Genomic DNA, 57,671 nt, shown 5'->3' with positions numbered 1-57,671 from the left:
TCAACCTTTAAAGTAGCACAAAGCGGTGGTACAAAAGTGCCAGAAACACTCATTCAAAAATATATGGAAAAAGGAATATATATGGTGCAAGGTTATGGTAGTACAGAAGGTTGGGTTGTAACCTCATGGCATCCAATGATGGGAAAAGAAAAGATGTCTTCTGTAGGAAAAACCTTGAAAAATGTAGAGGTGAAAATTGTTCATCCGGAAACAGGACATGAATTAACAACAAATGAAGTTGGAGAGATTCATGTGAAAAGTCCATACATGTTTAAAGGGTATTGGAATAATGAAAAGGCGACAAAGAAGGTAGTAAAAGATAGCTGGTTTAACATGGGTGATGCTGGCATGATAGATGACGATGGATTCCTGCATATTATGGGAAGATATAAAGACGTTATTATACGCGGTGGTGACAACGTATATCCAGATCAAGTAGAAGATGTTATTCATGAAATACATGGTGTTTTAGAAGTTGCAGTAGTTGGAGTTCCAGATGACTTTTGGGGAGAGGTTCCAAGAGCTTACACTGTGAAGGATGGCGAAACAACATTAACAGAAGAAAGTATTATTCAGTATTGTAAGGAGAAGTTAGCAAGTTACAAAATTCCAGAAGTGGTATTCATAGATGAGTTACCGAAAAACGCTTTAGGGAAAGTGTTGAAGAGGGAATTACGAGATGTAGTTCTTGTGAAATAGAAAATTATAAAACGATGGAGAACCCAGTTATGTATAAGGCATGACTGGGTTTTTATGTATCAAAAACATAATGATTTACTAGATTTTGTATTTTGTGTAAGATAATAAAGAATATTAAAAAAACAATTGAGGGAAGAGATATAAATGAAGCTACCGCTATTACAGGTAGAGACAGAGAGACTGATGATCCGTCCGTTCCAAAATGATGATTATGAAAGTTGGTTAGATCAATTTTCTTATTGATTATAAAAATAAAGAAATGGACAAATAAGGGGAAAAGAAAATGAAGACTATAAACGTATTTCATTACGACGCATTTACGAATAAACCAAATAAGGGAAATCCAGCAGGTATTGTATTAGAAGCAGATGGATTAACGGAAGAGGAAATGCAAATTATTGCTGAAAAAGTTGGATATAACGAAACAACTTTTGTTCTTTCCTCAGAAGTAGGAGATATAAGAATGCGCTATTTTACACCTGGTTTTGAAATGGATTTATGTGGTCATGGGACAGTAGGGACGATATATGCCTTGCGCGAAAAAGGTTTATTAGAAGAGAAAAGTAACCTTACGATTGAAACGAAGGCTGGGATTTTACCGATACAAATAGGTGTAAATAAAAATGGAGAACCCTTTATTAAAATGAGACAGGCAGCACCTCAGTTTAAAGAATTTACAGGTTCAAAAGAAGAATTAGCTCATAGTATCGGTTTAGAAGTAAATGATTTAGATGTAAGTTTACCGATTGTATATGGAAGTACTGGTAATTGGACTGTAATTGTACCGATTAAAAATCTTAATGCATGTGAGAGAATGAAACCTAATAATGCTGCATTTCCATCAGTATTAAAAGAAATACCTAATGCTTCTATTCACCCAATTTGTCTAGAAACTTATGATGAACTAGCACAAATGCACGGCCGTCATTTTTCATCAGCTTATGCTGGAACGATTGAAGATCCAGTGACAGGAACAGCTTCAGGTGTAATGGGAGCGTATTATGCGGAGTATTTAGAGAAAGATTTTGAACATGAATTGGGTTTAATCGTTGAGCAAGGACAGGAAATAAATAAAGATGGCCGTGTAACTGTTTATGTAACGAAAGGGATAGAAAACGAAAAGTTACAAATAGATATTGCTGGCACAGCGGTGTATGTGAAAGAGTTTGAAGTTTTAATATAAAAAAGAAAGCCCGGCATACATCCGGACTTTCATTATCTGTTCAATACTTCAATGTACGAAGCATTTCCAGTTGTTCTTAAAGCGGAGCGGAAATTGTTATTTTCTAACGCCACAGCAACTTGTTGTAATTGCTGTGCATCATCATGATGAATAAGTAAGCTGTCAGCACCGCTTTCTTCTATATGAATGTGTTCAATATTTCCAATGGCATCATGTACAGCTTTTAAAAATTCAGGTTTCATATGTGTCCTCCTATATGTATGTAACGTTGTAATTTAGTATTTCCTTATTTATGAAATATAAAAGTAAATGAAGGGAGAAATAAAATGAATATAAAGCAGTTTAACGAACATATAACATCACTATTTGGAGAGGACCTTCATAAATACGGTGATGATGAATATGGTTTTACTCATATAAGTAAAGATGAATTTCACAAAATCGGTTACACAACAAATTTGACATTAGAGACGATTGAAGAAGCGTATAAAAATGGAGTCGATATGATAGTTACACATCATGCACCATGGAGTTTTTTATTTGGTATGGAAGAGGCTTGTATTGAGAAATTGAAGCAATATGAAATGAATCATTTTTGGATTCACTTGCCGTTAGATTTTGTAAAGTTTGGCACGTGTACATCGTTATTTAACGGAATTGGGATAGATAAAATACTGGAATATTCCACGTATGAGGAAGAAGAACTACCGGGAATAGGAGAATATAAAGAAGCGATTCCTTTTTCAAACTTAGTTGGAAAACTTGAAGAAAAAATGGAAGAGAAAGTGAAGAGCTGGAGAAATCACGATAAACCAGTAAAACGGATTGCGATTTTAACCGGTGCAGGAAACAATACAAATTTGATTGAACGTGCATTAGAAAAAGGGTGTGACACGTACATAACAGGTGAAAAAACATTATATACAGTGCAACATGCGAAATTTAAAGGGATTAATTTAATTGTAGGCAGTCATACGTTTACAGAAGTGTTTGGTGTAGAAAGTTTGGCTCATAAATTACAAGACATAGACCCTGCAATAGAAATTATTAGAGTATATGAAGAGCATTTAGAGTGATAAAATCACGTTATCATAAATGAGATATGGAAGAAAGCCATTGTAATAAAATAAAATTGTTGTTTGTTATATTAGGATGGTTGGGAGGATTTCCCTTGCGTTTGTCAAATAATAGTAAAGTTATCTTTTGAATTAAGGGAATCTTCCGAATTAAAGGGTGAGAGAATGGACATTTCAATAATCACTGCACAACTAGTTAAGGAAAAAGTTATTTCACATTATCCAAATAGCGTAAAAGCATTAAACGGGGGAACGGCAAGTACTATATATTTGTTAGATGAACAATACGTTGTAAAGTTGAATGAATCGGATGTCATACGTGAAGAAGCTTATTTTCTTCAGTTTTATAAAAAGGACGAATTATTTCCAAAGCTTTTATATAAGGAACCTTTAAATCGCTATATTGTTTACTCATTCCTTGAGGGCACAACTTCTTGCAAACTAGGCTATAAACGGAGTGTTCTTGGTAAACTTGTAAAAGAAGTTATCAATGAGTATGAAGTAGCTACAGAGGTTGATGGCTGGGGATGGAAAGAAAATCTCGTTCAATCTTGGAGTGAATTTTTAACAACAAATGTGATAGAAGCTCATGAAAATGTAAGGCGTTACATAAGTGAAGAAGAGTATAGAACGGTTCTTAAGTTAGCGAATAGGGACGCTGGAATAAATCAGCCATTTTTATTGCATGGTGATTTCGGATTTCATAATTTTATATTTCAAGAGAATAAACTGCACGGTGTAATTGATCCTTTACCAGTGTTAGGAGATCCTATATACGATTTAATTTACGCGTTTTGTTCGACTCCAGAAGATTTAACAAAAGAAACAATTCATTATGCGATGAAACAATGTGTATTTCATAAGAAAGCCCGTGATTTATATGAAGAAATAGTCATAGGCTTATATTTGCGTATAGATACATGTTTACGGCACCACCCGAAAGATTTAGAAGGTTACTTAGCAGCTTGGCGTTATTGGATGGGCGAAGTTAAGACGACTATATAGCACTAATATTTTTAGGGGAGATGGTGAGATGAATGTTGCAGAAGCGAAAAAGGATTTAGCAATAAAAACGAAGAGAGGCCTACCGATTATATTAGCCGGCGTTTTATTTTGGGTAGTTATGAGTATAACGGGATTTGTTCTTTCTGAAAAACAAGTAGTGTGGGTATATTTAATCGGTATGGGCTGTGTGTTTCCTTTTGGCTTAATGATAGCTGCTATATTGAAAATTGATATGTTTGCGAAAGGAAATCCGTTAGGGATTTTGGCTGGATTAATTGGTGGGATAAATGTATTGAATATTCCACTTGTATTACTTGCCTATTTTCAATTTCCAGAATGGTTACCTTTTGTAGTAGCAATGTTAATAGGTGTTCATTTTATCCCGTACGTATGGATTTATGAAAGTAAAAGTTATGGTTTATTGTCGGTAGGGACTGTATTTGTAACGTCAGTTTGCGGGATTCTTTTTGCAGAAAAAGGATTTACTGTAATTCCATTATCGGTTACAGTTGTCTATTTACTTACTTTTATAAGTTTAATGATTGAAAATAAAAAAGCAGATCATTATCAACAAAAGTCAGCTTAATAAAAATATAGGGATAGGGGAAATTATGATGAAAAATTTCGTTTGTACAACGTGTGGCGTGCAGTATGCAGCGAGTGTAGAAGAACCGGTGAGTTGTCATATTTGTGATGAAGAGAGGCAATATGTGAATCCAAAAGGACAATCTTGGACGACACTAGAAAGCTTACAAATTGGTGATACATATAAAAATGAAATAATCGAAGAGGAAAATGGACTTTATAGTATTACGACAAAACCAGGATTTGCGATCGGTCAAACGGCATTTGTAGTGAAAACAGAGTCATATCGTTTACTGTGGGACTGTATTACGTATTTAGATGAAACGACAATTATGAAAATAAAAGAGCTTGGCGAATTAGATGCGATTGCATTGTCTCATCCTCATTATTATTCAACGCAAGTAGAATGGGCAGAGACATTTGATGTACCAATTTATATACATGAAGATGATAAAGAGTGGGTGATGCGTCCGAGTAGTCGTATTATTTATTGGTCTGGTGAGTCTTTACAATTAGCTGATGGATTAGTCATTCATCGTTTAGGGGGACATTTTAAAGGTGGATCTGTCTTACATTGGGAAGAAGGTAATGACGGAAAAGGAATTTTGTTAACAGGTGATATTATTCAAGTTGTAGCAGATGAGCGGTGGGTAAGCTTCATGTACAGCTATCCAAACTTAATTCCACTACCAGCGAGAAAAGTGGAAGAAATGGTGAATCGAGTGAAGCCGTTACAGTTTAATCGTTTATACAACGCTTTTCATCGAGTAGTAAAAGAAAATGCAAATGAAGCAGTTGAACGTTCTGCTGAAAGATATATTGGAGCATTAGAAGGTAAATTATTTCATACGTAAAAAGGGGAGCAAGCCTAATGAAAACGTTAGTATGTTTTGGCGATAGCATTACAGCTGATGAGACGTTTTTTGATGGAACACCGAGATTAACGCCAAGGTTACCAAATTGGAAAGTAGTGAATGCAGGTGTTCCAGGGGATAATACATTTGATGCGTTAAATAGGATTGAAGAAGATGTAATATCATATAAACCAGATTTCGTAACAGTTTTTCTTGGTACGAATGATGCAGTTTCTTTTTCTCAAGTGTCATTACAAGCATATAAAGAAAACTTAGAGAAGATTGTGAACCAGGTTTCCTCAGATAAAATACTACTTATTAGTCCTGCACCAGTTGATGAAGAAAGACAGTACAATAGAACCAATAAAGTGCTCGGTCAGTATACAGACGTAGTAGAGGAAGTGGCGAGGGAAACAGGAAGTTATTTTCTAAATGTATATGCTGAAATGATTCAAGAACGGGATTATAAAAGGTTTGTAGAAAATGATGAAAAAGATGGGTTACACTTTGGGCCAGAAGGTTATGAGTATGTAGCGAAGTTAATTGGTGAAAAGTTAAAAGGGATTTTATAAGGAGCAAAGCACTTAGTGCTTTGCTTTTTCGTATTTCTTTCGCAGTCCATAAACTTATTGATCGCTGTAATTTGGACAGATATTTTGCGTTTTTATCCCGCATTAACTGTCCGTAAACGCCCCATTAGTGAGGGCTAATAATCAGTGGGGGATGAACAAAAACCCCACTGATTAAAGTTTCACTTTATGTGCTTAAAAGGCGAGTTCTGTTTTAAAGTAATATAAATTTATTTTTAAAAATTTATATTTCGTAGTTGAAAATCAATAAAGATGTAACTATAATAGTTACAGCGAGTTTGTTATTTTGAAATGTACACATTGAATTACAAGAATGAAGGGAGTTTTTATGTAAATCAAAAAGTTATAAAAATCTATTAATTTTTATAATAAGATAAAATGCTTTTCGGTTCATACACATTATGAAATATGTTATTTCTAATAGAAAACTAGAGGTGGAAAAATGAAAAATTTTAAAGGTATGTTGATATCATCACTTGCAATTACAACTTTTGCTGGGGTAGGTACGACATTTGTAACAAATACAGTACATGCTGCTAATGACGATTCTAGTAAAATACAAGTTCGTTCTAATAAGAGTATAAATACAACAACTGGCTCGAGATTCCCTGTATTATCATCAGTCAATCCTTATGATGAACCTAGATTTTCGAGACAGGGATATCTTGAAGAGGCACCTTTAGGAATTAATGCTCCTTATGCTTGGGGAATTAAAGGAGGGAATGGTCAGGGGGCAACTTTTGTAGATTTGGAAGAAGGCTGGTTATTAAATCATGAAGATTTAGTCGGTCAAAATATTGAATTTATGTCTGGAAAAATGAGTAATGATCTTTCTCATGGTACTTCAGTTCTAGGTGTTGTTTCTGCAGCTGACAATGGGATTGGGAACATTGGAATTGCACCAAAAGCAAAGGCAAAAGTAATTTCAGTGATCCGAGACAATGGGAGAATTGATGTAAGAGATGCTATTTTAAGTGCCGTAGATTCTTTACAGGCTGGAGATGTTTTATTAATAGAAGAATCCTTTAAATATGATGGATATGGAGATGACCCTTTACCAGTAGAAGTATACCCGAGTATATTTAACGCAATTCGCAAAGGTACAGATAAAGGCATTATTATTGTAGAAGCAGCTGGTAATGGTGGGATTGATTTAGATGAATTTAAAGACCGTAATGGTAAACAGATTTTAAATCGAAACAGTCAAGACTTTAAAGATTCAGGAGCTATTATAGTGGGAGCATCTACTGCAAGAGTTCCTCATAAACGTTTAGCTTTCTCTAACTATGGTAGTAGAATTGATGTATATGGTTGGGGAGAGTATGTTGATACATTAGATACATATCAAAATCAAAATAGTAAAGGACAAAAAGTTACAGATCAGAACATAACTAATCGTTATACTTCTAATTTCCGTGGTACTTCTAGCGCTTCGCCTATAATTGCTGGGGCTGCTGTATCGATTCAAGGGATTGCTAAAGAACATTTAGGTAAGGCATATACACCAAAAGAATTGAGAGCAATTTTAAGTAATCCTAATACAGGCACAAAGTCTAATAACCCATCATCTGATAAAATAGGGGTTTTACCAGATTTAAAAGCAATTTTGTCTAACCTTGGATTTCATAGTGATTTGACTACCAATGATCCTATGGTATTTCCAGATAACGTAGAAAAAAATGAAGGAAAAGAAAATTCAACTTTCGTATTTCCAGGTGAAGAAACAAAAAGAACAGGTGATAAAAATTCAACTGTAACCTTCCCAGAAGAAGATTTAAAACAGGAGGAAAAAGAAGAGGGATTAATTGTTTTTCCTGATTAATAAAAAAATACTACCTTCCATTTGGAGGTAGTATTTTTTATTTCTTTTCATTAACAAGCAGGCATGAAATTTGTATTTGTTTATCTTTTATAATGGATTTAACTAAAAAAATCGAATATTTGACTGTTAATTTACTTTTTTGTCTCAATCAATTACATGAATCAATCTAGAAATGCTTGCTGTAATGCTTTCAGTCCATCGCTGTAAATACCATGAAACAGATTTATTGCCTCTTCATCACTAACCTCAACAGGAGTGAACGTACCAGACCACTCTACTAACGATGTGTTACTTTCAGTACCTTCTTTAACCTGGATTGTAGATAAATAATTAGTGACTGGGAACGGTGCATTCATGATTGAATACGTGTAGTAGCGCTCTTTATCATTGAATACTTCTAATCGTTCTATAATTGTATCGCCATCTGGATTAGCTAGATGACGTACACGACCGCCTTCAGTTAATTTACTGCTAGGTATATAAGGTAACCAGTCTGGAAGGGAGTTGAAACCTCCGATTAATTGCCATACTTGTTCAGGTGAAGAAAAAATTTCCATAGATGTAGTAGTATGTGCCATGTTCATTACGCTCCTTTTTATCTCGATATTTGCGAGCAAATAATCAGTGGGGATGACCCCACTCATTAAGGTTTCAAATTATTTTACGTTGATTGGTAGTGGTGCATTAGGTGCTACTAGTTTTTGTTCGCGCATTTCTTCCCAGAATGCTGCTGGAATTACTGTATTTAAGGCATTTTGGTCTTCTACAATGCGTTCCGGTTTACTTGCACCAGGAACAACAGCAGCAACTGCTGGATTGGCTAGTGAAAATTGTAATGCAGCAGCTTTGATGCTGATTTCGTGACGATCTGCAAGAGCTTTGATTTTCTCAACTTTTGCAATAATTTCTGGCGATGCTTTTTGATATTCGAAGTGAGCGCCTCCAGCAAGAATACCTGAGCTATATGGGCCACCAACAACAATATCCATATTATGCTTTACAGATGCAGGCATTACTCGTTGCAATGCACGTTCGTGGTCTAATAATGAATAGCGACCAGCTAATAAGGATATATTTGGTTTCGCTTCTTCTAAATCAAGCATAAGTTCAATTGATTCTACTTTGTTTACTCCAAGCCCCCAGCCTTTAATGACTCCTTCTTCACGTAAACGTGTTAGCGCACGGAATGCTCCTGTTCGAGCAATTTCAAATTGTGAAATCCACGCATCACCATAAAAGTCTTGTGCTAAATCATGAATGAAAACAAAGTCTAGACGATCTGTTTTTAAACGTTTCAAACTTTGCTCGATAGAACGAAGTGTTGCATCTGCGCTATAGTCATTGATCATTTTATTTTTGCGACCAAATTCGAAAAGTCCGCCTTTTTCACCTAAATCACGTGCAGATGGATCTTCTAATTCATCCGAAATAGTTCGACCTACTTTCGTACTTAAAAAGTAATCATCACGATTTCTTTTTGATAGTGCTTCACCAAGACGAATCTCCGCTAAGCCAGATCCATAAAGTGGAGCTGTATCAAAGTAACGAACGCCATTCTCCCAAGCAGCATCCACTGTAGCGATTGCTTCTTCTTCAGGAATATTACGGTACATGTTTCCTAGTGGTGCTGTACCAAAACCGATTTTTTCTTTTAGTAATTTACTCATTATAGATATCCTCCTAAAATGTATTTAAAAATGAATTCATCATTGTAAATGGATGTGAAAATGAAAACATGTCATTTCATCGTCTGACAAAATGTATGATAAAAATACTCACTTTAAAGTACGGGTACCAAAAGGTTATTTCTAATACTGCATGACTCACTCAACTCTTACAAATGCTATTATGAAATGTATTTTACATAATGAAAAGTACGTACTTTAAAGTGATATAGATACTAAAAAGTAATACAGGTACTTTTTGGTGCCGTACTACTCATCTGCTGTTTACGTATGCTATTATGAAACATGTTTAATACAATAAAAAGTACGTACTTTAAGGTGCTATAGATACTTAAAAGTAATATTTAAATATTTTAGCTTATTTGTCTTATAAAATTATTAAAGGAGATTTTTATATGAAAACATACAATATTCCTGTAGAGGCAACTTTAGAGGTTATCGGTGGAAAGTGGAAAGTAGTTATCCTTTGTCATTTAAAGAAAGACAAAAAGAGAACGTGCGAATTAAAACAATTAATGTCTGGTATTACACAAAAGATGTTAACGCAACAATTACGTGAATTAGAAGAAGATGGTGTAATCGAGAGAAAAGTGTATAACCAAGTGCCGCCAAAAGTAGAGTATTCGTTAACCGAATACGGTCATTCTTTAGATGCTATACTCGATTCTCTTTGTAACTGGGGAGAAAATCATCTTGAAAAGAATGGTAACACGTCTATGCTTATAACAGCAGCTAAATAAAGAAAGAAAAAACGAACGAGAATATGTTCGTTTTTTCTTTTTGTATAGAGGGAGATTTTTAAGCAGCATAATTACTTTTTTGTAATATAGGTACTTTTTTGTGCTGTAGGAACTAAAATGTGCCGTATAGAAAATTATTTATTTTTACGTAACAATAGAGAAGGAATTTATAAAAAAGGAGAGGAGATCGCGTGAAACAATATAATATACCTATAGAAGCAACTTTAGAAATTATCGGGGGAAAGTGGAAGGTCGTTATTTTATGTCACTTAACAAAAGGGAAGAAGCGAACGAGTGAGTTACAACGTTTGATGCCTGAAATTTCTGTTAGAATGTTAACGCAGCAACTACGTGAGCTGGAAGAAGATGGTGTGATTACACGTGAAATTTACAAAGAAATTCCCCCTCGAGTAGAATACTCCCTAACCGATTATGGGTGGTCTTTACAAAATGTATTAAATCAATTAACCGCGTGGGGAGAACGATGCATAGATAGAAAAAACACAGAAGTTAAGTGAAATCTCTATATGTAATATTGAAAACACCACCTAATGACGAGGTGGTGTTTTTCGTTTTAAAACTTTAGAAAGTTGTTATGATGAAAAGTAAAATTTTCGAGGACCTGTTTCAGTCATAGGTACTTAAAAGTGCCTACATCACTTTAAAGTACGTACTATGCTTCATAATATAACCGTTTTATAATGACACTCGTAGCAAGAAGTCATAAAGATTTTAAGCTATGTTCAAAAAGACTTATTAACTAGTATAGTTTTTTGTTCAATTTTTTAGTAGGAGATGTTTTTATGGTTGAAGAACTTTTTTATAAAAAAATACTCAAAAATCTTTTTTCAGATCCAGTTCAAATTACACTTTGGAATGGAGAAACAATACAATATGGCGAAGGGGAACCTCAATTTCATCTAACATTCCATAAGCCACTTTCAAAAAAAGAAATCGCTAAGGATCCTTCTATTGCATTCGGTGAAGCATATATGAATGGGGATCTTGAAATAGAGGGTAACCTTGAAAAAGCAATTCAATCTATTTATAAAAGGCAGGATAGCTTTTTAGGTGATAGTAAGTTGCAATATTTCAAAAGTAAATGGAATTTCTCAAAACAAAAAAATAAAGATGATATTGCTCATCATTATGATATTGGGAACGATTTCTATAAATTATGGCTTGATGAAACAATGACATATTCTTGTGCATATTTCCAAAATGAGCAAGATTCTTTAACGACAGCGCAGCATAATAAAGTGAATCATATTTTGAAAAAGTTGAACCTTCAAAAAGGTGATACGCTATTAGATATCGGTTGCGGGTGGGGTGAACTCATTACAGCTGCCGCTAAACAGTACGGTGTGAAAGCGATGGGAGTAACGTTAAGTGAGGAACAATATGCTAAGACTTCTGAGCGAATTAAACAAGAGGGACTTACGGATTTAGTTGAAGTATCTTTACTTGATTACCGCGATATTAAGAATCATAAATTTGATAAAATTGTTAGTGTAGGTATGATCGAACATGTTGGAAAAGACAACATTACGCAATACTTTGAAACAGTTAACAAACTACTAAATGATGGCGGGATTTCTCTGCTGCATTGCATTACTTCTCCGGCTAATGGTGGTGCTACGAATGGTTGGATTGAAAAATATATATTCCCTGGTGGGTATGTTCCTGCTGTGAACGAATTAATCACGAACATGACAAACGAACAATTTTTCATTGTGGATGTAGAAAGCTTACGTAGACATTACGGAAAAACATTACAACATTGGGCTCGAAATTTTGAAAACGTACTAGAGGAAGTTCGTAAAACGAAGGATGAGCGATTTATCCGCATGTGGCGTTTATATTTAAATGCATGTGCAGCTTCGTTCTTTACAGGCAATATTGATTTACATCAATTTGTATTTACAAAAGGGATTAATGATACAATTCCGATGACACGTTCTTATATGTATGAATAAGAGCATGTAACCAAGTAGCTCTCAAGTCATTGAGTATAAATAAAATGATGATAGGATATAAGTCTATAACGTAAAGTCGAGATGGGAATCAGAAAATGATTTCTATCTCGACTTTTTGATATATAATTTTAAAATTAAAACTATATACTTTTAAAGATAAAAATATATAATAAATGTAGAAACGAAAATTTATGAGCAAGGAAGTTGAAGAACATGACATTAACAATGGGCTTTATTGGATTTGGAAAATCAGCTAACCGCTATCACCTACCTTATCTAAAGACACGTAATAATATAAAAGTAAAAACAATTTTTGTACGTCAAATAAATGAAAAATTAGCGGCTCCATATGAGGAAAAAGGTGTTTACTTCACTACTGATTTAGACGAATTGTTGAATGACAAAGAAATTCAAGTTGTGACGATTTGTACGCCAGCACATACGCATTATGAATTAGCAAAAAAAGTTATATTAGCCGGAAAATCAGTTATCGTTGAGAAACCATTTTGCGATACAGTAGAACATGCGAAAGAATTATTAGCTTTAGGACGAGAGAAAGGTGTAGTCGTTATGCCTTATCAAAACCGTCGTTTTGATGGTGATTTTTTAGCTGTAAAGCAAGTAGTTGAACAAGGATTCCTTGGCGATATTATTGAGATTGAATCACATATTGATTATTTCCGTCCTGGTTCAATCACTCATGAAGCTCCAAAAGAAGAAGGTTCATTTTATAGTTTAGGTATTCATACGATGGACCGCATGATTTCACTATTCGGCCGTCCAGATACGGTGACATACGATATTCGTAATAATGAAATGGACGGTGCGGTTGATAACTATTTCGATGTTGGTTTACATTACGGAAATCAGTTGAAGATTAAGTTGAAAACGAACCATGTCGTAGCGAAAGATTATCCACGCTTTATCGTTCATGGAACAAATGGATCATTTATTAAATATGGTGAAGATCAGCAGGAAAATGATTTGAAAGCGGGTATTATGCCTGAGAGTGCAGGATTTGGTGAAGATTCACCGATGTATTATGGAATTGCTAAATATCGTAATGCAAATGGTGACTGGATTGAAAAACAAATTAAAACGCCGCTTGGTGATTACGGTCGTTTCTATGATGCAGCGTATAACACAATTGTAAATGGTGCACCAAAACTTGTGAAAGATGAAGAAGCAGTAACGAATATTGAAATCTTGGAAAACGGATTTGCTGCCCCATCACCTTCAGTTTACAAACTTGAGGCTTTACATTTGAATGAATAGAAGAGGGTTTGCAGTATAAAGGAGGTATGGAAATGGCAAGCGGATCAACACAAGTAAAATACCTCGGCATTTATCAAAAGATTAAACAGCAAATTTTAGACGGTGAATATAAAATCAACGAAAAAATTCCGAGTAGCTCCGTCCTTGCTGAAGAATTCGATGTTTCAGCACTTACGATTAAAAAAGCGCTGGATCTATTAGTAAGAGACGGCTACATTATCCGCCGGCGCGGAAGTGGAACCGTGGTACAAGATTGGCATCAGCAGGAAAAGGCACGAATGATTCAAACTTTAACAGGTACGAAAGCTGTTTACGGTAGTGAGGTAGAAAGTAAAATTATCGAGTTTGCGATTGTAGGTGCTGATGAAGTAGTTGCTGAGAAATTGGGAGTTTCAATTGGTGATTTCGTCTATAAAATCATTCGCCTTCGCATCATTCACAGCATTCCGACGATTATGGAGCATACATGGATGCCAATTTCGGTTATCCCAGGTGTTGAGGCTTCTGTTTTAGAGGAGTCGATATACTCACATATTCAAAATAAACTTGGTCTTGAAGTAGGGACATCTGTTGTCAGGGTTAAAGGAATTCGCCCAGATGATAGGGAAAAGCAGTTTATGAACTTAACAAATCAGGATTTCCTAATGCGAGTTGAGCAAGTAGCTTACTTAACGGATGGACGAACTTTTGAATATTCTTACGCAGATCATTTACCGGAAACCTTTGAGTTTGAAACAGTCATTACGGCAAAAAATTATAAAGAGACATAAAAAACGGTTGAGGCAAGTATTGTCTCAACCTATTTTATGTCTTCTACAGTTATGATTCATCAGCAGTAATCAGCATGGATGTGTTCCCGGTTTTTTCAAGGTGAACTTCTCCCCAGGAACAGAGGGAATCAAGTATAGCTCCTAAAGACGAACCGTAATCCGTTAAAGAGTACTCTACTTTCGGTGGTACTTGGTCATATACTTTCCTTTGGATTACACCATCTTCTTCTAGTTCCCGTAATTGTTGCGTTAACATTTTTTGCGTAATACCAGGCATTAAACGTTTTAATTCACTCGTTCTTTTTGTTCCTTTTTTTAAATGACAAAGGATAACAACCTTCCACTTCCCACCAATAACTTCTAAAGTCGCTTCTACAGGAATATTATATGTCTTCATAAAAAAACTCCTTTGATGAATTTAGAATATAGTTGTGAGCCTATATCCGTTGTAATACTAAAATTATTTCTTTTTAGTACCTATACCACTTTAAAGTGCGTACTATTTATTGTGCTAAATATCGGTCATAATAACCGATGTAAGAGAGAAATAAGCAGAATGGCACTTGAAAATGCATATGTTACTTTTTAGTACCTATAACACTTTAAAGTACGTACTTTTTATTAGGATGAATATAATCCATAATAGCACTTGTAAGCAAGAAATGCGTGAAATGTGCTTTGAAGGAGCCATCATGCTATGGAGAATTTTACATGAGAATAATTTGTTGTGTTATTAAAATTAATCCAAGACTTAACAGTTGATTAATTGAACTGTAAAGTTTAAAATTACAGTAAGATTTTTAAAAGTGAGATGTTAACGTCTGTAAAATGTAGCATGAATAATAGAGATAAATGAAACATTGCTGAATAACTAACATTATGTGAATTTGATTCTAAACTGTAATTTTTTTTAATACATTTCAATAAGCGATCTTTAAAATGTACGTTTAATAACATTAAAGGAGTGAGTTAAATATGGTAATTCTATATACAACAGCAAGCTGTGCTTCATGCCGAAAAGCGAAAGCATGGCTTGAAGAGCATCAAATTGATTATATTGAAAAAAACATCGTATCAAATTCTATGACAGTTGATGAGCTTAAATCGATTCTTCGTTTAACTGAAGAGGGGGCTACTGAAATTATTTCAACTAGATCCAAAACTTTTCAGGACTTAAATATAAATATTGATGAGCTCTCGCTAAATGAATTTTATACATTAATAATTGAGCATCCACTAATGTTGCGTCGCCCGATTATGCTGGATGAAAAAAGATTGCAAATTGGTTTTAACGAAGAAGAAATTCGCAAATTTTTACCACGTAGCGTCCGAACATTTTTAAACATTGAACTGCAAAAGTTGGCTAATTAATAAGTAATATTTTTTAGGGAAAGTGGTATGAAAGGAGGAAGCAGAAAATGATAGAAGTATGTGTTACAGTCAATTATAACGATAGAAATTATCAAACAAATGTTATTGTAAGTAAAGATACGATATGGACAAAAATTAAACAATTGGCAGAAGAACAAGTCAAAAAACAGTGGGGCTTTTAAATTGGATGATTTAAAAAGTGAAGTTACACTTTAGAGGCTTTAACTAAATCTAAGACTTTTCAGGACTTAAATATAGATAAGAAATTTGTATGAAAGGAGGAAGAAGGAAATGATAGAAGTATGCGTTACAGTTAATTATAACGATAGAAATTATCAAACAAATGTTATTGTGAATAAAGATACGATATGGAAAAAAATTAAACAGTTGGCAGAAGAACAAGTGAAGAAACAGTGGAGTGTTTAAATGTATTTTTAACTTAAAAAGCTAAATGAAGTTATGGAATCTATTTCTTTATGCTAAGAGTGGTTCTTATATATTTTAACGTTCAACTAACCTATCTGTAATGTTTATGGCTACAGTATGTTAATATAGGAGAAACAATATTTTTGATTGTAGGAGGAAAACAATGAACAGCGACTTTACCTTGGCCATACACAGTTTAACTTATTTAGCTTTACAGCCAGACCGGATGTCAACAAGTAATGCTATTTCAGAAAGTGCAGGTGTTCACCCAGTACGCATTCGCAAAGTACTAAGTTTGTTAAAAAAACATAAGTTTATACAATCGAAAGAGGGAACTGGTGGAGGTTTTATTTTCGCTCGCGATTTAGATGAAATTAATCTTTGGCATATTTATCAGATAACCTCTGAAGGTGCTTTGCAGCCGAAGTGTCCAGAATCAAACAATCAGTGTGTTGTAGGTTCGAACATGCGAAAAGTTCTTTTCGCTATTTTCTTAGGTGCTGAAGAGCATCTAGGTGAATACTTAAAGAATTATACAATGAAAGAAGTTGTTGACCTTATCAATCAAGAGCGTTAAGCGGCTTAATTATTATATAGCCGTGAGTTCTTAACACTTAAATGTAATGAAAAATATTACAGTATAATTTGTTTTTATATCTTTTTTATCGTCACAAAAAATATTTATAGGAAGGTGAAACGGTATGATGTCAAATAATAATCATGTTTTAAAAGTAGGAGATTGGGTTCGTGGAATATCAAATGAAGGTGAATTAATAGTTGGTTATATTGTATCACTTGATGATGTAGAGGATATAGTTACAGTTAGTATTGTGAAACGTGACGGCCAGTACACAATAAACGAAGCGATTTTACTCTTTAGTAAACACGTTAACAAACTCCCTGAATCAAAGGTAATAAATAAGGAACAAATCCTTTATCTTATAGATCTTGCATTATTAACGGGGGATGAAGAATGGTTTATCGAGCTTTCTTCAAAATTAAACTCGATAAAAGAGCTAGTTAATGAGGGATTTTAAAATTTAAACTTTTGAGGGTGCACACAATCCGCCTTATGGAGAGGACACAATTACTTTTCGCATAAAAGGAAATGATGTAAAAACGATTCATTACAAACATAGAGATATCCCTGAAGAAGAGCCGAACAAACTACAATTAAGATGATATTGAAGTGATTTGTTTGTGTAGTCCTGATAACGATAATTATGTAAATGAGCTGTCCATATGGGGCAGCTTTTTTGTTTTTTGCTCAGTGTAGCTTTTTAAATTGTATATGAATTCAATATTAATAATATATATCCTAAAATTTGGTTTTTTGTATTTTGGGATTTTTTTCTTTTTACCTACATTAATTATTTATTAGAATATCTTTTATGTTTAAAATAAAATTTTTTGATAAAAGGGGATATAAGTATCTTTATAATAAGTCACCTAGAAAAACAATGTATTATTGCATTTTTTTACTAACTAATTCAGCTTTAAGCGATAAAAACAATGGCTACATGCTAACTGTAAAATATTATCCATATAAAATTATTCCCCTTTAATATTTCTGAAAATATAAAAATATTAATTTTATAAATATACACGTTATAATGAGGGCGTCGAGAGAAATTTTATTATCTCTGGAGTAAATATAAAAAATGCGATTATTAGTAAGAAAGGTGTGTGATTAGAGGCGAAATGTATGTAATGTGCTTCAGTGGCTTGTGTAAGCAATATCATCAGTGCTACCGAAGTTATGAAAGTAATGTATAGAATTGAGAAAGAAACGCCTCGCAAATGAAGAGAGGCCGGTTTAGCTAAAATTACTTTTAAAAGTAAAAAAGAGAAACCATTAAAGTAATACACTGTTATTAGAAATGTTGCAACGTATTTATGAAGTCTATTCTATATTGTTCTCTTAAGGGGTCTTTATATAAAGAGCGGATATTACGAGTAAACTTTTTTGTGAACGCTAACAATTATATTAGGACGCTAATTAGCGAATGTTTCAATTTGGATTCATTATGATGAAGGACATACAATGTGGGGCAACTTGTAAGGAATTCATTTTCCGAAAAGGGAATATTTGTTAGGTGCAAAGAGAGATGCAGGAATAGATACAAGGGGGAGTTATTATATGAACGGGAATACTGCAAAGAAAATAGAAGTTCAAGCTGAAAATACCGCACTAAAAAATGAGCAATATGCAGATCCGAAAAAGTGGCATAAGCAGGATACTACATGGGCACTCAGTCTATTTGGAACTGCAATTGGAGCAGGGGTGCTCTTTTTACCGATTAATGCAGGTTCAGGTGGTTTATTATCTTTACTACTAATTACATTGCTTGCATATCCAGTTATGTACTACTCACATAGGGCACTTGCTAAAATGATATACGCTTCTAATTCTGCTGATGAGGGGATCACAGGTACAATTAGAGAGTATTTCGGAAATAAAGCGAGTATCATTTTTAACATCGTATATTTCGGTTCAATTTATACAATCGTACTAATGTATTCGGTTGCGCTTACAAACACTGCAAGTAGTTTTATCGTGCATCAATTGCACATGCCAGAACCTCCAAGAGCTATTTTATCACTTGTATTAGTTCTTGGTCTTATCGCTATACTGAATTTTGGTCAAGATATTACTGTAAAGGTAATGAGTATGTTAGTGTATCCTTTCATAGTTTCTCTACTGTTTATCGCAATATCTTTAATTCCACAGTGGAATACGTCAATGCTTAGTTTTTCAGCTGTTTCAACTGCTTCAACAGGAACAGGCTATTTTGGGACGATATTGATGATTCTACCAATCATCGTATTCTCATTTAATCATTCACCTATGATTTCATCATTTGTTGTGAAACAGAGAGCTACGTATGGAATCGAAGCCACTGATGCTAAATGTGCGCAAATACAAAAGGTTTGTTATATCATGACATTCGCTGTTGTTATGTTCTTCGTTTGGAGTAGCGCATTGAGCTTGACTCCAGATGATATAAAAATGGCAAAAGAACAAAACTTATCAATTCTTTCATATCTTGCTAATGAGCTTAATTCGCCTGTAATCACTATTGCAGCTCCAATTATTGCTTTTGTGGCTATTACAAAGTCTTTCCTTGGCCATTATATAGGAGCATTTGAAGTAATGCGTGACATGATTATTAAGTTTGGTAAATCACGTGGAAAAGATATTGAAGAAAAAACAATTAAGACAATAATTCTTACTTTTGTTGTATTATCATGCTGGTTTGTTGCTTATACAAATCCAAGTATTCTTGGACTTATTGATTCTCTAAGCGGTCCTTTAGTTGCTGCTATCTTATGTCTATTACCGATGTATGCGATTCAAAAAGTGCCAGTATTAGCTAAATACAAAGGGAAAATGAGCAACGTATTTGTTATTATTGTAGGTGTACTTACTGTCTTAGCAAGTATTAAGTCATTATTCTAATTCACTATTATTCGTATTAGTGTAAAAATAGTTAACATAAAAAACTTTTTGGACAAACTTCTCACATTGGAGAGTTTGTCCTTTTTTAGTCATTCTATCAACTTGCCGACAAACAGCCACCTTCCAGGCAGAAGGTGGCTTGTTTCGGTATTAATTTATTTTAACTATTCACGTCTAAATGGACCTTTTGGAGCAATTAGCTCTAAATTAGTACCATCTGGATCGGGGAAGTAGGCAACTCCTGTACCAAATCCAGATTTCTAGCCGTCTTCTTGAAAGATAATTGGTTCGTCATATGGGTGCTATCCTATGCCCATCAAGCTAACAAAATGGATTGCCTCTGAAACAAAAAAATTTTTATTACTATAAAAAACGTAAAGTATCTGTTTTTAGAAAAAAATAATTTTTATAAATTGATGGAGATATAACTCAATTCTTTTATATATTTAGTTAAATAGGATTGTCAGAATGAACTTAAAGTAATTATGATTTCTAGAAATGCGAACTGATGTTTTGAATTGGTTTAAAGTTGCTGGAACAAAATAAAACCAATTGAGCAAAAAAACTTGCAAAAATAAAAAGAGAGATGTATATTAATTGATGTATCAATAATTGATATATCAATTAATATTTTGACAAGAAAGAAAAGGAACATTTTATGAAGGAAATGTTCGTAAATATCAGTGGAGAAGAACGCAAAATACTTATTCATGTTCTATTACAGATGCAAAAAAATGTAGAGAATATGAAAGAATAGAGAGTGTAGGGGGCAGAATAGTGTGGAAATAATCGCAGCTATTTTAGTCGGGATCGTAGCATTAGAACATTTGTTTATCATGATCCTTGAAATGTTTTTTATTGATTCAAAAGTAGCGAAACGTGCTTTCAAATTACCGAAGCATTTAGAAGGAGATCGAAACGTAGCCATTATGTTTGCAAATCAAGGTTTATATAATGGATTTTTAGCGGCTGGTCTCATTTGGGGACTTGTACTTGGGCTCAATCCAATTGGTTATATGGTGCAATTATTTTTCGTGATTTGTGTGGTGATAGCAGCTATTTTTGGAGGTTTCACATCTAATAAATCAATTATTGTGAAACAAGGTCTTCCAGCTGTTTTAGCACTGGTTGCCCTTTTATGTATGATATAGAATCAAAGTTTCTCAATAAAAGAACTCATTTTTGAAAAGAATACGCTATTCTTTCTTTAGAATTATAGGAAAGGATGGCGTTTTTGTATGTCTATTTCTATAAGTAGTGAATTATAACTATTTCCTCAAGGGACTCAACTGCTTTTCAGCTTTTGGATATATTTTCATCCATCTTTGTTTCCTCCTATTGTTGGATAGTGTAATAATTGATAAAAATTTTGATGAAATTGAATTATAACGACTGATCAAAAAGTTAGTGATTAAAAATATTATTCTTTAGTACATACATTTTTAAGATGTTAAATATATTTCATAATAGTCTCTGTAAGATAGGGATAAATAGAATAGTACTTTAAAGTACCTATAGCACTTTAAAGTGCGTACTTTTTATAACTTTGAATATCATTCATAATAGCACCAGTAAGAAGAAAACAAGCTTTACGGTACTACTAGTTACCAACGATGTTACAGCAGTTTATTTAGAATCAGATTGATTGAAGGGTTGTACTATATGGCCTAATAATTTCGAAAAAAATGCCGGTGTGGCATAAAACAATTATGGAGGTTAAAGATATGAGCACTTCAAATTTGAATGAAATAAGTAAACAAATTTTAACAGAGGAGGAAACACTTCAATTTTCCTCTTTTACAAATGAAGATGCCTTGCAACTAGGTTTATTTATCGTTGAAACAGCAAAGCGAGAGGGGAAATTGATTGCTGTTGATATAACGAAAAATGGTGTGCAATTATTTCATTTCAAGATGACAGGGACAAATGAGGAAAATACGAAATGGATTGAGCGTAAAAAACGAGTCGTTTCCCTGCATGATCGTAGCTCGTATTATATGCAGATACAAAGTGAAATAACTGGAATTTCATATAATGAAAAATATCTTTTAGATACTTCAGAATATGCTGCGTTTGGTGGATGCTTTCCTATCAGAATAAAAAACGTAGGGGTTATTGGAATGATAACAGTTTCAGGATTACCACCAGAAGAAGATCATGAATTGGTAGTAAGAGCAGTTAAAAATCATTTGAACCAATAGTTGTAACGAGTCAATAGATAATTAATTTTAGGGGGCAATACTATGCCATTAATTGAGCTAAATACTTGGCCAACCATGTCAACAGAAGAAAAGAAGGAATTTATTTATCATGTAACGGAACTTACAATAAAACTATTAAAAATTGTCCCTGACAAAATTCAAGTGTTGATAACGGAACTTGAGAAAGAAAATTTTGGGAAAGCTGGGGCTGTAGCAAGTGATGCTACCTTTGCTGTGAAAAGTAGGGTGTCCGATTGGGAGACAAAAGAGTCTTACGATACACCAGGTCGTAACGTTAATGGAATGGCTATTATTAAGATTGATATATGGAATACATTTGATCAAGAGACAAAGGATAAGTGGGTAAACGAACTTACACAAGTAACATCTAAATATACTCATGCCCCTTTGGATAAAGTGCTAATTCTTATTCGTGAAATGATTCCAGGGAACTGGGGACAAAGTGGTGTAACAGGAGCTAATGCAGATTTCCTTTCCAAAAGTCGTACATTTTAATCATTAAATAAAAAAGGCAAAAATGAACACATTTCTGTTCGTTTTTGCCTTTTTATTATTTGTCTGTGGTAATGAACATGATCCTTTATATGTTTAAGTAATATTCTCTAAAGTTGCCTCTACGGGAAAGTGTATTTCTTCATTTGAAAGTCTTTTTCATGGAATGTAGATTTCAATTTTTGAGCAAAATAAGCTAGGTTATATAAATGTTACTTTTTATTAGGGTGATTATCATTCATAATAGCACATGTAAGAGAGAAATAAGCTTTATGGTACTGGTAACTAACTATGTTACTTTTTAGTACCTACAGCACTTTAAAGTACGTACTATTCATTGTATTGAATATATTTCATAATAGTACATGTAAGAGAGAGACAAGCTTTACGGTACTAAAAAGTACCTATAGTACTTTAAAGTGCGTTCTTTAAAAAAAGAATGAAACCATTCATAATAGCGTTTGTAGAGATTAAATATGTTTTTTAGAAGATAAAAGGGCCTTTTTATCGCACTATTATGATAGGAATTATAGGGAAGAGGGGAAACTCAATTGAATTCATATACAGCATCGTCTTCAGAAGTTCAGACGAATCGAAGAAGTATATTTGCGTTATTAGCGTTAGCAATTAGTGCGTTCGGGATTGGGACAACTGAATTTGTTAGTGTCGGTTTATTACCATCTATTTCGGAAGATTTACATGTGTCGGTTACAACGGCTGGTTTAACAGTTTCTTTATATGCGTTAGGCGTAGCGTTTGGGGCTCCAGTATTAACGTCATTAACAGCTAATATGTCACGAAAAACGTTATTAATGTGGATTATGATTATTTTCATTATTGGTAACGGAATCGCAGCGGTAGCAACAAGCTTCACTGTATTACTTATTGCGCGAATTGTTTCTGCACTTTCGCATGGTGTGTTTATGTCAATTGGTTCAACAATTGCTGCGGCACTTGTCCCAGAAAATAAACGGGCTAGCGCGATTGCGATTATGTTTACTGGTGTAACAGTTGCAACTATTACAGGTGCACCAATTGGAACATTTATTGGTCAACAATTTGGCTGGAGAACATCATTTTTAGCAATTGTAGTAATTGGAATTATCGCCTTAATTGCAAATAGTATTCTCATTCCATCTAATATGAAAAAAGGTGCGTCTGTATCATTCCGCGATCAATTTAAACTGATTACAAACGGAAGACTGTTACTAGTTTTCATTATTACTGCATTAGGATATGGGGGAACATTCGTAACTTTTACGTATTTATCTCCGTTATTACAAGAGGTAACAGGATTTAAAGCAAATACGGTTACTATCATTTTATTAGTGTATGGAATCGCCATTGCGATAGGGAATGTGATTGGCGGAAAATTATCGAATCATAATCCAATTCGAGCGCTATTCTACATGTTCTTTATTCAAGCGATTATACTATTTGTTTTAACATTTACGGCACCATTTAAGGTAGCTGGGTTAATCACAATTATTTTAATGGGGCTATTCGCATTTATGAATGTTCCAGGGTTACAAGTATATGTCGTAATGTTAGCTGAACGATTTGTACCGAGTGCTGTCGATGTTGCATCGGCAATTAATATTGCGGCGTTTAATGCTGGGATTGCTCTTGGTGCTTATTTAGGCGGTATTGTAACGAACTCGTTAGGGTTAATTCATACAGCTTGGGTAGGCGGCATTATGGTAGTAGGTGCTGTTATTTTAACAGCATGGAGCATGACATTAGAAAAAAGAGATCAAGTAAAATAAAAGGAGAGAAAATAAAATGAAAAATTTACAAAGTAAAACAGTATTAAGTAATGGTGTGGAAATGCCTTGGTTTGGTTTAGGTGTATTTAAAGTAGAAGAAGGACCAGAACTTGTAGAAGCGATTAAATCAGCAATTAAAGCAGGATACCGCAGCATCGATACAGCTGCAATTTACGGAAATGAAGCAGCTGTAGGTGAGGGGATTCGTGCCGGTATTGAAGCAACTGGTATTTCAAGAGAAGAATTATTTATTACTTCAAAAGTATGGAACGCAGATCAAGGATATGAAGAAACGATTGCTGCATACGAAGAGAGCTTAAAAAAATTAAAGCTAGATTATTTAGATTTATATCTTGTTCACTGGCCTGTAGAAGGGAAATATAAAGATACATGGAGAGCGTTAGAAACACTTTATAAAGAAAAGCGTGTACGTGCAATTGGCGTAAGTAATTTCCAAATTCACCATCTGCAAGATGTAATAAAAGATGCAGAAATTAAGCCGATGATCAACCAAGTAGAATACCATCCTCGTTTAACACAAAAAGAATTACAAGCTTTCTGTAAAGAACAAGGCATTCAAATGGAAGCATGGTCACCACTTATGCAAGGTCAATTATTAGATAATGAAACATTACAGGCAATTGCTGAGAAACATGGTAAAACAACAGCACAAGTGATTTTACGTTGGGACCTTCAAAATGAAGTGATCACAATTCCAAAATCAACGAAAGAGCACCGCATTATTGCAAATGCAGATGTATTTAACTTTGAATTAACGAAAGAAGATATGGAAAAAATCGATGCATTAAATCAAAATCACCGCGTTGGTCCAGATCCTGATAACTTTGATTTCTAATAGAAATGAGTAAAAAGAGTGCAAAAATCGCACTCTTTTTTATTGAATAGACAATAAAATGTTTCTGTTTATATTATGACTTTTAAATTACTTTAGGCGAGCTAAAGAACTGATTAACAGTATTAAAGTTTGACATAAAATAATGGATTCTATATTATATATGCTATAGCATGTAAATTGCGATTTATTTAGAGGTGGCATATGGACTTATATGAGTTAACAGGACATCTTGTTCATTATACTGATGTGAAGTTAACAAATTATATAATGTAAGTTTTTAATCACATATTGCTTATAAGATTTATCTTTTATATGCTATAGCATATAAAATGAACCTCTTAACTTGTAATGTTCAAAATTTAAATAACATAGTAGAAAATTCATGAAGCGAGGAGATTTTAGTAATGGAAAAATTCATATTAGCGTTTGATAGAGAACTTGTAATCGCAGAAAAAAAAGACACAACATGGAGCGTCCAATCGCAGTTTGTAGGTGCGAATCCAGTTGCTTTAGCTTCTGATCCATACGACCAAGAAAGAATGTATTGTGGTACTTTTGATAGAGGATTATGGAGAAGTAAAGATGGAGGAAGTTCATGGGAAGCAATTGGTACGTTGCCTTCATTTGGTGAAGTGTTCCCAGCTAATGCTATTCATATGAGAGCTATTACAGCAGTTTCTGTATCTCTAGCGAAGGGGGATGACGGTAACGGGATTGTATATGTAGGAACTGAACCGAGCGCAATGTTCGTATCAAAAAATGGAGGAGACAGCTTTGAATTGCTAACGGATTATCGCCAAATGCCATCTTATGCATCATGGTTCTTTCCTCAAAGAACATATACACACCATGTAAAACATATTGAAATTGATGCTAATAATCCAGAAACTATTTATACGACTATTGAGGTAGGCGGATTAATTAAAAGTGTAGATGGAGGTAAGACATGGACTGAGGAAAAAGAGGGGAACTATCCTCAAGATATTCACATTCTTACATCACATCGCAATGCCCCAAATCGTTTATACGGGGTGTTAGGTGATTCATTCTTGAAAGAACCAGGTCAAGAGTATGCGGAGAGTAATGATGGAGGTAAGACTTGGAACTATATGTGTAGCGGGCTAAAGCATCATTACGCATATCAAATGGCAGTTAACCCAAATGATCCAGAAAATATTATTATCGCGACATCTTCAAATCCACACGTAGCGCATGATTACAATAATGGAAATTGTGAATCATTTATTTATAAGAAAGAAAAAAATCAGTCTTGGGCAGAAATGAATGTAGGTTTACCAACTCCTAAAGGCACAATCATACCAGTATTAAAGGCAACAAGTGATGGAACGTTTTATCTGTTTAGCAATAAAGGAGTGTATCAGTCAGTAGACGGTGGTTCAAATTGGACATCATTAGAGATTCCTTGGGAGAGTAGATTTATGGAACAACATCCTTATGAGATGTTAATTATTAAATAAGTGACAGGTATAGTTTTTACTACTATTCATTGGTAATGTTTAGTTGAATTTAAATTAAAAATGTAAAAAGCCAGGTAATGTGTTATTCATGCTACCTGGCTTTTTTGACCAGCAATTTAAGGTTATTTTCATATTTGTGTAAATATGAAACAAGCAGGATACATGAATAGAGAATGGGTAAAATAATACCGAATGATCACTAGATTGTATCAATGATGCTATAAGTGTTTTTTTAGGGAAACTGAAGCAAGAAGCAGTGGTTTAGATTCAGAATGACTAGCAATTGGTGTTATGGTGTTCAATGGTTCAAAAATGAACTCATTTCAACTCATATTATCTTCGCAATGTATCATTTTGAAGAATATTAAAACTTAGGAGGAAATGAATTATGACAAAAGATTTCTATACTGCACTGAAAGAAAGACGTACTTACTACGGAATTAACAAAGAGGTACAAGTATCGGATGAAAAAATTAAAGAAATCGTAGAGTTTGCTGTGAAATATACTCCATCCGCTTTCAATTCTCAAACTGCGCGATTAGTTGTATTATTTGGTGAAGCTCATGATAAATTATGGGATATTACAACTGAAACATTAAGAAAAGTAGTTGGAGATGGAGATTTCTCAGGAACGCAACAAAAAATGGATTCTTTTAAAGCTGGTTATGGAACAGTACTATTCTTTGAAGATGAGTCTATCGTTAAATCGCTTCAAGAAAAATTTGCTGCATATGCTGAAAACTTCCCGATTTGGTCACACCAAGCATCAGGTATGCACCAATTAGTCGTGTGGACAGGTTTAGAAGCAGAGGGATTAGGGGCATCTTTACAACATTATAATCCATTAATCGACGATGAGGTAAAACAAGAATGGAATGTTCCTGCTAATTGGAAACTAATTGCACAAATGCCATTTGGTAATCCAACAGCTGCACCAGGTGAAAAAGAATTCCAACCACTTGAAGAGCGTGTGAAATTTCATAAGTAATATTCAAATGCAATAAAATGGAAATTTAATCAGTGGTGGTCTTACTGTCCGCAAATAGCGGGATAAGCTAACTGTATTGCGAAAATAAAACTGTTTAGTTACAAAAATTCTATTTATTATTTCTGTTAATCGAGTATGTATTAATAAAAGTTGTTAAAATCACTATTTTAATCTTTAAAGGAACAAGGTGATCGGTTTGATCATCTTGTTTCATTTCTTAAATTTTATTTTATTTATTAAAAAACGCTAGGTTTTCATAAATGCTTGAAAAACTAGCGTTTTAATAATAGGTATCTGTAATTTGATTACTTAAAACTATATACGAAAAAGCTTTTATGTTATTCCTCAAGTTCTATCCATTCCTGTGACCATTCTTCTATTCCGCGAATAATAGCTTCTAAAGCAAATCCTTTTTGAGTTAAAGAATATTCTATACGAACTGGTGTCTCAGGAAAGACTTTACGTTCGACAATTCCTTCTAGTTCTAATTCTTTCAATCTTTCTGAAAGTAATCTTCCGCTAACAGGAAGAGAAGATTCAAGCGTACAAAAGCGCTGAGGTCCAGAGAAAAGTTGGTAAATAATGAGTGCTGTCCATCGTTGACTAAAAAATTTCATTCCTTTTTCAAAGCGAGGGCATAATGTAGAATCATTCATTTTCCTTCACCTCCTAAAACAAATTATATAACATCTTACTATTAGTAACAAATATTTTTATAATTAATTACTTGACGTAAAGTAATTACGAATGTATACTCACTTACATAAAGTAACTAAGTTGTTTTATGTAACTGAAACGCTTTTCTTTAAATGGCCAAAGTTGTAATGATACATATTGCATATAAGCTGAGAGAAAAAAGAATAGCATCTGTAAAAACACTTACGTTGTGTAAGTTAAACAATAAAAAATATAACAATGGAAGAGAATTTTTAGAGATTCTCAATACTAGGAGGTACCTAATGGTTACAACAGATACAATTCATATATTAGAAGATAAAATTCAATTTATACATCAAGATGGAAAGGATATTTCTTTAGTAGGCCCTATCAAATTACCAATTAATTTATATGGGGAGACTAAAGTTTTCCAATGGTATTCTTGGTTACAATGTAGTGAGGTTACAAATAGTGTAGAAGGAATTATCGAAAAACTCTCATCTATTAATTTAGCTGATATGCAGCAATCTAGTGTGCTTGTATATGGTGATTTTGAGAATTCTGAAGATGCCCTAATTCGTATGCATAGTATTTGTCACACCGGTGATATCTTTGGTAGTAAACGTTGTGACTGTGGATTTCAATTAAAGCAGTCTTTACAAATGATTACAGAACATGGTTCAGGTGCTTTATTTTACTTAGCGAATCATGAAGGAAGAGGAATTGGTTTGTTTAGTAAAGCTATGACGTACCTCTTGCAAGAAAATGGGTTAGATACAGTAGAAGCTAATCTGAACCTAGGTTTTGAAGATGATGTTCGAAACTATGATGATACAATTGAAGTATTAAAAGCGCTACGCTCAAAACCTGTAAAACTTATTACAAATAATCCAAAAAAATTAGAAGCGTTACAAAAAGCTGGATTAAATGTTACGAGTCGTGAACCGTTATGGGGTGATGTCTCAGAGTTTAATGAGAAATATTTGCAAACGAAGATTCAGCGTTCTGGACATTTTGAAGGGGGACACTTACATGCTTGAGCATGAATTGTATATGAAGCTAGCACTAGAAAATGCCAAGGCTATGAAGGGACAAACGACTCCAAATCCATTGGTTGGATCTGTAATTGTAAATGATAATCGAATTGTAGGGGTCGGAGCACATATGAAGGCCGGAGAACCACATGCCGAAATACATGCGATACGTATGGCTGGAGAACAGGCACGTGGTGGTACAATCTATGTAACTCTTGAACCTTGTTCTCATCATGGTAGAACAGGGCCTTGTGCTGAAGCAATTGTACAAGCAGGAATTAAGAAGGTAGTAGTTGCTACACTTGATCCAAACCCGCTTGTTTCTGGACGTGGAATTAAAATTCTACAAGATGCAGGTATTGAAGTACTTGTAGGAGTGTGTGAAGAAGAATCTAAAAAAATGAATGAAGTCTTTAATAAATATATTTTGATAAAGCGTCCATTTGTAACGATTAAATCAGGAGTTACATTAGATGGGAAAATCGCTACGTCTTCATCGGATAGTAAGTGGATTACATCTACAGAAGCAAGACAAGAAGTACACCAAATACGAAACGAAAATGCGGCTATTTTAGTAGGAGCGAATACTGTTCAAAAGGATAATCCATCATTGACAACGCGTATTCCAAATGGACGAAATCCAATTCGAATAATATTGGACTCGACATTACGCATACCGATGGAAGCTAACGTTGTTACAGATGGAGAAGCTCCTACCTGGATATTTACAACAAGTAATCATGCAGCGAAAAAAAAGAAAGCATTAGAAAATGCAGGAGTTAAAGTATTTGTTACTAGCGGAGAAAAGCATATAAACTTACATGAAATGCTTGATGTTTTAGGGCAAAAAGGAGTTTCCTCCCTGCTTATTGAAGGTGGTGGAGAGGTAAATGCTTCGTTTATTGAAAATAAATTGATGGATAAACTTATATTATATGTCGCACCAAAAATTATTGGGGGCAGATTGGCGCCTAGCTTTGTAGGGGGGACTGGTATTACTAAAATGCAAGATGCAATTGAATTTAAGGATATATCATTTACCCAGGTTGGAAAAGATTATAGATTTATTGGCTATCCAGAATATCGGAAAATATAAAGAGAATAAAAGCTACTTATATTTTCCGATAAATGGATTGCAGAAAGGAGCGATGAAGAGTGAAGTTTGGATTTGATATCGATGATACGTTAATTGATTTAAGGCAGCATGCTTTTCATTTATATAATAAAAAATTAAACAAAAAAGTAGGATTGGATATATTTCATTCTTTAAAAACAATTGAAATTCATGAAGCATTTGGCATGAATTCGGAGGAAGGCAGTCATATGTGGAATAGTTTGCTGGATGAGATTTATTATACTTCTTGTTCACCGTTTCCATATGCAGTAGAGACATTACAAGAATTAGAAAGACAGGGACATGAAATATACTATATAACAGCTCGGCCTAAAGAGCATGGAGAGCAAACAAAAAAATGGTTAATAGAAAAAGGTTTTCCGGTACATGAAGATCGCTTTTTCTATGGAATGAAAGATGAAGAAAAAATACAATTCATACAAGAAATGAAATTAAACTATTTCTTTGATGATAAGCCAGCTGTCTTAGAAACGTTAATAGGAAAGCCAATAAAAGTGTATGCAAAAACTACTTCTTACAATCAAAATCTCAATATCCCGCGTATTACAAGTTGGACAGAGTTAGGAGATATTATAAAGAAAGAAATGTGAGGATTTAACTGGCAAATCAAATAGAGCTAAGAGTATATTGAGTGTTACAATTTTAGAGGAAAGACATAGGTGTTATGTCTTTCCTTATTTTTTAATACTATCGTTTTTATTAGTGCGATGTGCTAGGAGTACTTCTAATAGAGAGGAAATAGAAAAATGAGCAATAAGAAAAATATTTTTAAGCTAGTCTTGTATAGCAGTGTAATTTATATATCAATGATGGGTTCCCCTGGTGCCACAATATTTTTGGATATTTTGGATGAGAAGTTTAAGAATTAATAGGGTGTGTTCATAATCATGAATTTTTGGAAAACCAAAATTACAATGTTAGGTTATTTTGAATCAGTAGTGGATGATATGCAAAATTGCATATCACAAAATAAACATCGTAATTTTTGGATTCTTGGTATAAAATACATTACTTAAACTATATATTAGAATGGAGAAAGTGAATTGGAATTATTAAGAAACAGTAAGGTTGGTACAAAACTAAACATATTAATAACTATATCAAGTATTGCATGTATAGTATTATCCCTAATAGGGTTTTGGGGATTAGAAAGAGGGAAAAGTACTTCCTCTAATATGTATGAGGATAATTTACTACCAATTGAGTGGATTGGTATTGTAGAATCTAATTTTTATCATGTTAATATGAACTTTATGGAAATTATGGTATCAAAAGATGAAAAAAGAATGAATGAATTAATAAGAGAAATGGACGGAATTCGTCAGGAAAATGATCATCTTTTAAAGCAGTTTGAGGCTAAAGTTATTTCTACTAAAGAAAAAGAATTATATAACACGTTTTATGAAACATTTAATGAATTAAGAACTCAAATGAAGAAAGCGCAAGAATTAGGGAAATCTAATAATGAGGAAGCATATGCATATTACCTAAAAGAGATTGAACCTAATATGCAAAAATCAATAAAATCAATTCGTGAATTGATTTTATATAATAGTAATAATGCAGAGCTTTTACAGAAGGAAAATAATAATAGTGCTCAAAATACAATGATAATGTTTGTTAGTATTTCGCTTTTAGCAATTTTGATAATTATATTAATTGGATATATTATTAAATTAACTATCCGAAAACCACTTGTGTTACTACAAAATGATATGGAAAAAGTAGCAGCTGGAGATTTAACAACACGTACTCCTTATAAAGCAAATAATGAATTAGGGCATATTGTTCAGTCTTTTAATAGTATGTTAGATAACCTTCAACAATTAATTGCGAATGTTAAGATGACAACACAAGAGGTTATTTCTACTACGGAGGGCGTATTACAAGATACAAATCGAGCGTCTAGTATTTCAAATGAGGTTGTACAGACTGTTTTAGAAGTAAAAACAAAAATAGAAGGACAGGTAACTAGTATTCAGGAGAGCTCATCCTCAATGGAAGAAATTACAACAGGGGTGCAAACTGTAGCTGAATCTTCAGCAGTAGTCGCTGAGGTAGCAGTAACAACTACAGAACGAATAAATATCGGTAGTGAAGTGATAAATCACTCTATTCTTCAAATGAATAGTGTGCATGATGTTGTCGAGGAAACATCAAAAGTAATAAATAAACTTGTTACACGTACACAACAGATTGATACAGCTCTCGCTGCAATTACTAATATTGCCGAACAAACGAATCTTCTTGCCTTAAATGCCGCTATTGAAGCGGCACGTGCTGGAGAGAATGGGAAAGGATTTGCAGTGGTTGCCGCAGAAGTTCGAGACTTGGCTGAGCAATCTAAAGAATCTGCAAAAGAAGTTAATCATTTAATAAAATCCATTCAAAAAGATACCCAAGATACAGTTAATGTCATGCAAAAAGGACAACAAAAGGCAGTAGAAGGAAAAGAAGCTGCTTACAAAGCGAATCAAACCTTCTTGTCTATTATGAGAGATATTGATAAGATTACAAGTCAAATTCAAGAAGTATCCGCAGCGACAGAAGAGATGTCTGCTGGTACAGAAGAAGTAAATGCTTCTCTTTCGCTAGTTTCTGAAACTGCAACGGATGTGAAAAAGGAGACGCTTCAAACAGTAAATTCAATTCAATCACAGGCCGTATCAATTGAACAAATATCAATCCAATCCAACAAAATGAAAGAAAAGGTGGAAGAATTAACGGAACTGGTTTCAAAATTTAATATTACAGAACAAAAAGGATGAGTAAATCATAAAAGTTTACGTATGGCTATCAGCCTAAAAATAATTGATTTTTCGCGATTAAAAAGATTTTAGTAATTAATTCAATCACAAGTATAAAAACATGAAGACTTAAGGGTCTTCGTGTTTTTTTATTGAATAATGTATGAAAAAAATATTGATCATTATACGATATTTTGGAAGTTACCACAAAATATTCATATATGCAAAATTACATACATTAAATGATTGATAATCATGAATTAATGTAACTATAATAATTACACTGATAAATAACTTACTGGCCATAATTATAAGTGAGGAAGGAGGAATTTGTTTTATTGTATTTTGTATATAAAAAAATAGAAAAGGAGATATGCAAATGAAAAGATTACTTGTTATAGGCATCATGTATACAATGTTTTTCCTCATAGGAAATATACATTTACATGCTGATGAACGAACAAATGTAAAAGAAATTACTAGTTTAGAAGAGCCTACTTGGATATTTCAGGCGGGCATAAGTAAGGGTAAATATCACGATCGACAAGATTTAGGATTTATTTTGCAGAGAAATACACCATTAAAGGTAAGACAAACGAATCCTAATTTTAAAGACAAATTAACATTACGTTTATTGTCTAATGACTCTAAAAATGAAAAATCCATACAAGTAGGAAATGAATGGATTACCATTCAAGGTGATACGCCTTTAGTTCCTTTTATAGATACTCCGTATGGTGAAGAGCACGCTGTACTTGAGTACCAAGTAGGGAATGAAAGTGCTACTAAACCTCTTCCCATTTATAAACAACAAGGAAGTGTATCTCAATTTTTTAGCACATGGGATCAATTTGATGGAGAGTATGCATTAATTCAAGGGAAGAGTTTTCAATTATTTGTACCTAAAAAAGATAAAGAGTTAGTAAGATCTTTAAAAGATTTTCAATCGTTAGATGAGTTAATTGCGTATTATGAAGATATTTTTGCGATGTATGATTCAATTATTGGTTTAGATGGCTCAACTGTTGAAAATAGAAAAAGTCAAAATCGTTATTTCTTAAAAGCAGATATATCCGGTGCTGGCGGTGCCTATTATGGCACAAATTGGACAGCGAATAGTTCAGATAGTACAAAAATGTGGTTAGATAAACTGAGTTGGGGAACTTTACATGAAATCGCTCACGGATACCAAGCTGGTTTTGATAATCAAGGAATATTTACAGGAGAAGTTTCTAATAATCTATTCGGTGTTCAATATCAATATAGCAAATATGGAAAAAAAGCAGATCAAGTTGGTTGGTTGTTTAATTTCGGGAAAAAGGAACAGGTAGAACGGAATTTATATAATGCTTTAATGAAAGAAAATAAAACTTATGATGATTTAGATTTACGACAAAAACTTATTCTTTTAACGATGGCGAAACAAAAAGCTGGCGATGAAGCTTTTGCAAAAATGTATCAAGGTTATCGAAAACTAGCTAGCAATGCTGCTTTCAAAAAAGGTGACCATTCTTTACCAGATTTAATGAATCAGTATTATAGTGAGAATGGACAAGTTGATTTTACACCTGTTTTTGAAAGATGGGGCTTTAAGCTTAATCATAAACAAATAGAGATGAATAGGGCGAAAGGTTTTCCGGCTGTTACTTCTTTAGCTTTTATAGTGCCTGAATCACAATTAGCGAAAGCAAGAGCTATAGTTGATCCGGATATTCCGATAAACTCCAATTTCGAAATAGTTACGAATCAGCAAATTGCTCCACTTGGACTAAAAGGGAATTTGCATATCCATTTAAAAACAAATGAAATAGATACATTGAAAGGAGGAAAAATTAAATTAAAAGAAGGGAATACAGTTGTTCAAGAGAAAACAATTGAAACAACAGATATCAATTTACAAGACGTACCAAATGGAGTTTATACAGTTGAGATTTCAGGTGGGAAAACGGATAGTATGTACCATTTTAGTTCGTATTATGCCTATGTAAAAGAAAAAGATAATAGTCTAACGATTGATGTTAACGAGATGAAAGTGAGTAAGTTGGTAAATCAAACGATTCAATTCCTAGGATTAGGAGATGAACAGTTTGCCGAATTAAATACAGACTTAGAGCAAAAGCAAGCTGTTTTTACAGTTACTACTAAAACTCCTCATAGCTATTATACAGATGAAAAATACGCATCAATAGAGGTGTTTAATGATAAGGGAGAAAAAATTTATACGAAGGAAATGGAAGGAACAAATGTAACGATAGTAAACGATAGCATTTCACTAAAAGAAGGATATAGAATTAAAATCTATCATGATGAAATAAAAAAACGATTAACTAGTAAAGCTACTATTATTAATCCCATGAATAAAACGAATGAATTTATAATGACAAAATGGGGATTGAAAAATACTTATTTGAAAAATAATCCAGAAGAAAATCTTATGCAAAGAATTGATGAAGAAATGGAAGAAATTATAGGTAATCCAGTTTTAAAAGAGATACCAATGCAAAAATTAGAAATGAAAAAGAATGTGTGGATGGCTATAAATATGTTATCAGAACCACAAAAAATAACGTATATAAATAAATATAAAGATAGCTTATATAATGAGTAATTTTTGAGAAATGAAATGAATCTAAAAGTAAAGACGCAATCTATCTATATTATGAGGAATCACAATTCATAAACAGTAGATAAACATAGATAGTTTGAAATATCTATGTTTCCAATTCTGAAAAACATTTATTTAACTTAATAATAAGATTGTAAAGGAGTAAGAATATGAAGAATTTCGTAAAGGTAGGTTTAACTACAGGAGTGGTGTTATCGGCGATTATGCCCTATGGAGGAGTACATGCGGCAACAGAAGATTTAAAAGTGGAAACAAAGGAGGATACGTTCCGAACAGGTAATTTAACAGCACCTTCTCAAAAATCAGCAGAAAATGTAGCAAAGGATGCACTAAAAGGAAAAACAGAACAAGCATTATCATCAAAGCAAGTTAATACGGAATCCAAAGTTAATTATAATGTTACGCAAAGTCGTAAATCTTATGATGGTACTACATTGGTACGTCTTCAACAAACGTATGAAGGACGTGATGTATACGGATATCAACTAACAGCACATATTAATGATGATGGTGTACTTACGAGCGTTTCGGGGGATAGTGCCCAAGATCTACAACAACAGGAAGATTTGAAACAACCTATTACTTTATCAGAAGAGGATGCAAAGAAACAGCTTTTTAACATCTATGGAAATGATCTTACATTTATTGAAGAACCAGAAATTAAACAAGTGGTATATGTAGATGAAAATACAAATAAAGCTACAAACGCATATCAAATTACTTTTAGTGCATCTACACCTGAATATGTATCTGGTACAGTATTAATTGATGCTTTTGGTGGTAATCTATTAAAAGAACTCGTTCAAAAATTGGGTATACAAGTAGATAGTAGTATTGTCCAATCTGCGACAGCAAATAAATCACAAGATCCTTCAAAATTAACAGGTACAGGAAAAGATGACTTAGGTATTAATCGTACGTTTGGAATTACGCAGCGAAGTGATGGAACGTACATGCTTGCAGATTATTCTCGTGGTAAGGGAATTGAAACATATACTGCTAATTATAAAGATTATAATAATTATAGAAGAAATGTATGGGGGTATCTCGATGATTTAGTAACAAGTAATTCTACAAATTTTACTGATCCTAAAGCAGTTAGTGCCCATTATTTAGCAACGAAAGTATATGATTTTTATCAAGAAAAATATGGCCGTAACAGCTTTGATAATAATGGGCAAAAAGTAATTTCTGTCGTTCATGGTTGGAACACAAATGGTACGAATAAAGGAAATCCTAAGCAGTGGTTTAATGCATTTAGTAATGGAGCTATGTTAGTATACGGAGATCCAATTGTTAGAGCATTTGATGTGGCAGGACATGAATTTACACACGCGGTTACAAGAAATGAGTCTGGACTTGAGTACGCAGGAGAAGCGGGGGCAATTAATGAAGCGTTATCTGATATTTTAGGAGTAGCAGTTGAAAAGTATGCCAATAACGGAAAGTTCAATTGGACAATGGGAGAACAATCAGGTCGTATTTTTAGAGATATGAAAAACCCATCATCCATCTCTTCTAGATATCCAGAGGATTATAGGTATTATAATAACTTACCTATTGATGCTGACCACGATCATGGTGGTGTACACACGAACTCTAGCATTATTAATAAAGTAGCTTACTTGATTGCTAGTGGTGGAAACCATAATGGAGTAAACGTACATGGCATTGGAGAAGATAAAATGTTTGATATTTTCTATTATGCAAATACGGATGAATTAAATATGACTTCTAACTTTAAAGAATTAAAAGAAGCTTGTATTCATGTAGCAACGAACTTATATGGTAAAGACTCATTAGAAGTACAAGCTGTCCAACAAGCCTTTAAAGCAGCTTATATTTAATATTATTGTGATGAATTATAAACCCTTTTATTTTAATATAGTGATTAATTTGTGTGTATAGGCAAAAACCTTGTAGAATTTTTCTGCAAGGTTTTTTTAGAATTTTATTTTACAAATGTGTTATATGGTTTTTAGTTAATTAGGATAAAAATAATCCTATAACTGTATGTAAGAATGTGTGATTTTACAACCTTTTCTATGATAAAAAAAGATACTACTTTAGCAAATATAAAGAGTTAGAAATTATAGTTTATAGGGCACTTTTTTGTTCCTATGGAACTTTAAAGTGCGTAATTTTCTTTATCGTTAATATATATCATAATGGTATTTATTAGTTGGTTTTAGCTTTACTCTGCTGTTGATGTGATTTTTTAACATGACAATGATTAGAATCAGAATTATCGAGTAGATCTAAATGATGATAATTTCGATTTTTAATTCAGTACAGAGTGCAATAGCTACATAATTTTCGTTTATACTCTTTCGAAAAAAGGGTGGATCTGCTTATTTTCTGTTAAAGATAAGAGAAGTGAACCACAATATAAACGTAATTATTTATTCCAACGTAAGTCAATCATGTAGCACATGAATTTGGAGGGATTTACATGCATATGCAATTAAAAGGAAAAACAGCACTGGTTACTGGATCTACGGCAGGGATTGGAAAAGCAATTGCCACTTCATTAGTAGAGGAAGGAGCTACTGTACTTATTAATGGACGCCGTGAAGAAAATGTTAATCAAACGATAAAAGAAATTCGAGCGCAGTATCCTGATGCTATCCTTCAACCTGTAGTAGCTGATTTAGGAACAGAACAAGGGTGCCAAAATGTGATTGAAAAGTACCCTGAAGTAGACATTCTTATTAATAACTTAGGAATTTTTGAACCTGTAGAATATTTTGATATCCCTGATGAAGATTGGTTTAAATTGTTTGAAGTCAATATTATGAGTGGTGTTCGACTTACTCGCTCATATTTGAAAAAAATGATTGAAAGAAAAGAAGGAAGAGTCATCTTTATTGCTAGCGAAGCAGCTATTATGCCATCTCAAGAAATGGCTCACTATAGTGCGACTAAAACGATGCAACTTTCACTTTCTCGCAGTTTAGCTGAGCTGACGACAGGAACGAATGTGACTGTTAATACTATAATGCCTGGTTCGACTTTAACGGAAGGAGTGGAGACTATGTTAAATAGTCTTTATCCTAATGAGCAATTGACAATAGAAGAAGCTGAGAAGCGATTTATGAAAGAGAATCGACCAACCTCTATTATTCAAAGACTTATTCGACCAGAAGAAATTGCCAATCTTGTCACTTTCTTAAGCAGCCCACTTTCTTCAGCAATTAATGGTTCCGCGTTGCGAATAGACGGGGGATTAGTACGTAGTGTGTTTTAAAAAATTAAAAACAACATAATATTCTGTTGAAGGTAAAGATGGTAAGGCAAATGAGTTGTATTTTATCTATTAATGGAAATATATAAAAAGCAAATTGCGACATGCAAACAGCCGAATTTTCTACTATAAGAAAAATTCGGCTGTTCTTTTTTTACTTGTTGTAAAGGTTGGAAAGCTTTTAGCGTTGTGGCATCTCTCATGTTAAATTGGTAATCAAGAAAAAGGTATGCTCCATTTGAAGCATACCTTTTTCGTTTGCAATTTTATTTATTTGTATCTCGCTCGTCTTGATTATCAAATTTCTCTAAAACCTTTAATAAAATAGTTAAGATAATTGTGGATACGATTGCTATAATTAAAATGCCATGAGGTGATAGTTGAACCGAAGTTAATCCAACTTTAGCTATGCCAAAATATCCTACATAAATAGCTAAGAATGATGTAACCACTGAAATCGTAAATCCTAAAAATCCTAATTCATCTAATTTCTTTTCAGGTAATCCACAAACACTTAAAATCTTAGTAAAAATAGCAGCTACTATGAATAACTCAATGGACAGAATAAATAATGACATGACTCCAGAATATACAATTTCATCTGGCATCCATTTCCCTAATGCTAGCATTAGAAGAGCAGGAAGGAAGAGTGGTAAAAATAGTCCTAAAATCATGACTACGATTTCCATTTTATTTGGTGCTTCATTATTATTTTGATTGCTCATAAATCCTCCTAAATAGTAATATGAATGATAGTCTCATGAAGAGTTCAATATATACTATCACATTAAATTAATGAATTTAATATTATTTTTTATTCAGAAAATGGGGTACGATTGAGGTCCTTAGAATAGGGTTATTTTCGTATTTTAACTGTAAGAAATTATATAGTTGGATTCAGCTGGGGTTTTCAAGGATTACATAGTTCAACAGTAAATTTTAGATATGTAGGTACTTATGGAAGAGGGACAGCAATTTGGAGTTTTTATAATTCAGATATATCAATAATCTTTCCGTTAGATATGTATCTAGCATATATGTAGAGGGAATTAAAAACTATAATAAATAAAGTTGCATAAATTGACCTTTATGCAACTTTATTGTTCTTCCTACAATCACTGGCATCATGAAATTTGATAAATGATGTTAGCAATAAAGGAATCTTATTTATTCTGTTACTTTCTAGCAACGAGCAATCATTATTTTTATCGGACTATAATTACCAAACGTTTTTCAACACTATTTTTCCTATTGCTTTATTGGATTCCAAATAATCATGTGCTTGTGCGACTTCATCAAACGTAAAAGATTTAGAATCTAGCAATGGACGAAGTTTTCCTTCTTCTACAATTTGCGTTATTTTCGTTAAGATTTCTCCGCAATCATTACGCTTATCTGTATGTAATATTTTTAACGCCATAAAAGTAACGTGTAGCGAGAGTCCTTTTGCGTGTAAAGGAGAGAGGTCATGGGTTGAACGAGCTGCAATTGTTACGACGGTTCCATTGACTGCAGCAGCTTCAAAAGAATTATCGAGATTCTTGCCACCTACTGTATCAAATATAACTTCAAATCCGTTTCCGTTCGTATGTTTTTGTACATATTCTTGAACAGATTCTTCTTTATAATTAATAGCTATGTCGGCTCCTAGACGATGGGCGATGTCTATTTTGCTTTGCTGAGAAGCGGTTGTAAAAACTTTAGCGCCTGCCCATTTAGCTAGTTGAATGGCTACGTGTCCTACGCCACCAGTAGCTCCATGAATGAGAATATTTTGACCAGGTTTAATATTTGCACGATCAAATAAAGATTCCCAAGCTGTAATTGCAACTAATGGTAGAGCAGCTGCTGCTTCCATTGTTAAATTTTTAGGTTTGTGAGCAATTAATCGTGCATCAGCAAGCATAAATTCTGCAAGTGCACCTCCAGTTTCTTTAAAACCTCCGGCACATCCGTATACTTCATCCCCACATTTAAATTTCGAAACACCTTCTCCTACTTCAATAACAATACCAGCTACATCGCCGTGTAGTATAGCTGGAAACTCAGGAGCGACTGCTGAAACGGCACCACTACGCATTTTTGTATCGATTGGATTTACACTTGTTGCTTTTACATCGATTAGAACATGACCTGGTAAAAGTTTTGGTTTTGAAACTTCTTCTAATTGAAATACAGATGAACCCCCAAAAGAATGGATAATTTGTGCTTTCATAGTTTATACCTCCTGTTTGTGGTTATAGCATAGCAAAGTACGAAAAATAAGTATAATATTTTGAATTTGGTTAGTAACAATTTTATATAAAGAAAGGGAAAGTACGTGAAATAATGAAACGTATTTGCAAAAGCAACAGTACAGCTTTTTGAAGAAAGGATAGATGTTATTTTTGCAGCACGATTTATTCATTATGTTTATTACTACTCACTTAGTATAGGTACTTTAAAGTGCCTACATCACTTTAAAGTACGTACTGTTATTCATGTTATGGCCGATTTATAATAACACTCGTAGCACAAAGAAAGTTATAACGATTACAATCGGCAACAATGTGGTGTTGCAGTGTTGCTTATAAATTTTGAGAAGAAATATGAAAAGTATAGATTTATATGAATGAGGGAAAGTGAGTGAAACACATGGAAAAGTTTGCGAACCATTTTGGATATAATCGTATGTTTGCGAAAGATCAACTTACGTTAGGAGTTCACATTCCGATTGAAAATTATCAGTTTCATGCTCCAACGATGGAAAAACAAGTAGAGTTAGTACAAAAAGCGGAACAATACGGTTTTACAGGTGTATGGCTTCGCGATGTATTGCTGCAAGACCCTGATTTTGGTGATCCTGCAACAGGTCAAATTTACGATATGATGATTTATTTGACGTATTTAGCAAGCAAGACAGAGAAAATCGCATTTGGAACGTCGGCAACAGTGTTGTCACTTCGTCATCCATTGCGTGTAGCAAAAGAAATTGCTACATTAGACCAACTATTTCCAGAAAGAATTATGCTTGGCGTTTCATCCGGTGACAGACGTGCCGATTTTAAAGCGTTAGGTGTTAGTCATGAAACACGAGGTGAAAAGTTTAGAGAAGCATTTGCTTACTTGGAAGAAATTTTGTATAAAAACTTCCCGTCTATCCAGTCGACACTAGGAGAAGTGCATGGTGCGAATTTAGTTCCAAAACCGTCTAAACGTGTTCCAACCTTTATTACAGGTTTTAGTCAGCAAAATATGGAATGGTTTGCTGAACATGGAGATGGATGGATGTATTATCCACGTAGTCCGGTGCATCAGGCGGGAGCAATTGGACAATGGAGAGAACTAGTAGAGGATTATCATCCAGATGTATTCAAACCATTTATACAACCGATGCATTTAGATTTATCTGAAGATCCAAATGAACGTCCTACACCGATACGTTTAGGTTACCGTACAGGGCGTAAGGCACTAATTGAATTACTTGATATATATAAAAGTATTGGTGTGAATCATTTATTCCTTGCTCTATTTGATGGTCAACGTCCAGCTGACGAAGTATTGGATGAGCTAGGAGAAGAAGTGCTGCCGCATTTCCCAGCCTTGTAAAGGAGTGAAAAGAATGAAAGCAATAGGACTTATGCAATATGGAGATAAAAGCGTACTACAAGAGATTGAAATGCAGACACCGCTATTGGGAGACAACGATGTACTGATTGAAGTATATGCAGCTGGTGTAAATCCTGTGGATTGGAAAATACGTGAGGGTTTACTTCAAGACGTAATTTCTTATGACTTCCCGCTCGTTTTAGGATGGGATGTTGCAGGTGTAGTTGCTGCTATAGGAAAAAACGTAACAGTATGTAAAGTGGGGGATGAAGTATATAGTCGTCCAGATATTGAACGAAACGGCACGTACGCAGAGTACGTGGCTGTAGATGAAAAATATGTGGCGAAAAAACCGAGAAATCTATCTTTTGAAGAAGCGGCATCAATCCCTCTAGTAGGTTTGACAAGTTGGCAAAGCTTAGTGAAGTTCGCAAATGTTCAAAAAGGTAATAAGGTTTTAATTCATGCTGGATCTGGCGGGATTGGTACGTTTGCTATTCAGCTAGCGAAAAGTTTCGGTGCACATGTTGCAACTACGACTAGTACGAAAAACATGCAATTTGTAAAGGATCTAGGCGCTGATACTGTCGTCGATTACAAAACGGAAGACTTTTCTTTGCTTTTGCATAATTACAATATTGTATTTGATGTGTTAGGTGGGGATGTACTAAAGAATAGTTATAAAGTACTTGCACCAAATGGAAAGTTAGCGTCTATTTATGGTCCGAAAGGTATGGAAATTCCGCAAACCGAGATATCAAGAGAGAAAAATATTGAGAGTGACCATATATTTACTGAACCTAACGGATATGAACTTTCTCTTATTACAGAATTAATTGAGAGCGGGAAGATTAAACCTGTTGTCACGCATGTGTTGCCTTTACATGTAGAAGGTGTAAAAAAAGCACACCACATAAGTGAGTCAGAGCGTGCTCTTGGGAAAATTGTATTGAAGAAACATTGGTAAAGTATGAGGTTTTAGAGACAGTATTGTGCTAAGTAGCGAATGAACTTATATATTCTATTCTAGCAATTGTTTTAAAAGGGAGAGAACAAATGGATTCAATGACATTTCTTTTACCCCGCATTAACAGGCAGTAAGACCCCCACCCAAAAATTCAGCGATATCATAGAAGTTAGGTGGGGGCAACTGCCTGTAAAAGCCCGATTGGTTTAACTAATAATCAGTGGGGATGAACAAAATCCCCACTGATTAAAGTTTCACTTTATCCGGAGCGACAGGGCATTTAGCGAAACGCAAAATTTATCCTGCTTTATATGACCTATTTAGTAATCAAAATATAGCACAATCTCTTTCGATTATCGGTATTGGCAGAAGGCTAATGTCAGATATGGAATTTCAAACAAAGGTAGAACAATCCCTTGCTACATTTTCTAGAATATCTACTGATGACGAATCAGGAGTAGAAGAATTTATTAGTACATTTCGTTATTGTCAATTAAATACAGCGAATATAGAGGAATATCAAGATTTGTTGCGTCTTGTAAAGATGCGTGAAACAGAATTAAACATTTCTGAAAACCGCATGTTTTACCTATCTGTTATACCAGAAGTATTTGATGTCATTGCTTTAAATATTAAGGAAAGTGGATTGTGGGCTACAAAAGGATTGAACCGCCTTATTATAGAGAAGCCTTTTGGTTATCATGTAACGTCTGCTCGTGAGTTTAATGAAAAAATGATTGAAGATTTTGATGAAACTGATATTTATTATATCGATCATTATCTTTGAAAATGAATGGTAACTCAGGATAAACTTAGAAAAGTATTACGAAATAAATAGTATGTAATGCAAGACATTTTTATTGACGATAATAATTTATATGGTTAATATACTAGACATAAGATTATTTAATTACTAAAAGTAATCGGATATACATTTGTTTGTTAAGTTCGATAAATAAGTAATCTGTGGTAGAAATGCTTTGAATTGCCACTATTAATATTGGGGACAATTAGAAAGCGAAAGGTATAAAAGGAATTGGCATTTGATAACTCTTTGTTTTTTTATAAAACAGGGGCTTCTGTACAATTCATTTTTAAAATATTGACAAGGATTATACAACAAGAGGGGGACTGAAATTGGAATCAATGACCTTTGTTTTATTTGGAGCGACAGGGGACTTAGCGAAACGCAAAATTTACCCTGCACTATATAACTTATATAGAGATCAAAAGCTTCCAAAGCAAATATCCGTTATCGGACTTGGGAGACGTGAAGTATCTCATGTAGATTTTCAAGAAAGAATAAAAGAATCAATAGAGACGTTTTCCCGTCATAGAGAAGAAGGTACTCCAGAACTCGAAGGTTTTTTAGATAATTTTCGCTATTGTCCATTAGATGTGAGTAAGCCGGAAGACTATGAGAGATTATTACAAGTCGTTCGCGAAAGGGAAGAAGAACTACATATAAAAGGTAATAGAATGTTTTATCTTTCCGTTGCTCCTGAATTTTTCGAGACAATTGCTTTAAATATTAAGGAAAGCGGACTTGATAAAACGGATGGATGGAAACGTCTAATGATTGAGAAACCGTTTGGGCACGACCTTACATCTGCTCGTGAGCTGAATGATAAACTTAGTCATACGTTTGAAGAAGACGAGATATACCGTATTGATCATTATTTAGGTAAACCGATGATTCAAAACCTTGAAGCACTAGAATTTGCAAATCCTGTTCTCCAGTCGATTTGGAATAAAGAACATATAGCGAATGTGCAAATTACAGCTAGTGAAACAGTTGGGGTTGAAGAAAGAGCAGGGTATTATGATCAGGCAGGAGCCATTCGAGATATGGTTCAAAATCATATGTTACAAATATTAATGATGACTGCTATGAATCTGCCGGAAAAGGTTAATGCATGTGAAATTCGAGAGGAAAAGCGAAAGGTAATGGAGACGCTTCGTAAAGTGAAAAAAGAAGACGTTCAAAACCATATCGTTCGCGGTCAATACGTTTCAGGAGAAATAAAAGGCGGACAAGTTGTAGCGTATAAAGAGGAGCCAGGAGTAAATCCTTCTTCTAACATAGACACATTTGTTGCTGCTCGCCTGTGGATCGATAATCCATTTTGGACTGGCGTTCCATTTTATATACGAACAGGAAAACGAATGAAAGAAAAGTCTACTCGTATTGTAATCGAATTTAAAAATACGTTAAAACAGCAATATCAAGATAGTAATCCAAATGCAGCACCTAACTTATTAATAATTGAAATTAGTCCAGGTGAGAACGTTTCATTACAGTTAAATAGTAAAAATCCATTGAAAAATGGAGAAATTGAACCGATGCGTATTAACTTTACTTGTGAGCAAGCGGATGTGGGAGTACCTGAAGCGTATGAAAGACTCATTCATGATGCGGTGAGTGGAGACGCTACATTCTTTGCACATTGGAGAGAAGTTGAATTGTCATGGGAATGGGTACAACCAATTCTTGAAGCATTCGAGGAGAACTTATTACCACTTCATGAATATGAGTCTGGTTCATATGGTCCGGATGCGTCTAATGAATTATTGCAAGAAAGTGGATTTAAATGGTGGTTAGATCAAGAGACGGAAAAATAAGTACTTTCTTTCATGAAAGCATGTAGGGGGACGATTACTATGACACAAAACATAAATCAATTAGCAGTGAATACAATTCGTACATTATCAATTGATGCTATTAATGCGGCAAATTCAGGTCATCCAGGTCTTCCGATGGGAGCAGCACCGATGGCTTATGCATTATGGGCGAATCATTTAAGTCACAATCCTAATCATCCGAAATGGTTTAACCGTGATCGATTCGTTTTATCAGCGGGACACGGATCGAGCCTACTGTATAGCTTACTTCATTTAGCTGGATATGACGTTTCAATTGATGACTTGAAAAGCTTTAGAAAGTTAAACAGTAAAACACCAGGACATCCGGAGTTTGGTCACACTTCTGGAGTTGAAGCGACGACAGGACCGTTAGGACAAGGGATTGCGAATGCTGTCGGAATGGCAATGGCAGAAGCTCATTTGGCAGCGAAGTTCAATAAGGATGGTCACTCTATTATAGATCATAATACGTACGCTTTAGTTGGAGACGGTGACTTAATGGAGGGTGTCGCTTATGAAGCGATGTCAATGGCAGGACATATGAAACTTGGCAAGTTAATTGTACTGTATGATTCAAATGAAATTTCACTTGATGGTGAATTAAACATTGCTTTTTCTGAAGATATTCAGAAAAGAGTAGAATCTGCACATTGGCAATATGTAAGAGTTGAGGATGGAAACGATGTTGATACGATTACAAAAGCGATTCAATTAGCGAAAGACAATACGGATCAACCTACTCTTATAGAAATTAGAACCATTATAGGTTATGGAAGTCCAAAAGTTGCTGGAACGAACAAAGCACATGGTAATCCGCTTGGGGTAGAAGAAGCGACAGCGACAAAACAAGTGTATGGTTGGCATTATGAGGAAGACTTCTTTGTACCTCAAGAAGTAAAAGCTCATTTTAATGAACTGAAACAAAAAGGTATTGAAAAAGAAAATGACTGGAATGAGCAGTTCAACTCATACAGAGAAGCGAATCCTACACTGGCAGATGAATTAGAAAAAGCGATTACAGGTGAGGTTTTAATTGAAGCGAAAGACATTCTATCCTTTGATACTGAAAAAACGATTTCTACTCGTGTTGCAAGTGGGGAAGCTATTAATCATTATGTGGAATCGATTCCTTCTATTTTCGGTGGAAGTGCAGATCTTTCTCATTCTACGATGACAGATATAAAAGGTGAAGCAGTATATGCAGTAGAATCGTATGCTGGCCGCAATATATACTTCGGTGTACGTGAACATGCAATGGGCGCGGCAGCGAATGGATTGGCGCTTCATGGAGGAGTAAAACCTTTCGTAAGTACATTCTTTGTATTTAATGATTATCTTCGTCCATCGATTCGACTGGCTGCACTGCAAAAGTTACCTGTTACTTACGTATTTACACATGATTCGATTGCTGTAGGAGAAGATGGTCCAACGCATGAACCAATTGAACAATTGGCAGCGCTTCGAGCAATTCCTGGTCTAACAGTTATCCGTCCGTCAGATGCAAATGAAACAGCAAGTGCTTGGGCGTATGCTTTACAGCAAACGGATGGTCCAGTCGTTTTAGTACTGAGTCGTCAAAATTTACCGGTGTTTAATGAAACGAAAGCGAACATAGAGAATCTCTCTAAAGGAGCTTACGTATTAACACAAACAAATGAAAATCCGGATGTAATTTTAATTGCGACAGGTTCTGAAGTATCTTTAGCTGCTAGTGCGAAAGCAAAATTAGAAGAAGATCAAGTTTCTGTTCGCATCGTTGCAATGCCGAGCTGGGAGTTATTCGATCGCCAATCGAACGAATATAAAGAATCCGTTCTTCCGTCTTCTATAACGAAACGAGTATCTCTTGAAATGGGTGTATCTCTCGGGTGGGAGCGTTATGTAGGACAAGAAGGAAAAGTACTATCAATTGAAACATTTGGAGCTTCAGGAACTGGAGCTGAAGTCATGAATCTATTTGGATTTACGACAGAAAATGTTGTTCAAATTACAAAAAATGTGTTGAATTCTTAAGCTATGACTGTGAATACCTTTCTGTACATACTAACATTTCAGTGCTGAAAGGTATTCCAGATTGTAGCGATATGAATTTTTAATAAAAGATAATTTGAGGAGGAATTATATTATGCAAGTAGGATTAATTGGGTTAGGTAAAATGGGATTAAATTTAGGGAAAAATTTAATGGATCATAAACATGAAGTAGCAGCATTTGATTTAAATGCAAGTGCAGTGGAAGAAATGAAAGAGTACGGGGCAACAGGTACATCTAGTTTAAGTGAACTTGTTCAGTCATTACAATCACCAAGAATTCTTTGGGTAATGGTACCACACGCTGTTGTTGATTCTGTTATTGATGAGGTTACACCACTTTTATCAAAAGGAGATATTTTAATTGAAGCGGGTAATTCACATTATAAAGAGTCAATTCGCCGATATGAGCAATTAAAGAAAGATGGCATTCACTTTATGGATGCAGGAACTTCTGGCGGAATGGAAGGCGCTCGTAATGGTGCTTGTTACATGATCGGAGGAGATCAAGAAGCTTGGGACATCGTTGAACCTATCTTCCGCGATACTGCTGTAGAAAATGGATTTTTATATGCTGGAAAAGCTGGTAGTGGTCACTTCTTAAAAATGGTTCATAACGGAATTGAATACGGTATGATGGCTGCTATTGGTGAAGGATTTGAGATTCTAGAGAAAAGTGAATTTGACTACGATTATGAAAAAGTATCAAGAGTATGGAACAACGGTTCAGTCATTCGTTCTTGGTTAATGGAATTAACAGAAAATGCATTTTCTAAAGATGCAAAACTGGATGAAATTAAGGGTGTTATGCATTCTTCTGGTGAAGGAAAATGGACAGTAGAAACAGCATTAGACCTTCAAACAGCAACTCCTGTTATCGCAATGTCTCTATTAATGCGCTACCGCTCATTAGACAATGATACATTTACAGGAAAAGTAGTAGCAGCTCTGCGCAATGAATTTGGCGGACATGCAGTAGAAAAGAAATAAATATTTTAAAATTATAACTCATTAACATTTAAAAATTGGAGGGAATGAATCATGAAATTTTTTATTGATACTGCAAATCTTGAGGACATAAAAAAAGCATATAAACTTGGAGTTTTAGCTGGTGTTACAACGAATCCTTCTTTAGTAGCAAAAGAGGGCATTAAATTTGAAGACCGTATTGCAGAAATTTGTCAGGCAGTGCCGAAAGTTGAATCTGTTTCGGCAGAAGTAACGCCAGATGCTGTGACGGCTGAAGAAATGATTGCTCAAGCAGAAGAATTAATTAAAATTAACGGTGGCGATAAAAACGTCACGATAAAACTTCCAATGACGCTAGCAGGATTAGAAGCTTGTCGCTATCTTACTGAAAAAGGTGTGAAAACGAACGTTACCCTTATTTTCACTGTGAACCAAGCACTTTTAGCAGCTCGAGCAGGTGCAACGTATGTTTCTCCATTTTTAGGACGTTTAGATGATATTTCTGAAGATGGCGTATTATTAGTTGCTAAAATTGCTGAATTATTCGATGTTCACCAATTAGATACACAAATTATTGCGGCTTCTGTTAGACATCCAGATCATGTAACTCGTGTAGCGATGGCAGGTGCTCACATTGCAACAATCCCTTATAAAGTAATCGAGCAACTTGCTATGCACCCATTAACAGATCAAGGTATTGAGAAGTTTGCTGCGGATTGGGCGAAAGCTCCTAAATTATAATGTATAAAAGTGAAGGGGCTTGCTGAAAATTGCTTTTCATGAGAGGACAAATTCTAAGTAACTTCATCGTTTAAACTGGATCCCGAGTTTGTAGTCTTACTATGTGAAAACAGCAAGAGAAGAAAGCGTCATTCACTTTTAAAAAAGGAAAATTTGCTTACGCGAAGCGTTTATCACAATGACATTATAATTATGAAAGAGAAATCCCCTTATCAGAGAGATGAGTTAAAGTATATCTCTGATAAGGGAGATTCTTTTTGTATAAATCATTATGATGTGAGGATGCTTTTAAGTGCATATCAATATGTAAAGCTATCTTTTACTCAAGTAAGAACTATATAGGTTCTTTTCATTATATAGCATTTTTGAAAGGGTTTACATAAAGGGGGATTAAGTATGAATATGTACCTTTTAATGATTACATTATTATCAATTGTAATTGTTATTTTAGGGGTTTCGTGGTGGAGATGGCATGCGTTTATTAGTTTAACGGTTGCAAGTTTGTTTTTAGCAATTATGTCTGGAATGCCAATGGATAAAATAGTGAGTGCTTATGAAACGGGAGTTGGGAGTGTTCTCGGGCATTTAGTAGGTATTTTAGTTTTAGGTACAATTTTAGGGAAAATGATGGCAGAGTCAGGTGCTGGAATGCAAGTGGCAGAGTTCTTTATTAAATCCTTTGGGATAAAAAACTTACCGTGGGCTATGTTAATTGCAGGTTTTATTATTGGAATTCCGGTGTTTTTTGAAGTAGGTATTTTAATATTGTTGCCGTTAGTAATTTCAATTCATAAAACTACGAAACAAAATATTTTATTGATAGCGTTACCAGCAATTGCTGGGCTATCTGTCGTACATGGCCTAGTTCCTCCGCATCCAGGGGCAATCGTTGCAATTGGTATTTATAAAGCGAACCTTGGGAAGGTACTATTGTATTCACTCATTATTACATTTTTTGCAGCGATTATTGCAGGTCCTATATTCGCTAAATGGATTCACAAACGTGTAATTCCTGAAAATGAGCCAGAATTGATTCGTGTAAATACAAAATCAACGAAATTACCAGGAATAGGAGTTTCATTTTTAGTCATATTGTTACCAGTTATGTTAATGGTTTTAGCTGCAGCGGCTCCTTATGTTCCACTTTCTACTACTTTGATAAAGATTATCACATTAATCGGTAGTCCTATCATTGCGTTATTGATTGCATGTTTTGCAGCGTTTTATTTTCTTGGATTTCGTCAAGGTATCGATAAAAAGGCTATTAAGAAGGTAACAGAAGATAGCTTATTACCAATCGGTTCAATTGTTGCGATTATTGGTGCCGGCGGGGGATTTAAGCAAATTCTTATCGATAGTGGTGTAGGCAATGCTATTGCTCAAATGTCTGAGCATTTAGCTCTATCTCCAATTGTATTAGCATTTATAGTAGCAGGACTAATTCGAATTGCGACAGGGTCAGCGACAGTCGCTTTAACAACAGCAGCAGGCATCGTTTCACCAATCATTGAAAATACGACAGGTGTGAATTTAGAGTTGCTCGTCATTGCAACAGGTGCAGGAGCATTAATGTTTTCACACGTAAACGATGCTGGGTTCTGGATGGTAAAAGAATACTTAGGTTTAACAGTGAAAGAAACATTTAAAACATGGACGGTATTAGAAACGTTACTTTCATTTATCGCTTTTGGAGGAGTTTTACTACTCGATATGTTTGTTTAAAATAAGGATATTTTTATATCAATTAAGAGAGACAACTTTAGCACATAACGTTATGAACAGATAAAATAAATATATTTTTATGGTTCTTATATGATTAGGATACTGTAGGGATTTTTGTTAGGAGGAAGAAATGGTGAGCACAAAATATATGATTGGTGTAGACATTGGGACAACTAGTACAAAATCGGTTCTATTTTCTACTGATGGGTCTGTTATTGCAAGTCATGGAATTGAATATCCTTTATATTCTCCTACACCTGAAATAGCAGAACAAGACCCAGAAGAAATTTTTCGTGCAGTAATAAATACGATTAAAGAAACTGTACAGTCAAGTAGTGTACAGCCGAATGATATTCTTTGTGTCTCTTTTAGTTCGGCAATGCATAGTATCATTGCTGTAGATGAGAAGGGAAAACCGTTAACGAGATGTATCACTTGGGCAGATAATAGAAGTGCAAGCTGGGCAGAGAAAATAAAGAATGATATGAATGGTCATGAAATTTATTTGCGTACTGGGACACCAATTCATCCGATGTCGCCACTTTCGAAATTAGTTTGGTTACAGAATGAACAGGCAGAATTGTTCGCAAAAAGTTATAAATTTATTTCTATTAAAGAGTATGTTTTTTATAAGTTATATAAGGATTATGTAATTGATTATTCTATAGCATCAGCAACAGGGATGTTTAATTTGAAATCTTTAAAATGGGATGAAGAGGCTTTACATGTTGCGGGAATTACAGATGACAAGCTTTCTAAACTCGTTCCAACAACGCACAGTTTAACCGGATTAGATGAAGAGCTTGCCAAAGAGATGAATGTACTTGTTTCTACGCCTTTTGTAGTAGGAGCGAGTGATGGAGTCCTATCCAATTTAGGTGTAAATGCAATTGATCCTGGTGTTGTTGCTGTGACAATTGGTACAAGCGGTGCGATACGTGCTGTAACAAATCGTCCTGTAACAGATCCAAAAGGTAGAATTTTTTGTTACGCCTTAACTGAAGACCATTGGGTAATTGGTGGACCAGTTAATAACGGTGGTATGATTTTCAGATGGGCTCGTGATCAATTAGGCACTTCAGAGATTGAGCTTGCGAAGCGTTTAGGAAAAGATCCATATGAAGTGCTTACTGAAATAGCAGCAAAAGTGAGTCCGGGGTCCGACGGTTTATTATTTCACCCGTATTTAGCAGGAGAAAGAGCTCCTTTATGGAATGCAAATGCGCGAGGATCTTTCTTTGGACTTGGATTGCATCATAAGAAAGAACATCTGATCCGTGCTGTTTTAGAAGGAGTAATTTATAATTTATACACCGTTCTTCTTGCTTTAAAAGAGCTAATTGGTGAACCGAAAAAAATTCAAGCGACAGGTGGTTTTGCAAGATCGGAACTTTGGAGACAGATGATGGCAGATATTTTCCATCAAGACGTATATGTTCCGGAAAGTTTTGAAAGCTCTTGCTTAGGAGCTGCAATCCTCGGTTTATATAGTTTAGGTGAAGTAGATACGTTGCATGTAGTTTCTGAAATGGTAGGTGCGAATTTCCATCATGAACCAAACATGGAAAGTGTGGAAAAATATAAAGATTTAACACCAATCTATATTCGTCTGTCTCGTCAATTGGAAGAAGAATATGAAAGTATAGCAGCGTACCAAAAAAAGTGGGTTTAAAAGCTAGTTACCAAGAAAGTATGGTAACGTATAAAGAGGTACTCCGATTTTTTAGGATACTCTTTCAACATAAAATATTTTAAGAAGTATGATGAATGAAAAATATAGGGAGAGAGGGTTATGAAAATGAAGAATAACAAAGAGTTTATCGGATATGTTGGAACATACACGAAAGAAAATAGTGAAGGAATATATAAGTTTACTTTAGACACGGAAGCAAAAAAAATTAGTAATGTAACACTTGCCGCTAAGTTGGATAACCCTACATATGTAACGATTAATCGAAATAATGAATATCTCTATTCCGTTGTTAAGGAAGGCGAATCTGGCGGTGTAGCTGCATATTCCATGGATAGTCATACTGGAGAACTAAAAGCGAAAAATAGACAAGTAGTAGAAGGGGCTTCTCCTTGTCATATTAGTGTTGATAGTGGAAATCATACAGTAGTTACAGCAAATTACCATAAAGGAACGATTGAGTCTTTTGAAGTAAATGAAGAAAATGGAACTGTAAATCCTGCTGCATCTATTATGACACATGAAGGCTCAGGTCCGAATAAAGAAAGACAAGAAAAACCACATGCACATTACGCGGGATATACTCCTGATGAAAAATATGTAGTGGGCGTTGATTTAGGGATAGATAAAATAATTACGTATGAAGTAAAAGATAGTATATTAACAGAAGTGAATCGTTTATCTGTAAATCCAGGAAGTGGTCCAAGACATATTACTTTTCATCCGAATGGAAAGTATGCGTATGTGATGACGGAGCTTAGTTCAGAGGTTATTGTGTTAACATATAATCCTACAGAAGGATCCTTTACAGAACTACAGTATATTTCTACTGTTCCAGAAGAGTTTGATGAAAATAATCAAGGAAGTGCGATTCATATTTCTTCTGACGGCTGTTTTGTATATGCAGGTAATCGTGGTCATAATAGTATCGCTGTTTATAGCGTAGATCAAAATTCAGGTCAGCTTACATTTGTTGAACATACATCTACAGAAGGAAATTGGCCAAGAGACTTTGTATTAGATCCTACTGAAAAGTTCCTTGTTGCTACAAATGAAAAGTCACATAATCTTGTGTTATTTTCAAGAGATGAATCTACAGGTAAGTTAACACTTTTACAATCTGATGTTGTTGTGCCAGAGCCTGTTTGTGTGAAGTTTTTAAATATATAATTTCAGATGCCTAAACAAAAGCAAAGCGATATCGCTTTGCTTTTTATTGTTTCTTTTTCGGCCTACGTACTAATTCGCCGCCGCAGTTTGGACAAACGTTATGTCTTTCTTCTGTACATGGTGCGCAAAATGTACATTCATATACACAAATGTATGCTTCAGAATCTTGTTCGAGCGATTGATCGCAAAGTTGACAGTTTGTTTTCATTTCTAGTGCCATAATAAGTCTCCTTTTTAGTTAGAAAATTTATAATTTAATTATAATTCATTAAATAGAAATAGTCCTTTTCAATTGAAAGGAAATCGAATGATAAAGTTATGAATTGAAACGAAAGATGCTGGTTTATTTTAAAATTGATTATTTATTACAGTTGGAATATTATGAAATAGTCAAAAGACAACAGGGGGTATAGATTTTGACTAATCATAACGATCATTTAAAAGCAAACTGCGAAAAATGCTTCGGTCTATGTTGCGTTGCATTACCGTTTGCAGCATCGGTAGATTTTGCAGTGAATAAAGATGGTGGTAAACCATGTTCCAACTTACAATCAGATTTTAAATGTAGTATACATAAAAATCTTAGAGGAAAAGGGTATAAAGGTTGTACAGTATTTGAGTGTTTCGGTGCTGGACAGAAGATTTCTCAGGGTACGTTTAAAGGGATTGATTGGCGGAAAGATGCAAAGCATGCAAGAAAAATGTACGATGCTTTTCCGGTTATGCATCAACTTCATGAAATGCTTTGGTATTTGAATGAGGCGATTCTTTTAAAGGCAACACAGCCAATTCATAAAGAGCTGGAGAACGCAATTGAGGAGACAGAGCGACTTTCGAATTTAAATCCAGATGAGTTAATGAAAATAAATGTTCCAATGCATAGGGCAGAGGTGAACATTCTCCTTTTAGAAACGAGCGAACTAGTATGGAAGGAAATGAATACTGCGCGTAAGAAACGAATCATTCACCGCGGAGCAGACCTTATGGGAGCGAATCTGAAAAAGAAAAATTTACAAGGTGCAAATTTAAGAGGAGCTTATTTAATTGCGGCTAACTTAAATGGTGCAGATTTAAGAGGAGCAGATCTCATCGGAGCAGATTTGCGAGATGCAGATATTCGCGGGGCTGATTTTACTAATAGTATTTTTCTGACGCAAGTTCAAGTTAATGCTGCGAGAGGGGATAAGCATACGAAATTACCGAAATTATTGTCCCGTCCATCGCATTGGAGTGCGTAAAGAGTGAGGAGTGTTTAGTGTGGATATATTTCAGTATTTAGAAGAGATGCAAGAGGATGTCTTTTCGTTAGCAGTAGAGCAAATAGAAGCGAAGTATTATGATATTTGTTGCATGTTGGCGTCTACAGAATGTGCAGAGCGAATTAAAGTAATTGATGTAGAGTCATATAAGGAAAGTATTCGAGTAGGTTTGGATGCAACTGTAGAAAGGGCTACTAATGAAGAAGCAAAAGCGATTTATTTTGAGTATGACCTTGATAACGAATGGGATAGTCAGTTCTATATTTGTGAGGAGTATTTTCCAATGGAAGAAGAGGATGACGATTGGGCATCTGAATGGACATATAATATTGAGGGGCCGGGGTCTGTAGAATTAGCAGATATGTATACTGAAAATGGCTTTGACACAAGTGAAAAAGCAGTCGGTATAACTTTATATTTAATTGCTAAAACGCTGTGTAGTTTTATAAGTGTACGTAGTGAAGTGCAAAGTAATATACCGATTTGTATTGGTTTTCACGACCAAGATCCAATAATGCGAACGGGCAGAGACTAAGAATCTCTGCCTGCTTTTTATTTCTTTTCAAAAGTAGTAATGAAAACGCTACATATAATGAGAATACCACCAATGAAAAAGTTACTATTTAATGTCTCATTTAATAAGAGCCAGCCAAGTAATGATCCAACGATAGGTTGGAAGAAGAAAAATAAGGAACCGATGCTTGCATCCATTAAGTCTAATCCTTTATTCCAAAGGAAAAAGGCACCTGCTGTTGAGACGATTCCTAAGTATAATACGCCTAATATGACGTACGTATTTACTGTTCCGATAGAGGATGTTTGTAGTTCCCATATCATAAAAGGTGTAATAAAAAAGAGTGAAAAGAATATGGCATACGTTGTAATAACTAAAGATGAAAATCGAGCTGAAGCGGTTTTTACATAAATAGATAGTAAAGCCCACGTAATAGCGGCTCCAACTAAAATGATTGTTCCGATAAAATAATAGCCAATTTCAATGTCCCATCCGATTACGATAATGACACCGATTGTCGCTATTATAGTAGATAAAAGTCTACGAGCAGTTAGTTTCTCTTTCAAAATGAGCGCTGCAAATATAACGATAAATGCAGGTGTAGCTGATGTAACTAACGAGCCTGTATGAGCGTCGGATAATTTTGTTCCGATAAATTGGCATGTGATCGAAATGAAATAGCCGATAAATCCAATCCAAGCGAAGAGGAGCCAATCTTTTTTGCGAATGGTTACTTTTTTCTTTTGCTTTTTCTCAGCTAGTTTTAAAATGCCATACAAAACAACAAAAGCGATAATAAAGCGTAGCCAAACGAGTGTTAGTGGTGGGATAAAATCGAGTACGTATTTGCTAACAACATACATACCGCCCCATATACTTGCTGCTAGTGATAAATATATAGCTCCTAAAATTGTTTGTTTCATGTAAAGTACCTCCGTCTATTTTTAGGGTATTATGAGTTCCCTAAGACGAGGCGTAGTGTATGTGTTATATGATTGCCCGTCTTAGTTTATAGACGGCCTACAGGTTGATCGTTTTCGAATGAAGTGTTGTAGTACATGCGTGCATTCCTCCTCTTTAAGTTATAATGATATTATAATTTAATTTTCTGATTATTGGAGGTTGTTATGAAATATATCGTTATAAAATCACATGTTAGCAATTATCCTAATCCAATTCGCTTAGAAGAGGGGGATGTAGTGAAAATGATAGAGAGTTACGCTGGTCCGGAAAACTGGGAAAACTGGATGTTTTGTCACGAAGAGAAGTATAACCGGAAAGGATGGGTTCCGGAGCAAATTATAAGAAAAGATATGAATGGAACAGGAATTATTATAAAACAATATACTGCGAAAGAATTAAATGTGAGTATTGGAGAAAGATTGATCGGATTAGAAGAATTGAATGGATGGGTTTGGTGCGAAGGAAGAGATGGTGAGAAGGGCTGGGTACCAAAGGAAAACTTACAAAAATATTAATAATAATATTTGATCAATAATTAGGAAACATATTTTTGCTTATGAGTATATTGGTTGTAGGATAAAAAGTAGATTAATAGAGAAAGAGGAGGAGATTATTATAACTACAACCGTTATTTCACATTTTTACAATGAAGAG

55 protein-coding genes and 4 pseudogenes (2 of these 59 running past the window's edge) are annotated in these 57,671 nt (G+C 34.4%); 49 read left to right on the top strand and 10 right to left on the bottom strand.

Annotated elements, in window-relative coordinates; translation table 11 throughout:
* The 3 genes and pseudogenes from GBN91_RS12215 to GBN91_RS12210 all read left to right on the top strand — a co-directional run.
* A protein-coding gene (locus tag GBN91_RS12215) for a class I adenylate-forming enzyme family protein (protein ID WP_193222115.1) crosses the window boundary here: on the top strand, positions 1–699 show its 3' portion. Its footprint begins 795 nt before the window's first position; 699 of the gene's 1,494 nt are visible here — the last part of the coding sequence; its start codon lies off the left edge, out of view; its stop codon occupies positions 697–699.
* Positions 700–843: 144 nt separating this feature from the next.
* A pseudogene (locus GBN91_RS28865) lies at positions 844–936 on the top strand (GNAT family N-acetyltransferase); the annotation flags it as partial.
* A gap of 46 nt (positions 937–982) precedes the next feature.
* Positions 983–1,882, top strand: coding sequence for a PhzF family phenazine biosynthesis isomerase (locus GBN91_RS12210; RefSeq protein WP_152121561.1), 900 nt, complete (start codon positions 983–985; stop codon positions 1,880–1,882).
* 32 nt (positions 1,883–1,914) lie between these two features.
* Here GBN91_RS12210 and GBN91_RS12205 read toward each other — a convergent pair whose 3' ends face one another.
* A complete protein-coding gene (locus GBN91_RS12205) occupies positions 1,915–2,124 on the bottom strand; it encodes a hypothetical protein (RefSeq protein WP_000801642.1) in 210 nt (69 codons plus the stop codon).
* Between the two features lie 84 nt (positions 2,125–2,208).
* Between GBN91_RS12205 and GBN91_RS12200 the strand changes: the two genes are divergently transcribed.
* The 6 genes from GBN91_RS12200 (at position 2,209) to GBN91_RS12175 (ending at position 7,814) form a co-directional block, all read left to right on the top strand.
* On the top strand, positions 2,209–2,958 hold the full coding sequence (locus GBN91_RS12200) for a Nif3-like dinuclear metal center hexameric protein (protein ID WP_006924228.1): 750 nt from the start codon (positions 2,209–2,211) through the stop codon (positions 2,956–2,958).
* A 165-nt stretch (positions 2,959–3,123) separates the two neighbouring features.
* Positions 3,124–3,963 carry an aminoglycoside phosphotransferase family protein gene (locus tag GBN91_RS12195; protein WP_152121560.1) on the top strand — a complete coding sequence of 280 codons (840 nt, stop codon included), beginning with the start codon at positions 3,124–3,126 and terminating at the stop codon, positions 3,961–3,963.
* Positions 3,964–3,991: 28 nt separating this feature from the next.
* Positions 3,992–4,549 carry a DUF7010 family protein gene (locus GBN91_RS12190; protein WP_016123071.1) on the top strand — a complete coding sequence of 186 codons (558 nt, stop codon included), beginning with the start codon at positions 3,992–3,994 and terminating at the stop codon, positions 4,547–4,549.
* Between the two features lie 25 nt (positions 4,550–4,574).
* Positions 4,575–5,402: an MBL fold metallo-hydrolase gene (locus GBN91_RS12185; protein WP_012593290.1), complete on the top strand. Its 828-nt coding sequence runs from the start codon at positions 4,575–4,577 to the stop codon at positions 5,400–5,402.
* 17 nt (positions 5,403–5,419) lie between these two features.
* The gene (locus GBN91_RS12180; RefSeq protein ID WP_152121559.1) at positions 5,420–5,974 is read left to right on the top strand and encodes an SGNH/GDSL hydrolase family protein; all 555 of its coding nucleotides are present in this window, start codon (positions 5,420–5,422) and stop codon (positions 5,972–5,974) included.
* Positions 5,975–6,434: 460 nt separating this feature from the next.
* Positions 6,435–7,814, top strand: coding sequence for a S8 family peptidase (locus GBN91_RS12175; RefSeq protein ID WP_000787685.1), 1,380 nt, complete (start codon positions 6,435–6,437; stop codon positions 7,812–7,814).
* A gap of 161 nt (positions 7,815–7,975) precedes the next feature.
* On the opposite strand, the gene GBN91_RS12170 is transcribed toward GBN91_RS12175, so the two are convergent.
* Positions 7,976–8,392 (bottom strand): SRPBCC family protein, encoded by a 417-nt coding sequence (locus GBN91_RS12170; protein WP_000951538.1) that lies wholly within the window; start codon positions 8,390–8,392, stop codon positions 7,976–7,978.
* 78 nt (positions 8,393–8,470) lie between these two features.
* Entirely contained in the window at positions 8,471–9,481 is a 1,011-nt protein-coding gene (locus GBN91_RS12165) for an aldo/keto reductase (RefSeq protein WP_000040527.1), read from the bottom strand.
* Positions 9,482–9,894: 413 nt separating this feature from the next.
* Here GBN91_RS12165 and GBN91_RS12160 point away from each other — a divergent pair, with 413 nt between their 5' ends.
* The 5 genes from GBN91_RS12160 (at position 9,895) to GBN91_RS12140 (ending at position 14,260) form a co-directional block, all read left to right on the top strand.
* The gene (locus GBN91_RS12160) at positions 9,895–10,239 is read left to right on the top strand and encodes a winged helix-turn-helix transcriptional regulator (RefSeq protein WP_016123069.1); all 345 of its coding nucleotides are present in this window, start codon (positions 9,895–9,897) and stop codon (positions 10,237–10,239) included.
* Positions 10,240–10,430: 191 nt separating this feature from the next.
* On the top strand, positions 10,431–10,757 hold the full coding sequence (locus GBN91_RS12155; protein ID WP_006924211.1) for a winged helix-turn-helix transcriptional regulator: 327 nt from the start codon (positions 10,431–10,433) through the stop codon (positions 10,755–10,757).
* Between the two features lie 285 nt (positions 10,758–11,042).
* Complete coding sequence (locus GBN91_RS12150) at positions 11,043–12,215, top strand: cyclopropane-fatty-acyl-phospholipid synthase (protein WP_149214892.1); 1,173 nt, start codon at positions 11,043–11,045, stop codon at positions 12,213–12,215.
* Positions 12,216–12,428: 213 nt separating this feature from the next.
* Positions 12,429–13,490 carry an oxidoreductase gene (locus GBN91_RS12145; RefSeq protein ID WP_016123067.1) on the top strand — a complete coding sequence of 354 codons (1,062 nt, stop codon included), beginning with the start codon at positions 12,429–12,431 and terminating at the stop codon, positions 13,488–13,490.
* Positions 13,491–13,522: 32 nt separating this feature from the next.
* Positions 13,523–14,260, top strand: coding sequence for a GntR family transcriptional regulator (locus tag GBN91_RS12140; RefSeq protein ID WP_016123066.1), 738 nt, complete (start codon positions 13,523–13,525; stop codon positions 14,258–14,260).
* Between the two features lie 49 nt (positions 14,261–14,309).
* On the opposite strand, the gene GBN91_RS12135 is transcribed toward GBN91_RS12140, so the two are convergent.
* Positions 14,310–14,657 carry a winged helix-turn-helix transcriptional regulator gene (locus tag GBN91_RS12135; RefSeq protein ID WP_000860832.1) on the bottom strand — a complete coding sequence of 116 codons (348 nt, stop codon included), beginning with the start codon at positions 14,655–14,657 and terminating at the stop codon, positions 14,310–14,312.
* A 578-nt stretch (positions 14,658–15,235) separates the two neighbouring features.
* Here GBN91_RS12135 and spxA point away from each other — a divergent pair.
* From spxA to GBN91_RS12100, 7 genes and pseudogenes are all read left to right on the top strand, one after another.
* On the top strand, positions 15,236–15,631 hold the full coding sequence (spxA, locus tag GBN91_RS12130) for a transcriptional regulator SpxA (protein ID WP_000236189.1): 396 nt from the start codon (positions 15,236–15,238) through the stop codon (positions 15,629–15,631).
* 47 nt (positions 15,632–15,678) lie between these two features.
* Positions 15,679–15,813, top strand: a complete 135-nt coding sequence (locus GBN91_RS12125; protein ID WP_029440937.1) for a BA3454 family stress response protein — start codon at positions 15,679–15,681, stop codon at positions 15,811–15,813.
* A gap of 109 nt (positions 15,814–15,922) precedes the next feature.
* Positions 15,923–16,057 (top strand): BA3454 family stress response protein, encoded by a 135-nt coding sequence (locus GBN91_RS12120; protein WP_023522572.1) that lies wholly within the window; start codon positions 15,923–15,925, stop codon positions 16,055–16,057.
* A 163-nt stretch (positions 16,058–16,220) separates the two neighbouring features.
* Complete coding sequence (gene saiR / locus GBN91_RS12115) at positions 16,221–16,634, top strand: Rrf2-family transcriptional regulator SaiR (RefSeq protein WP_001083465.1); 414 nt, start codon at positions 16,221–16,223, stop codon at positions 16,632–16,634.
* 124 nt (positions 16,635–16,758) lie between these two features.
* Positions 16,759–17,094 carry an IDEAL domain-containing protein gene (locus tag GBN91_RS12110; RefSeq protein ID WP_000987462.1) on the top strand — a complete coding sequence of 112 codons (336 nt, stop codon included), beginning with the start codon at positions 16,759–16,761 and terminating at the stop codon, positions 17,092–17,094.
* A gap of 7 nt (positions 17,095–17,101) precedes the next feature.
* A pseudogene (locus GBN91_RS12105) lies at positions 17,102–17,239 on the top strand (DUF3888 domain-containing protein); the annotation flags it as partial.
* A 958-nt stretch (positions 17,240–18,197) separates the two neighbouring features.
* On the top strand, positions 18,198–19,517 hold the full coding sequence (locus GBN91_RS12100; protein WP_001014168.1) for an aromatic amino acid transport family protein: 1,320 nt from the start codon (positions 18,198–18,200) through the stop codon (positions 19,515–19,517).
* Positions 19,518–19,681: 164 nt separating this feature from the next.
* Here the strand turns inward: GBN91_RS12100 and GBN91_RS12095 are convergent.
* Positions 19,682–19,816, bottom strand: a pseudogene (locus GBN91_RS12095) (VOC family protein); the annotation flags it as partial.
* A gap of 480 nt (positions 19,817–20,296) precedes the next feature.
* Between GBN91_RS12095 and GBN91_RS12090 the strand changes: the two are divergent.
* From GBN91_RS12090 to GBN91_RS12060, 7 genes are all read left to right on the top strand, one after another.
* Positions 20,297–20,668, top strand: coding sequence for a DUF1304 domain-containing protein (locus tag GBN91_RS12090; RefSeq protein ID WP_000402472.1), 372 nt, complete (start codon positions 20,297–20,299; stop codon positions 20,666–20,668).
* A 534-nt stretch (positions 20,669–21,202) separates the two neighbouring features.
* The gene (locus GBN91_RS12085; RefSeq protein WP_149214894.1) at positions 21,203–21,718 is read left to right on the top strand and encodes a heme-degrading domain-containing protein; all 516 of its coding nucleotides are present in this window, start codon (positions 21,203–21,205) and stop codon (positions 21,716–21,718) included.
* Positions 21,719–21,760: 42 nt separating this feature from the next.
* Positions 21,761–22,234, top strand: coding sequence for a tautomerase family protein (locus tag GBN91_RS12080; protein ID WP_149214895.1), 474 nt, complete (start codon positions 21,761–21,763; stop codon positions 22,232–22,234).
* Between the two features lie 548 nt (positions 22,235–22,782).
* Positions 22,783–23,997 (top strand): MFS transporter, encoded by a 1,215-nt coding sequence (locus tag GBN91_RS12075; protein WP_001089896.1) that lies wholly within the window; start codon positions 22,783–22,785, stop codon positions 23,995–23,997.
* 16 nt (positions 23,998–24,013) lie between these two features.
* On the top strand, positions 24,014–24,853 hold the full coding sequence (locus GBN91_RS12070; protein WP_016123061.1) for an aldo/keto reductase: 840 nt from the start codon (positions 24,014–24,016) through the stop codon (positions 24,851–24,853).
* Between the two features lie 404 nt (positions 24,854–25,257).
* Positions 25,258–26,331: a WD40/YVTN/BNR-like repeat-containing protein gene (locus tag GBN91_RS12065; RefSeq protein WP_016123060.1), complete on the top strand. Its 1,074-nt coding sequence runs from the start codon at positions 25,258–25,260 to the stop codon at positions 26,329–26,331.
* Positions 26,332–26,719: 388 nt separating this feature from the next.
* Entirely contained in the window at positions 26,720–27,319 is a 600-nt protein-coding gene (locus GBN91_RS12060) for a nitroreductase family protein (RefSeq protein WP_016123059.1), read from the top strand.
* Positions 27,320–27,657: 338 nt separating this feature from the next.
* On the opposite strand, the gene GBN91_RS12055 is transcribed toward GBN91_RS12060, so the two are convergent.
* Positions 27,658–27,975 carry a winged helix-turn-helix transcriptional regulator gene (locus GBN91_RS12055; protein WP_001000102.1) on the bottom strand — a complete coding sequence of 106 codons (318 nt, stop codon included), beginning with the start codon at positions 27,973–27,975 and terminating at the stop codon, positions 27,658–27,660.
* A gap of 303 nt (positions 27,976–28,278) precedes the next feature.
* On the opposite strand from GBN91_RS12055, the gene GBN91_RS12050 reads away from it, so the two are divergent.
* The 7 genes from GBN91_RS12050 (at position 28,279) to GBN91_RS12020 (ending at position 38,765) form a co-directional block, all read left to right on the top strand.
* Entirely contained in the window at positions 28,279–29,016 is a 738-nt protein-coding gene (locus GBN91_RS12050; RefSeq protein ID WP_152121558.1) for a GTP cyclohydrolase II, read from the top strand.
* Positions 29,009–30,106, top strand: a complete 1,098-nt coding sequence (gene ribD, locus GBN91_RS12045) for a bifunctional diaminohydroxyphosphoribosylaminopyrimidine deaminase/5-amino-6-(5-phosphoribosylamino)uracil reductase RibD (protein WP_149214897.1) — start codon at positions 29,009–29,011, stop codon at positions 30,104–30,106. Before GBN91_RS12050 ends, ribD begins: the two co-directional genes overlap by 8 nt.
* A gap of 59 nt (positions 30,107–30,165) precedes the next feature.
* Complete coding sequence (locus tag GBN91_RS12040) at positions 30,166–30,735, top strand: 5' nucleotidase, NT5C type (RefSeq protein WP_152121557.1); 570 nt, start codon at positions 30,166–30,168, stop codon at positions 30,733–30,735.
* 453 nt (positions 30,736–31,188) lie between these two features.
* A complete protein-coding gene (locus GBN91_RS12035) occupies positions 31,189–32,913 on the top strand; it encodes a methyl-accepting chemotaxis protein (RefSeq protein ID WP_071731206.1) in 1,725 nt (574 codons plus the stop codon).
* A gap of 358 nt (positions 32,914–33,271) precedes the next feature.
* Positions 33,272–35,500 carry a putative mucin/carbohydrate-binding domain-containing protein gene (locus GBN91_RS12030; RefSeq protein WP_152121556.1) on the top strand — a complete coding sequence of 743 codons (2,229 nt, stop codon included), beginning with the start codon at positions 33,272–33,274 and terminating at the stop codon, positions 35,498–35,500.
* 167 nt (positions 35,501–35,667) lie between these two features.
* Positions 35,668–37,365: a M4 family metallopeptidase gene (locus GBN91_RS12025; RefSeq protein WP_152121555.1), complete on the top strand. Its 1,698-nt coding sequence runs from the start codon at positions 35,668–35,670 to the stop codon at positions 37,363–37,365.
* 605 nt (positions 37,366–37,970) lie between these two features.
* The gene (locus tag GBN91_RS12020) at positions 37,971–38,765 is read left to right on the top strand and encodes an SDR family NAD(P)-dependent oxidoreductase (RefSeq protein WP_048655677.1); all 795 of its coding nucleotides are present in this window, start codon (positions 37,971–37,973) and stop codon (positions 38,763–38,765) included.
* A gap of 263 nt (positions 38,766–39,028) precedes the next feature.
* Here the strand turns inward: GBN91_RS12020 and GBN91_RS12015 are convergent, their stop codons facing one another.
* On the bottom strand, positions 39,029–39,487 hold the full coding sequence (locus GBN91_RS12015; RefSeq protein WP_152121554.1) for an epimerase: 459 nt from the start codon (positions 39,485–39,487) through the stop codon (positions 39,029–39,031).
* Positions 39,488–39,981: 494 nt separating this feature from the next.
* Positions 39,982–40,977 (bottom strand): zinc-dependent alcohol dehydrogenase family protein, encoded by a 996-nt coding sequence (locus tag GBN91_RS12010; RefSeq protein WP_152121553.1) that lies wholly within the window; start codon positions 40,975–40,977, stop codon positions 39,982–39,984.
* Between the two features lie 419 nt (positions 40,978–41,396).
* Here GBN91_RS12010 and GBN91_RS12000 point away from each other — a divergent pair, with 419 nt between their 5' ends.
* The 10 genes and pseudogenes from GBN91_RS12000 (at position 41,397) to GBN91_RS11950 (ending at position 54,281) form a co-directional block, all read left to right on the top strand.
* Positions 41,397–42,350, top strand: a complete 954-nt coding sequence (locus tag GBN91_RS12000) for an LLM class oxidoreductase (RefSeq protein WP_002195683.1) — start codon at positions 41,397–41,399, stop codon at positions 42,348–42,350.
* Positions 42,351–42,363: 13 nt separating this feature from the next.
* Positions 42,364–43,317: an NADP-dependent oxidoreductase gene (locus GBN91_RS11995; RefSeq protein ID WP_000643800.1), complete on the top strand. Its 954-nt coding sequence runs from the start codon at positions 42,364–42,366 to the stop codon at positions 43,315–43,317.
* Positions 43,318–43,567: 250 nt separating this feature from the next.
* Positions 43,568–44,104: pseudogene (locus GBN91_RS11985) on the top strand (glucose-6-phosphate dehydrogenase); the annotation flags it as partial.
* Between the two features lie 350 nt (positions 44,105–44,454).
* Positions 44,455–45,939 (top strand): glucose-6-phosphate dehydrogenase, encoded by a 1,485-nt coding sequence (gene zwf / locus GBN91_RS11980; RefSeq protein WP_152121551.1) that lies wholly within the window; start codon positions 44,455–44,457, stop codon positions 45,937–45,939.
* Between the two features lie 39 nt (positions 45,940–45,978).
* Positions 45,979–47,973, top strand: a complete 1,995-nt coding sequence (gene tkt / locus GBN91_RS11975; RefSeq protein WP_152121550.1) for a transketolase — start codon at positions 45,979–45,981, stop codon at positions 47,971–47,973.
* A 112-nt stretch (positions 47,974–48,085) separates the two neighbouring features.
* Complete coding sequence (gene gnd / locus GBN91_RS11970; RefSeq protein ID WP_001195911.1) at positions 48,086–48,979, top strand: phosphogluconate dehydrogenase (NAD(+)-dependent, decarboxylating); 894 nt, start codon at positions 48,086–48,088, stop codon at positions 48,977–48,979.
* 51 nt (positions 48,980–49,030) lie between these two features.
* Complete coding sequence (gene fsa, locus GBN91_RS11965; protein WP_000667681.1) at positions 49,031–49,699, top strand: fructose-6-phosphate aldolase; 669 nt, start codon at positions 49,031–49,033, stop codon at positions 49,697–49,699.
* Positions 49,700–50,095: 396 nt separating this feature from the next.
* The gene (gene gntP, locus GBN91_RS11960; RefSeq protein WP_152121549.1) at positions 50,096–51,421 is read left to right on the top strand and encodes a gluconate permease GntP; all 1,326 of its coding nucleotides are present in this window, start codon (positions 50,096–50,098) and stop codon (positions 51,419–51,421) included.
* 130 nt (positions 51,422–51,551) lie between these two features.
* A complete protein-coding gene (gene gntK, locus GBN91_RS11955; protein ID WP_000255193.1) occupies positions 51,552–53,093 on the top strand; it encodes a gluconokinase in 1,542 nt (513 codons plus the stop codon).
* Between the two features lie 120 nt (positions 53,094–53,213).
* Positions 53,214–54,281: a lactonase family protein gene (locus GBN91_RS11950; protein WP_033693186.1), complete on the top strand. Its 1,068-nt coding sequence runs from the start codon at positions 53,214–53,216 to the stop codon at positions 54,279–54,281.
* A gap of 43 nt (positions 54,282–54,324) precedes the next feature.
* Here the strand turns inward: GBN91_RS11950 and GBN91_RS11945 are convergent, their stop codons facing one another.
* Entirely contained in the window at positions 54,325–54,501 is a 177-nt protein-coding gene (locus GBN91_RS11945; protein ID WP_152121548.1) for a DUF1272 domain-containing protein, read from the bottom strand.
* 196 nt (positions 54,502–54,697) lie between these two features.
* Here GBN91_RS11945 and GBN91_RS11940 point away from each other — a divergent pair, with 196 nt between their 5' ends.
* Both GBN91_RS11940 and GBN91_RS11935 read left to right on the top strand, forming a co-directional pair.
* The gene (locus GBN91_RS11940) at positions 54,698–55,519 is read left to right on the top strand and encodes a pentapeptide repeat-containing protein (RefSeq protein WP_000181428.1); all 822 of its coding nucleotides are present in this window, start codon (positions 54,698–54,700) and stop codon (positions 55,517–55,519) included.
* A 19-nt stretch (positions 55,520–55,538) separates the two neighbouring features.
* Positions 55,539–56,075 (top strand): hypothetical protein, encoded by a 537-nt coding sequence (locus tag GBN91_RS11935; protein ID WP_152121547.1) that lies wholly within the window; start codon positions 55,539–55,541, stop codon positions 56,073–56,075.
* Between the two features lie 17 nt (positions 56,076–56,092).
* Here GBN91_RS11935 and GBN91_RS11930 read toward each other — a convergent pair whose 3' ends face one another.
* Positions 56,093–56,977 carry a DMT family transporter gene (locus GBN91_RS11930; RefSeq protein WP_152121546.1) on the bottom strand — a complete coding sequence of 295 codons (885 nt, stop codon included), beginning with the start codon at positions 56,975–56,977 and terminating at the stop codon, positions 56,093–56,095.
* Between the two features lie 204 nt (positions 56,978–57,181).
* Here GBN91_RS11930 and GBN91_RS11925 point away from each other — a divergent pair, with 204 nt between their 5' ends.
* A complete protein-coding gene (locus GBN91_RS11925; protein ID WP_000875289.1) occupies positions 57,182–57,532 on the top strand; it encodes an SH3 domain-containing protein in 351 nt (116 codons plus the stop codon).
* Between the two features lie 61 nt (positions 57,533–57,593).
* On the top strand, positions 57,594–57,671 hold the 5' portion of the coding sequence (locus GBN91_RS11920; RefSeq protein WP_076774856.1) for a glycosyltransferase family 2 protein. The gene runs 723 nt beyond the window's last position; the window shows 78 of its 801 coding nt (coding positions 1–78); the start codon lies at positions 57,594–57,596; the stop codon falls past the right edge of the window.

Origin of the sequence: Bacillus sp. B1-WWTP-T-0.5-Post-4, from assembly GCF_009183795.1 — a bacterium.
Classification (GTDB): Bacteria; Bacillota; Bacilli; order Bacillales; family Bacillaceae_G; genus Bacillus_A; species Bacillus_A cereus.
The sequence above is the reverse complement of the archived record's forward strand: the minus strand, read 5'-3'. Positions and strand labels throughout refer to the sequence as shown.

Bases quoted from the DNA above. Each gene is read 5' to 3' on its own strand.
- GBN91_RS12160 (WP_016123069.1), top strand. From the start codon at position 9,895: ATGAAAACATACAATATTCCTGTAGAGGCAACTTTAGAGGTTATCGGT.
- GBN91_RS12060 (WP_016123059.1), top strand. From the start codon at position 26,720: ATGACAAAAGATTTCTATACTGCACTGAAAGAAAGACGTACTTACTAC.
- GBN91_RS12185 (WP_012593290.1), top strand. From the start codon at position 4,575: ATGATGAAAAATTTCGTTTGTACAACGTGTGGCGTGCAGTATGCAGCG.
- GBN91_RS12110 (WP_000987462.1), top strand. From the start codon at position 16,759: ATGATGTCAAATAATAATCATGTTTTAAAAGTAGGAGATTGGGTTCGT.
- GBN91_RS12010 (WP_152121553.1), bottom strand. From the start codon at position 40,977: ATGAAAGCACAAATTATCCATTCTTTTGGGGGTTCATCTGTATTTCAA.
- GBN91_RS12025 (WP_152121555.1), top strand. From the start codon at position 35,668: ATGAAGAATTTCGTAAAGGTAGGTTTAACTACAGGAGTGGTGTTATCG.
- GBN91_RS12065 (WP_016123060.1), top strand. From the start codon at position 25,258: ATGGAAAAATTCATATTAGCGTTTGATAGAGAACTTGTAATCGCAGAA.
- GBN91_RS12165 (WP_000040527.1), bottom strand. From the start codon at position 9,481: ATGAGTAAATTACTAAAAGAAAAAATCGGTTTTGGTACAGCACCACTA.
- GBN91_RS12180 (WP_152121559.1), top strand. From the start codon at position 5,420: ATGAAAACGTTAGTATGTTTTGGCGATAGCATTACAGCTGATGAGACG.
- GBN91_RS12145 (WP_016123067.1), top strand. From the start codon at position 12,429: ATGACATTAACAATGGGCTTTATTGGATTTGGAAAATCAGCTAACCGC.
- GBN91_RS12210 (WP_152121561.1), top strand. From the start codon at position 983: ATGAAGACTATAAACGTATTTCATTACGACGCATTTACGAATAAACCA.
- GBN91_RS12000 (WP_002195683.1), top strand. From the start codon at position 41,397: ATGGAAAAGTTTGCGAACCATTTTGGATATAATCGTATGTTTGCGAAA.
- GBN91_RS12030 (WP_152121556.1), top strand. From the start codon at position 33,272: ATGAAAAGATTACTTGTTATAGGCATCATGTATACAATGTTTTTCCTC.
- GBN91_RS12125 (WP_029440937.1), top strand. From the start codon at position 15,679: ATGATAGAAGTATGTGTTACAGTCAATTATAACGATAGAAATTATCAA.
- GBN91_RS12195 (WP_152121560.1), top strand. From the start codon at position 3,124: ATGGACATTTCAATAATCACTGCACAACTAGTTAAGGAAAAAGTTATT.
- GBN91_RS12140 (WP_016123066.1), top strand. From the start codon at position 13,523: ATGGCAAGCGGATCAACACAAGTAAAATACCTCGGCATTTATCAAAAG.
- GBN91_RS12055 (WP_001000102.1), bottom strand. From the start codon at position 27,975: ATGAATGATTCTACATTATGCCCTCGCTTTGAAAAAGGAATGAAATTT.
- GBN91_RS12050 (WP_152121558.1), top strand. From the start codon at position 28,279: ATGGTTACAACAGATACAATTCATATATTAGAAGATAAAATTCAATTT.
- GBN91_RS12190 (WP_016123071.1), top strand. From the start codon at position 3,992: ATGAATGTTGCAGAAGCGAAAAAGGATTTAGCAATAAAAACGAAGAGA.
- GBN91_RS12150 (WP_149214892.1), top strand. From the start codon at position 11,043: ATGGTTGAAGAACTTTTTTATAAAAAAATACTCAAAAATCTTTTTTCA.
- GBN91_RS11995 (WP_000643800.1), top strand. From the start codon at position 42,364: ATGAAAGCAATAGGACTTATGCAATATGGAGATAAAAGCGTACTACAA.
- gnd (WP_001195911.1), top strand. From the start codon at position 48,086: ATGCAAGTAGGATTAATTGGGTTAGGTAAAATGGGATTAAATTTAGGG.
- tkt (WP_152121550.1), top strand. From the start codon at position 45,979: ATGACACAAAACATAAATCAATTAGCAGTGAATACAATTCGTACATTA.
- GBN91_RS12020 (WP_048655677.1), top strand. From the start codon at position 37,971: ATGCATATGCAATTAAAAGGAAAAACAGCACTGGTTACTGGATCTACG.
- GBN91_RS11930 (WP_152121546.1), bottom strand. From the start codon at position 56,977: ATGAAACAAACAATTTTAGGAGCTATATATTTATCACTAGCAGCAAGT.
- GBN91_RS12175 (WP_000787685.1), top strand. From the start codon at position 6,435: ATGAAAAATTTTAAAGGTATGTTGATATCATCACTTGCAATTACAACT.
- GBN91_RS12080 (WP_149214895.1), top strand. From the start codon at position 21,761: ATGCCATTAATTGAGCTAAATACTTGGCCAACCATGTCAACAGAAGAA.
- GBN91_RS12135 (WP_000860832.1), bottom strand. From the start codon at position 14,657: ATGAAGACATATAATATTCCTGTAGAAGCGACTTTAGAAGTTATTGGT.
- GBN91_RS12085 (WP_149214894.1), top strand. From the start codon at position 21,203: ATGCCGGTGTGGCATAAAACAATTATGGAGGTTAAAGATATGAGCACT.
- GBN91_RS12070 (WP_016123061.1), top strand. From the start codon at position 24,014: ATGAAAAATTTACAAAGTAAAACAGTATTAAGTAATGGTGTGGAAATG.
- fsa (WP_000667681.1), top strand. From the start codon at position 49,031: ATGAAATTTTTTATTGATACTGCAAATCTTGAGGACATAAAAAAAGCA.
- ribD (WP_149214897.1), top strand. From the start codon at position 29,009: ATGCTTGAGCATGAATTGTATATGAAGCTAGCACTAGAAAATGCCAAG.
- GBN91_RS11950 (WP_033693186.1), top strand. From the start codon at position 53,214: ATGAAAATGAAGAATAACAAAGAGTTTATCGGATATGTTGGAACATAC.
- GBN91_RS12015 (WP_152121554.1), bottom strand. From the start codon at position 39,487: ATGAGCAATCAAAATAATAATGAAGCACCAAATAAAATGGAAATCGTA.
- gntP (WP_152121549.1), top strand. From the start codon at position 50,096: ATGAATATGTACCTTTTAATGATTACATTATTATCAATTGTAATTGTT.
- gntK (WP_000255193.1), top strand. From the start codon at position 51,552: ATGGTGAGCACAAAATATATGATTGGTGTAGACATTGGGACAACTAGT.
- GBN91_RS12170 (WP_000951538.1), bottom strand. From the start codon at position 8,392: ATGGCACATACTACTACATCTATGGAAATTTTTTCTTCACCTGAACAA.
- saiR (WP_001083465.1), top strand. From the start codon at position 16,221: ATGAACAGCGACTTTACCTTGGCCATACACAGTTTAACTTATTTAGCT.
- GBN91_RS11945 (WP_152121548.1), bottom strand. From the start codon at position 54,501: ATGGCACTAGAAATGAAAACAAACTGTCAACTTTGCGATCAATCGCTC.
- GBN91_RS12200 (WP_006924228.1), top strand. From the start codon at position 2,209: ATGAATATAAAGCAGTTTAACGAACATATAACATCACTATTTGGAGAG.
- GBN91_RS12100 (WP_001014168.1), top strand. From the start codon at position 18,198: ATGAACGGGAATACTGCAAAGAAAATAGAAGTTCAAGCTGAAAATACC.
- GBN91_RS12205 (WP_000801642.1), bottom strand. From the start codon at position 2,124: ATGAAACCTGAATTTTTAAAAGCTGTACATGATGCCATTGGAAATATT.
- GBN91_RS12120 (WP_023522572.1), top strand. From the start codon at position 15,923: ATGATAGAAGTATGCGTTACAGTTAATTATAACGATAGAAATTATCAA.
- spxA (WP_000236189.1), top strand. From the start codon at position 15,236: ATGGTAATTCTATATACAACAGCAAGCTGTGCTTCATGCCGAAAAGCG.
- GBN91_RS11925 (WP_000875289.1), top strand. From the start codon at position 57,182: ATGAAATATATCGTTATAAAATCACATGTTAGCAATTATCCTAATCCA.